General features: G+C 64.9%; 59 protein-coding genes (1 of these 59 cut by a window edge). 17 read left to right on the forward strand and 42 right to left on the reverse strand.

What is annotated here, in order from left to right; genetic code table 11:
- Positions 1-456: 456 nt before the first annotated feature.
- On the forward strand, positions 457-1,821 hold the full coding sequence (dnaA, locus tag LH20_RS00005; protein ID WP_053552449.1) for a chromosomal replication initiator protein DnaA: 1,365 nt from the start codon (positions 457-459) through the stop codon (positions 1,819-1,821).
- Between the two features lie 118 nt (positions 1,822-1,939).
- Here the strand turns inward: dnaA and LH20_RS00010 are convergent, their stop codons facing one another.
- The 4 genes from LH20_RS00010 to secB all read right to left on the reverse strand — a co-directional run bounded on the left by LH20_RS00010 (position 1,940) and on the right by secB (position 6,085).
- Entirely contained in the window at positions 1,940-2,635 is a 696-nt protein-coding gene (locus LH20_RS00010; RefSeq protein ID WP_442800443.1) for a DUF4136 domain-containing protein, read from the reverse strand.
- 124 nt (positions 2,636-2,759) lie between these two features.
- Positions 2,760-3,776, reverse strand: a complete 1,017-nt coding sequence (gene trpS / locus LH20_RS00015) for a tryptophan--tRNA ligase (RefSeq protein ID WP_053552451.1) — start codon at positions 3,774-3,776, stop codon at positions 2,760-2,762.
- 3 nt (positions 3,777-3,779) lie between these two features.
- A complete protein-coding gene (murJ, locus tag LH20_RS00020; protein ID WP_053555972.1) occupies positions 3,780-5,390 on the reverse strand; it encodes a murein biosynthesis integral membrane protein MurJ in 1,611 nt (536 codons plus the stop codon).
- Between the two features lie 176 nt (positions 5,391-5,566).
- Positions 5,567-6,085: a protein-export chaperone SecB gene (secB, locus tag LH20_RS00025; RefSeq protein ID WP_053552452.1), complete on the reverse strand. Its 519-nt coding sequence runs from the start codon at positions 6,083-6,085 to the stop codon at positions 5,567-5,569.
- Positions 6,086-6,345: 260 nt separating this feature from the next.
- Between secB and LH20_RS00030 the strand changes: the two genes are divergently transcribed.
- From LH20_RS00030 to LH20_RS00040, 3 genes are all read left to right on the forward strand, one after another.
- On the forward strand, positions 6,346-7,014 hold the full coding sequence (locus LH20_RS00030) for a Tim44/TimA family putative adaptor protein (protein ID WP_144423469.1): 669 nt from the start codon (positions 6,346-6,348) through the stop codon (positions 7,012-7,014).
- A gap of 98 nt (positions 7,015-7,112) precedes the next feature.
- On the forward strand, positions 7,113-8,342 hold the full coding sequence (locus LH20_RS00035; protein WP_083455532.1) for a murein transglycosylase A: 1,230 nt from the start codon (positions 7,113-7,115) through the stop codon (positions 8,340-8,342).
- 2 nt (positions 8,343-8,344) lie between these two features.
- Complete coding sequence (locus LH20_RS00040; RefSeq protein ID WP_053552454.1) at positions 8,345-8,917, forward strand: Smr/MutS family protein; 573 nt, start codon at positions 8,345-8,347, stop codon at positions 8,915-8,917.
- On the opposite strand, the gene dapE is transcribed toward LH20_RS00040, so the two are convergent.
- Positions 8,914-10,047: a succinyl-diaminopimelate desuccinylase gene (dapE, locus tag LH20_RS00045; protein ID WP_053552455.1), complete on the reverse strand. Its 1,134-nt coding sequence runs from the start codon at positions 10,045-10,047 to the stop codon at positions 8,914-8,916. The two genes, LH20_RS00040 and dapE, sit on opposite strands and share 4 nt — an antisense overlap.
- A 94-nt stretch (positions 10,048-10,141) precedes the next feature.
- On the opposite strand from dapE, the gene LH20_RS00050 reads away from it, so the two are divergent.
- Positions 10,142-10,609 (forward strand): cupin domain-containing protein, encoded by a 468-nt coding sequence (locus LH20_RS00050; RefSeq protein WP_053552456.1) that lies wholly within the window; start codon positions 10,142-10,144, stop codon positions 10,607-10,609.
- Here the strand turns inward: LH20_RS00050 and LH20_RS00055 are convergent.
- From LH20_RS00055 to LH20_RS00160, 22 genes are all read right to left on the reverse strand, one after another.
- A complete protein-coding gene (locus LH20_RS00055) occupies positions 10,606-11,277 on the reverse strand; it encodes a glutathione S-transferase family protein (protein WP_053552457.1) in 672 nt (223 codons plus the stop codon). The genes LH20_RS00050 and LH20_RS00055 overlap by 4 nt on opposite strands.
- 46 nt (positions 11,278-11,323) lie before the next feature.
- A complete protein-coding gene (gene yihA, locus LH20_RS00060; RefSeq protein WP_053552458.1) occupies positions 11,324-11,968 on the reverse strand; it encodes a ribosome biogenesis GTP-binding protein YihA/YsxC in 645 nt (214 codons plus the stop codon).
- Positions 11,969-11,989: 21 nt separating this feature from the next.
- Positions 11,990-13,744, reverse strand: coding sequence for a membrane protein insertase YidC (yidC, locus tag LH20_RS00065; protein ID WP_053552459.1), 1,755 nt, complete (start codon positions 13,742-13,744; stop codon positions 11,990-11,992).
- 43 nt (positions 13,745-13,787) lie between these two features.
- The gene (gene yidD, locus LH20_RS00070; protein WP_053552460.1) at positions 13,788-14,000 is read right to left on the reverse strand and encodes a membrane protein insertion efficiency factor YidD; all 213 of its coding nucleotides are present in this window, start codon (positions 13,998-14,000) and stop codon (positions 13,788-13,790) included.
- 97 nt (positions 14,001-14,097) lie between these two features.
- Positions 14,098-14,442, reverse strand: coding sequence for a ribonuclease P protein component (gene rnpA / locus LH20_RS00075; RefSeq protein WP_053552461.1), 345 nt, complete (start codon positions 14,440-14,442; stop codon positions 14,098-14,100).
- Between the two features lie 23 nt (positions 14,443-14,465).
- The gene (rpmH, locus tag LH20_RS00080; protein ID WP_003046693.1) at positions 14,466-14,600 is read right to left on the reverse strand and encodes a 50S ribosomal protein L34; all 135 of its coding nucleotides are present in this window, start codon (positions 14,598-14,600) and stop codon (positions 14,466-14,468) included.
- 101 nt (positions 14,601-14,701) lie between these two features.
- Entirely contained in the window at positions 14,702-15,013 is a 312-nt protein-coding gene (locus LH20_RS00085; RefSeq protein WP_053552462.1) for a PGPGW domain-containing protein, read from the reverse strand.
- Between the two features lie 111 nt (positions 15,014-15,124).
- Positions 15,125-15,898, reverse strand: a complete 774-nt coding sequence (locus tag LH20_RS00090) for an alpha/beta hydrolase (RefSeq protein WP_053552463.1) — start codon at positions 15,896-15,898, stop codon at positions 15,125-15,127.
- Positions 15,899-15,984: 86 nt separating this feature from the next.
- Positions 15,985-16,638: a glutathione S-transferase family protein gene (locus LH20_RS00095; protein ID WP_053552464.1), complete on the reverse strand. Its 654-nt coding sequence runs from the start codon at positions 16,636-16,638 to the stop codon at positions 15,985-15,987.
- Positions 16,632-17,096, reverse strand: coding sequence for a hypothetical protein (locus tag LH20_RS00100; protein ID WP_235527058.1), 465 nt, complete (start codon positions 17,094-17,096; stop codon positions 16,632-16,634). Before LH20_RS00100 ends, LH20_RS00095 begins: the two co-directional genes overlap by 7 nt.
- Positions 17,093-17,578, reverse strand: a complete 486-nt coding sequence (locus LH20_RS00105) for a VOC family protein (RefSeq protein WP_053552466.1) — start codon at positions 17,576-17,578, stop codon at positions 17,093-17,095. The genes LH20_RS00100 and LH20_RS00105 overlap by 4 nt, the downstream gene beginning before the upstream one ends.
- Positions 17,575-18,000 (reverse strand): VOC family protein, encoded by a 426-nt coding sequence (locus tag LH20_RS00110; protein ID WP_053552467.1) that lies wholly within the window; start codon positions 17,998-18,000, stop codon positions 17,575-17,577. Before LH20_RS00110 ends, LH20_RS00105 begins: the two co-directional genes overlap by 4 nt.
- A gap of 54 nt (positions 18,001-18,054) precedes the next feature.
- The gene (locus tag LH20_RS00115; protein WP_053552468.1) at positions 18,055-18,852 is read right to left on the reverse strand and encodes a VOC family protein; all 798 of its coding nucleotides are present in this window, start codon (positions 18,850-18,852) and stop codon (positions 18,055-18,057) included.
- Between the two features lie 23 nt (positions 18,853-18,875).
- Positions 18,876-19,598: a DUF899 family protein gene (locus LH20_RS00120; protein ID WP_200905409.1), complete on the reverse strand. Its 723-nt coding sequence runs from the start codon at positions 19,596-19,598 to the stop codon at positions 18,876-18,878.
- 127 nt (positions 19,599-19,725) lie between these two features.
- Positions 19,726-20,445 carry a DUF1428 domain-containing protein gene (locus tag LH20_RS24310; RefSeq protein WP_053552470.1) on the reverse strand — a complete coding sequence of 240 codons (720 nt, stop codon included), beginning with the start codon at positions 20,443-20,445 and terminating at the stop codon, positions 19,726-19,728.
- Between the two features lie 50 nt (positions 20,446-20,495).
- The gene (locus tag LH20_RS00130) at positions 20,496-21,170 is read right to left on the reverse strand and encodes a glutathione S-transferase family protein (protein ID WP_053552471.1); all 675 of its coding nucleotides are present in this window, start codon (positions 21,168-21,170) and stop codon (positions 20,496-20,498) included.
- 42 nt (positions 21,171-21,212) lie between these two features.
- The gene (locus LH20_RS00135; RefSeq protein ID WP_053552472.1) at positions 21,213-22,181 is read right to left on the reverse strand and encodes an alpha/beta fold hydrolase; all 969 of its coding nucleotides are present in this window, start codon (positions 22,179-22,181) and stop codon (positions 21,213-21,215) included.
- Between the two features lie 52 nt (positions 22,182-22,233).
- Entirely contained in the window at positions 22,234-22,650 is a 417-nt protein-coding gene (locus LH20_RS00140) for a DoxX family protein (RefSeq protein ID WP_144423470.1), read from the reverse strand.
- Between the two features lie 22 nt (positions 22,651-22,672).
- The gene (locus LH20_RS00145) at positions 22,673-23,113 is read right to left on the reverse strand and encodes a VOC family protein (protein WP_200905410.1); all 441 of its coding nucleotides are present in this window, start codon (positions 23,111-23,113) and stop codon (positions 22,673-22,675) included.
- A gap of 29 nt (positions 23,114-23,142) precedes the next feature.
- Positions 23,143-23,862 carry a TetR/AcrR family transcriptional regulator gene (locus LH20_RS00150; RefSeq protein WP_083455533.1) on the reverse strand — a complete coding sequence of 240 codons (720 nt, stop codon included), beginning with the start codon at positions 23,860-23,862 and terminating at the stop codon, positions 23,143-23,145.
- 440 nt (positions 23,863-24,302) lie between these two features.
- Entirely contained in the window at positions 24,303-24,710 is a 408-nt protein-coding gene (locus LH20_RS00155; protein ID WP_144423632.1) for a bactofilin family protein, read from the reverse strand.
- Between the two features lies 1 nt (position 24,711).
- The gene (locus LH20_RS00160) at positions 24,712-25,929 is read right to left on the reverse strand and encodes a M23 family metallopeptidase (protein WP_053552474.1); all 1,218 of its coding nucleotides are present in this window, start codon (positions 25,927-25,929) and stop codon (positions 24,712-24,714) included.
- A 269-nt stretch (positions 25,930-26,198) separates the two neighbouring features.
- On the opposite strand from LH20_RS00160, the gene LH20_RS00165 reads away from it, so the two are divergent.
- Together LH20_RS00165 and LH20_RS00170 are read left to right on the forward strand one after the other, a co-directional pair.
- Entirely contained in the window at positions 26,199-27,590 is a 1,392-nt protein-coding gene (locus tag LH20_RS00165; protein WP_083455216.1) for a methyltransferase family protein, read from the forward strand.
- A gap of 150 nt (positions 27,591-27,740) precedes the next feature.
- Positions 27,741-28,223 (forward strand): hypothetical protein, encoded by a 483-nt coding sequence (locus LH20_RS00170; RefSeq protein WP_053552475.1) that lies wholly within the window; start codon positions 27,741-27,743, stop codon positions 28,221-28,223.
- 10 nt (positions 28,224-28,233) lie between these two features.
- Here LH20_RS00170 and LH20_RS00175 read toward each other — a convergent pair whose 3' ends face one another.
- Together LH20_RS00175 and LH20_RS00180 are read right to left on the reverse strand one after the other, a co-directional pair.
- A complete protein-coding gene (locus LH20_RS00175; RefSeq protein ID WP_053552476.1) occupies positions 28,234-28,689 on the reverse strand; it encodes a MaoC family dehydratase in 456 nt (151 codons plus the stop codon).
- A 41-nt stretch (positions 28,690-28,730) separates the two neighbouring features.
- A complete protein-coding gene (locus tag LH20_RS00180; RefSeq protein WP_053552477.1) occupies positions 28,731-29,942 on the reverse strand; it encodes a nucleotide pyrophosphatase/phosphodiesterase family protein in 1,212 nt (403 codons plus the stop codon).
- Positions 29,943-30,077: 135 nt separating this feature from the next.
- On the opposite strand from LH20_RS00180, the gene LH20_RS00185 reads away from it, so the two are divergent.
- Complete coding sequence (locus tag LH20_RS00185) at positions 30,078-31,685, forward strand: M20/M25/M40 family metallo-hydrolase (RefSeq protein ID WP_053552478.1); 1,608 nt, start codon at positions 30,078-30,080, stop codon at positions 31,683-31,685.
- 225 nt (positions 31,686-31,910) lie between these two features.
- Here LH20_RS00185 and LH20_RS00190 read toward each other — a convergent pair whose 3' ends face one another.
- Positions 31,911-33,482 carry an alkaline phosphatase D family protein gene (locus LH20_RS00190; RefSeq protein WP_053552479.1) on the reverse strand — a complete coding sequence of 524 codons (1,572 nt, stop codon included), beginning with the start codon at positions 33,480-33,482 and terminating at the stop codon, positions 31,911-31,913.
- A gap of 302 nt (positions 33,483-33,784) precedes the next feature.
- On the opposite strand from LH20_RS00190, the gene LH20_RS00195 reads away from it, so the two are divergent.
- Positions 33,785-34,795, forward strand: coding sequence for a DUF2167 domain-containing protein (locus tag LH20_RS00195; RefSeq protein WP_053552480.1), 1,011 nt, complete (start codon positions 33,785-33,787; stop codon positions 34,793-34,795).
- Between the two features lie 52 nt (positions 34,796-34,847).
- Here LH20_RS00195 and LH20_RS00200 read toward each other — a convergent pair whose 3' ends face one another.
- Both LH20_RS00200 and LH20_RS00205 read right to left on the reverse strand, forming a co-directional pair.
- A complete protein-coding gene (locus LH20_RS00200) occupies positions 34,848-36,179 on the reverse strand; it encodes a hypothetical protein (protein WP_235527059.1) in 1,332 nt (443 codons plus the stop codon).
- A gap of 38 nt (positions 36,180-36,217) precedes the next feature.
- A complete protein-coding gene (locus tag LH20_RS00205) occupies positions 36,218-36,952 on the reverse strand; it encodes a MauE/DoxX family redox-associated membrane protein (RefSeq protein ID WP_053552481.1) in 735 nt (244 codons plus the stop codon).
- A gap of 41 nt (positions 36,953-36,993) precedes the next feature.
- On the opposite strand from LH20_RS00205, the gene LH20_RS00210 reads away from it, so the two are divergent.
- Entirely contained in the window at positions 36,994-37,395 is a 402-nt protein-coding gene (locus tag LH20_RS00210) for a MerR family transcriptional regulator (RefSeq protein ID WP_053552482.1), read from the forward strand.
- Between the two features lie 59 nt (positions 37,396-37,454).
- On the opposite strand, the gene ychF is transcribed toward LH20_RS00210, so the two are convergent.
- Entirely contained in the window at positions 37,455-38,552 is a 1,098-nt protein-coding gene (gene ychF, locus LH20_RS00215; protein WP_053552483.1) for a redox-regulated ATPase YchF, read from the reverse strand.
- 165 nt (positions 38,553-38,717) lie between these two features.
- Between ychF and LH20_RS00220 the strand changes: the two genes are divergently transcribed.
- Complete coding sequence (locus LH20_RS00220) at positions 38,718-39,377, forward strand: CAP domain-containing protein (protein WP_053552484.1); 660 nt, start codon at positions 38,718-38,720, stop codon at positions 39,375-39,377.
- Positions 39,378-39,396: 19 nt separating this feature from the next.
- Here LH20_RS00220 and LH20_RS00225 read toward each other — a convergent pair whose 3' ends face one another.
- The 5 genes from LH20_RS00225 to LH20_RS00245 form a co-directional block, all read right to left on the reverse strand.
- Positions 39,397-39,807: a GNAT family acetyltransferase gene (locus tag LH20_RS00225; protein WP_053552485.1), complete on the reverse strand. Its 411-nt coding sequence runs from the start codon at positions 39,805-39,807 to the stop codon at positions 39,397-39,399.
- Positions 39,804-40,373: an aminoacyl-tRNA hydrolase gene (gene pth / locus LH20_RS00230; protein WP_053552486.1), complete on the reverse strand. Its 570-nt coding sequence runs from the start codon at positions 40,371-40,373 to the stop codon at positions 39,804-39,806. Before pth ends, LH20_RS00225 begins: the two co-directional genes overlap by 4 nt.
- 68 nt (positions 40,374-40,441) lie before the next feature.
- Positions 40,442-41,080, reverse strand: a complete 639-nt coding sequence (locus LH20_RS00235; protein ID WP_053555979.1) for a 50S ribosomal protein L25/general stress protein Ctc — start codon at positions 41,078-41,080, stop codon at positions 40,442-40,444.
- Between the two features lie 129 nt (positions 41,081-41,209).
- Positions 41,210-42,583: a glutamate--cysteine ligase gene (locus LH20_RS00240; protein ID WP_053552487.1), complete on the reverse strand. Its 1,374-nt coding sequence runs from the start codon at positions 42,581-42,583 to the stop codon at positions 41,210-41,212.
- A 49-nt stretch (positions 42,584-42,632) separates the two neighbouring features.
- Entirely contained in the window at positions 42,633-43,391 is a 759-nt protein-coding gene (locus LH20_RS00245) for a 16S rRNA (uracil(1498)-N(3))-methyltransferase (protein WP_053552488.1), read from the reverse strand.
- Positions 43,392-43,599: 208 nt separating this feature from the next.
- Here LH20_RS00245 and LH20_RS00250 point away from each other — a divergent pair, with 208 nt between their 5' ends.
- The 4 genes from LH20_RS00250 (at position 43,600) to ubiA (ending at position 47,801) form a co-directional block, all read left to right on the forward strand.
- A complete protein-coding gene (locus tag LH20_RS00250) occupies positions 43,600-45,576 on the forward strand; it encodes a TadE/TadG family type IV pilus assembly protein (RefSeq protein ID WP_053552489.1) in 1,977 nt (658 codons plus the stop codon).
- Positions 45,577-45,578: 2 nt separating this feature from the next.
- Complete coding sequence (locus LH20_RS00255) at positions 45,579-46,172, forward strand: TadE/TadG family type IV pilus assembly protein (RefSeq protein ID WP_235527060.1); 594 nt, start codon at positions 45,579-45,581, stop codon at positions 46,170-46,172.
- Complete coding sequence (locus LH20_RS00260) at positions 46,169-46,828, forward strand: TadE/TadG family type IV pilus assembly protein (protein ID WP_235527061.1); 660 nt, start codon at positions 46,169-46,171, stop codon at positions 46,826-46,828. Before LH20_RS00255 ends, LH20_RS00260 begins: the two co-directional genes overlap by 4 nt.
- Positions 46,829-46,892: 64 nt before the next feature.
- Positions 46,893-47,801: a 4-hydroxybenzoate octaprenyltransferase gene (gene ubiA, locus LH20_RS00265; RefSeq protein WP_053552491.1), complete on the forward strand. Its 909-nt coding sequence runs from the start codon at positions 46,893-46,895 to the stop codon at positions 47,799-47,801.
- Position 47,802: 1 nt separating this feature from the next.
- On the opposite strand, the gene smc is transcribed toward ubiA, so the two are convergent.
- The 4 genes from smc to LH20_RS00285 form a co-directional block, all read right to left on the reverse strand.
- Positions 47,803-51,246: a chromosome segregation protein SMC gene (smc, locus tag LH20_RS00270; RefSeq protein ID WP_053552492.1), complete on the reverse strand. Its 3,444-nt coding sequence runs from the start codon at positions 51,244-51,246 to the stop codon at positions 47,803-47,805.
- Positions 51,247-51,396: 150 nt separating this feature from the next.
- A complete protein-coding gene (locus LH20_RS00275) occupies positions 51,397-52,149 on the reverse strand; it encodes a thioredoxin domain-containing protein (protein WP_235527062.1) in 753 nt (250 codons plus the stop codon).
- A gap of 31 nt (positions 52,150-52,180) precedes the next feature.
- On the reverse strand, positions 52,181-52,906 hold the full coding sequence (locus LH20_RS00280; RefSeq protein WP_053552493.1) for a thioredoxin domain-containing protein: 726 nt from the start codon (positions 52,904-52,906) through the stop codon (positions 52,181-52,183).
- Between the two features lie 19 nt (positions 52,907-52,925).
- Positions 52,926-53,495, reverse strand: a complete 570-nt coding sequence (locus tag LH20_RS00285) for a DUF721 domain-containing protein (RefSeq protein WP_144423471.1) — start codon at positions 53,493-53,495, stop codon at positions 52,926-52,928.
- 361 nt (positions 53,496-53,856) lie between these two features.
- On the opposite strand from LH20_RS00285, the gene LH20_RS00290 reads away from it, so the two are divergent.
- Positions 53,857-54,897, forward strand: coding sequence for an A/G-specific adenine glycosylase (locus tag LH20_RS00290; RefSeq protein WP_053552495.1), 1,041 nt, complete (start codon positions 53,857-53,859; stop codon positions 54,895-54,897).
- Positions 54,894-55,720, forward strand: partial view of a serine hydrolase domain-containing protein gene (locus LH20_RS00295; protein ID WP_053552496.1) — the 5' portion only. The gene runs 460 nt beyond the window's last position; the window shows 827 of its 1,287 coding nt (coding positions 1-827); the start codon lies at positions 54,894-54,896; the stop codon falls past the right edge of the window. Before LH20_RS00290 ends, LH20_RS00295 begins: the two co-directional genes overlap by 4 nt.

Consider the following 55,720-nt stretch of genomic DNA (forward strand, 5'->3'; position numbering starts at 1 on the left):
CAAAGACCTGCCGGGTGGCCCCGGCGGGTCTTTTTTATTGTCCGGCGAAACGCATGTCTGTTGCAGCGCGGTAAGTAGCGGATTCATCGCGATTCGTTTGGGCGCCAGAATAAATTCCCACATAAGTATTTGAAAATTCTGCAGTAATTACCCCATACTCGCTTTTCCAAGGGGTGCCGCGAGTCAAGAATTTTATTTCCGATTTTTTACACCTCGCGGCCTTGATCCTCTCTCCTTCTCCTGCCTAGACAAGGGGGTCGTTGGCCTTCGCCGACGGCCGCCACATGAACATGATTCGGCTCCTTCGGGCTTGTCCCGCTTGGGACGCTTGCGCTTGCCGCGAGCGGAGGATCAACGCGTGGGGCGGCTGGGCGCGGCGGCGACCGGGGACCGAAGGGGGCGGCGCAAGTGACAGAAAGCGGGAGCAGACATGACGGCCATGCGGGAAACAGGGCGATGAGCGGCGATGCCGCAACGCTCTGGCCGCGGGTCGCCGAAGGGCTGCGCCGCGACCTCGGCGTCCGCACGTTCGATCATTGGTTAAAGCCTGTGCGCTTTGCCGACTATTGTTCGCTCTCGGGGGTGGTGACCCTCGAAACCCCGAGCCGCTTTTCGGCAAATTGGATCAATGAGCGATTCGGCGACCGGCTGGAACTTGCGTGGCGGCATCATCTGCCTGCGGTACGCTCGGTCCTCGTTCGCGCCGGGGCTGCAAGCTCGGAGCGCAGTGTCGCGGCGATGACACCTGCGCCATCGCTGCCCGGCCTCCAGCCGCCCTCGGCGATGACACCCGCGGCCGCCTCGCCCTTCGATGCCCGTCTGAGCTTCGACCGCTTCGTCGTCGCGCGCTCGAACATCCTGGCGGCCAATGCCGCGCGCCGGATGGCCATGGCCGAGGTGCCGCAGTTCAATCCTCTCTATCTCTGCTCCGGAACCGGACAGGGCAAGACGCACCTTCTGCACGCAATTGCGCAAAGCTATGCCGCGATCGATCCCGCGGCGACGATCATTCTGATGTCGGCGGAGAAGTTCATGCTCGAGTTCGTCGGCGCGATGCGCGGCGGCGACATGATGGCATTCAAGACGCGGCTGCGCGCGGCCGATCTGCTGCTGCTCGACGATCTCCAGTTCGTGATCGGGAAAAATTCGACGCAGGAGGAATTGCTCCACACGATCGACGATCTGATGACCGCGGGCAAACGCCTCGTCGTTACCGCAGACCGCCCGCCGGCGATGCTCGACGGAGTCGAGGCGCGGCTGCTCTCGCGGCTTTCGGGCGGGCTTGTCGCTGATATCGAGGCGCCCGAGGATGACCTACGCGAACGCATTATTCGCCAACGGCTCGCGGCGATGCCGATGGTCGAAGTGCCGGACGATGTCGTCGCCTATCTGGTCAAGCATTTCACGCGCAACATCCGCGAGCTCGAGGGCGCGCTCAACAAGCTGCTCGCCTACGCCGCCCTTACCGGCGCGCGCGTCGACTTGACACTCGCCGAGGACCGGCTCGCCGAAAATGTGCGCAGCGCGCGCCCGCGCATCACGATCGACGAGATCCAGCGCGCGGTTTGCGCCCATTATAGGCTCGACAAGGCCGAGATGGCCTCCAAGCGCCGCGTCCGTGCGGTCGCTCGGCCCCGACAGGTCGCCATGTATCTGGCGAAAGAACTGACGCCGCGTTCCTATCCCGAAATCGGCCGTCGTTTCGGCGGGCGCGACCATTCGACAGTGATCCACGCCGTGCGTACAGTTGAGGCGCTGCGCGTCACCGACAGTGAACTCGATGCTGAAATCGCGGCCATTCGGCGGAGCCTGAACAGCTGACCTTGAGGAGGGACGAGATTCCCGTCCCGGTCATGGGTTTGTCGATCCGGCATGCATGGCATGAAAAAGCCCGCCTTCGGTGTGGAAGGCGGGCTTTTCCAATCTGAAGCTGATCGGGTCAGCCCTTTTCGGGCGGCGCCACCGTGATGCGGACCTTCTCGCCCGAATTGCCGGGGAAGCCGGTGAACATCGCCTGGATCAGGTTGGGGACAATGTCGACGAGGTCGTTGTCGCGCGACTGTGCCTCTGCGCGGCCCTCGAAGAGGCGATAGCCGTCAGAAGCGCGGTCGATGCGCAGGTTGAGGTCGCTCGTATAAACGGTGTAGCTCGACACGTCGCTATTGCCCCAGCCGGGCCCGAATCCGCCCCACAGGAAGGGATCGTAATAGCCGGCGACGTAGCGGCGGCCGTGACGCCCGCGTACGATGACCGGGCGATAGAAGCCGCGGCCGTACCAGCCGCCGTACCAAGGGTCGCGAAAGCCCGGCGTGGACACCACGCGCTCGCGGCCCTTGTCGATCCCATAATCCATATGGACGATGAGATCGGCTTTCTCGCCAGGCGCGGCAGGGCGATAACCGTAGCGGGTCAGTTCGCCTGCGACGAGATTGGCATATTGGCCGAATTCGATCCCGCCGTCGAGTGCGGGGTTGCTCGCCTCGACGGTGAAGCTCTGGCCCTGCGGGGCGGGAAGCTGCGTCTGGAAGCGCGCGACGTCGGCCTTGAACGGTGTCGCGCAGCCGGCGAGCGCCAATGCGGCACCGGTTATGGCAGCGAGGCCAAGGCGCCTGAAGGTGATCTTGCTCATTGTCATGCTCCGTGATTCGGTACGCGAACTTACCCGCGCTTTATACCATGACTAAGCCAGTGCGACTTAACCTTGGTTGAACCCGGTTCGTCGCAGCTTTGTTCCCGGACAGTTCCGGCTAAGCGGTCGATCAACGGCACAGGCCCAGTACATCATAGGTGGCATCGAGCGTCGGCTTTGCAAGAGCGCGTGCCTTCCCAGCGCCCTTGTCGAGAATGGCATCGAGCGCCTGATGGTCGTCCTTGAGCGCCACGAAGCGCGCATTGATCGGCGCTAGCTTCTCGACCAGGAGTTCGCCGAGCGCCGGCTTGAACGCGCCAAAGCCCTGACCGGCGAAATCAGCAAGCACCGCATCGACGCTCATATCGGCGAGCGTGGCATAGATGCCCACGAGGTTGCGCGCCTCGGCCCGTCCTTCGAGCCCCGCGGCTTCGGACGGGAGTACGTCGGGGTCGGTGCGCGCCTTCCTCACCTTCTGCATCATCATATCGGCGTCGTCAGTCAGGTTGATCCGGCTCATGTCGGAGGGATCTGATTTCGACATTTTCGCCGATCCGTCGCGCAGGCTCATGATTCGCGCTGCCCCCGGCGGAATGATCGCTTCGGGCAGCGTGAAGACCGGGGCTTCGGGGCTCGCATAGTCATTGTTGAACTTCTGCGCGATATCGCGCGCAAGCTCGAGATGCTGCTTCTGATCCTCGCCCACCGGGACGTGCGTCGCTTGATAGAGCAGTACGTCGGCCGCCTGCAGCACCGGATAGGTATAAAGTGCTGCCGAGGCACCCTCGCGGTTCTTGCCCGACTTATCCTTGAACTGCGTCATCCGATTGAGCCAACCCAAGCGCGCGGTGCCGTTCAGGAGCCATTGCATTTCGGCGTGCGCGGGAACGCGTGCCTGGTTGAACAGGGTCGAGCGGTCGGGGTCGATCCCGCAGGCGACGAGCGCGGCGGTCATCGCGCGCGTGTTTGCGGTCAACTCGGCGGGCACGTGCGGCATCGAGATCGCGTGGAGGTCGGCGAGGAAAAAAAGACATTCACCGCCTTGTGCGGCGGCATCGTCCTGCATTCGCACCCAGTTGCGGATCGCACCCAGATAATTGCCGAGGTGCAAGTTTCCAGTGGGCTGGATGCCCGAAACGATCCGCATGGTCTACTCCTGTGTCGGCGCCGCTCTTCCGCGAGCGCGCCGCCGCGTCAGCATGGCGAGGAGATCCTTGTCAAGCGCGCCGACTAGGAAAGCGGCGGCAAAGAAGGCCGCGCCTCCGGCAGCGACGAGCGCGGCAAGCGACCAGGCGCGCTCGAACGCCGTGCCACCATAATGGTCCGCGAACATGGGCATCATCCACCAGAGGAGCGCTCCCATCACCGCCACCGCAACAAGTTGGCGGACGATGCGCCCCGCGAGCCGCGCGGTGAAATGGAACCAGCCGCGCCGGTGGAGGATGGTGTAGAGGAGCAGACAGTTGATGCTCGCCGACGCTGCCGTTGCCCCGGCAAGCCCGACAATTCCGTAGCGCTCGACGACATAGAGGTTAATCGCGATGTTGATGATCAGCGACGCGAGGGCGGTCCAGACCGGCGTCCGCGTGTCCTCGCGCGCAAAGAAGCCGGGGTTCAATATTTTGACGATCACATAGGCCGGGAGGCCCGCGACGAGCGCGACAACGATATTTGCCATGATCGCGCCGTCGGCGGCCGTGAATTTTCCGCCGACGAAGAAGGCGGAAGTGAAGGCGGGCGCGCAGATTGCCAGCGCCGTCGCCGCGGGCAACGTCAGCAGGGTCGCCATCTCGAACGCGTTGCTTTGCAATCGCTGCGCCTCTGCGCCGTCGCCTGCATGGATATGCCGTGACAGCATAGGCAGGATTGCGGTGCCCAGTGCGATGCCGACGATGCCAAGCGGCATCTGGTTTAGCCGATCGGCGAGTTTGAGCAGCGTTAGCGACCCCTGCGGCAGCGAAGTGGCGAAGAAGGTATCGACGAACTGGCTGACCTGATAGATTCCGGCGCCGAAAGTTGCGGGCAGGATCAACATTCCGAGCTTGCGGACCTCGGGCGTAAGGCGCGGCAGCCGCCAATGAAGCCGGAGCCCGGCGCGGCGCACTGCCCAGAGCAGATAGGCAAGCTGCGCTACCCCGGCGAGACTGACCGACACTGCCAGGGCAATCGCCACGATACGGTCGTCGGCACTGTCGCCGCGCAGCCACCACCCGGTGATGATACCGGAAATCAGAAGCACGTTCAGCAACACCGGGGCAAAGGCGCCCGGCGCGAAGCGCGAGCGCGCGTTGAGAAGCCCGGACAGCATCGCGACGAGGCTGATGAGCCCCAGATAGGGAAAGGTCACCCGGCTCAGGAACACTGCAAGTTCGAACTTGCCCGGCACATCCTGGAAGTCGCGCGCGAGCAGCCACACGATCCCTGGCATGATGACCATCATGACTGCTGAAAAGGCCAGCAATACCCACAGAAATACGGCGAGTACATCGTCCGCAAAGCGTGCCGCCGCGGCCTCGCCGCTTTCCTCGTCCTGCGCGCCGTGGAGCGCGCGGCTGTACATGGGGACAAAAGCGACCGAGAAGGCACCCTCGGCGAACAGGCGGCGAAAGGTGTTGGGAAGGGTGAAGGCGAGCTGGAAGGCGTCCGCCGCCAGTCCGGCACCGAGCACGCGCGCGAGCAGCATGTCGCGCACGAAGCCGAAGATCCGGCTGACCAGGGTCAGCCCGCCGATCGTCCCGACGCTCTTGACCAGGCTGCTCATGGCGCGGCGGGCAGGCGGCGCCACGGCGAACGGCCAGACCATTTCGTCATCGCACGCCCTTCGCTTTCGTCGCGGGCTCTCAGGTCAAATGGCGCAACGCCGGTCAGGGCGGCGCCGAGCCGCTCTGGATTGCCGCGGACCCGCGGCCTTCGCAATGACGATGGGGGCAATGGGCCTCAGGCCTCGCCAACGGGCGCGGGAATTTCGCCCTGACCCTCGCCCTGCTGCGCCTGCAGCTGCTGCATGAACAGGCCGTGGAAGTCGATCGGCTCAAGGAGCAGCGGCGGGAAGCCGCCGTCGCGCACAGCGTCGGCGACCACGCGGCGCGCGAACGGGAACAGGATGCGCGGCGCTTCGGCAAGGAAGAAGGGTTGGAGCTGATCATCGGGCACGTTGCGAACGCCGAACAGGCCGGCATATTTGAGCTCGATGACGAAGAGGGCGCCTTCGTCCGCCTTCGAGGTCACGTCGATCTTGAGTACGACCTCAAAAAGATTCTCACCGACTCCTTCTGCGCTGATGTTGAACTGTACGTCCATCTGCGGCGCCGACTGCCACTGATAAGCCGCAGGTGCGTTCGGATTCTCGAACGAAAGATCCTTCACATATTGCGAGATCAGGCCGATAGCAGGGCTGTTGTCTTCCCCATTGCTGAGGGTTTCGGGCTTGAATTCGGGGGTGGTTTCGTCGGCCATGAATCGCTCTTTCGCTGGAAACGCAAGGTATGGGAGCCGCGCTGACGAGGCAGCGCGCGCGCATTGCGGGCGCGCTTAGCAGCCGCTTGCCGCCAGCACAATGGGGCTGCCCGCCCCGCGCGCGGCACGGATTGCCGCAACCCGCGCGTGCGCAGGGCGTTGACCTGTCACGGGGCCGGGGCCAAGGGATATTTGAAACATGACGGTGCATCGCCTATGTTGACACCGAAACCTATTCTCGCCGCATTGGACCTTTGCCCGTGACCGCTTTTTCGATTGTTCTGCTCGCCATGATCGCCGCCTTTCTCGGCATGCGGCTCTATTCGGTCCTCGGCAAGCGCACCGGGCACGAGCAGGAGCCGGTACTGCCGCGCCGCGACGAACGCGCCGCGCCTGCGCCGCTGCGTCTCGACGATGCCGACGCCGTGCCCGTTTCGCAGGGTACGGCCGCCGATCCCTCGAAGCTTGTCTACGAACCCGCCGCCGAAGCCGGACTGCGTGCCCTGCTCGCAAGCGACCGCCATTTCGATGCCGGCCGCTTCGTCGAGGGGGCCGAGGCGGCCTACCGGATGATTCTGGAAGCCTATTGGACGGGCGATCGCGAGACGCTCCGCGATCTGTGCGACGACGATAGTTATCAGGCTTTTGTCGACGCGATCGAGGCGCGGGAGGCGCGCGGTGAGCGGCTCGAAAACCGCCTCGTCGGTATTGATTCGGCGAAGATTACCGCAGTTTCTGTCCAGCGCGGCGAGGCCCGCATCACCGTGCGTTATCAGGCGGGGATCAGTGCCGTGACGCGCGATGCCGAAGGCCGGATGATCGCAGGTTCGATGAGCGACGCGGCGCAGACCGACGATTTGTGGACCTTCCGCCGCACGATCGGCAGCCGCGATCCCAATTGGTTGCTCGACGAAGCCGAATCGGCCTGACGTCGGTGCCGGCCACCGCGAGGGGCGGTGCGCGGCGCACGCCCGTTTTCCAATTCGCCCTTTTTGCCGCGCTGCCCCTGCTCTCGGCCTGCGCGTCGGTGATCCCGGCCGCTCCGACATCGCCATCGTCCAGCGCACCAGTCCTCGCCGACGCCCCCCGCCCTTATACGGCGCGCCCCTCTACCGGGCAGGAGGCGGCAGCACAGCCCATCGCGGCAACGCCGAATCCGCCGCTTCCCGCACCATCGGCGCCGGAGAGCGCGGCCACGGCCGCCGAGGCGGGGGTCGTCCCTGGCCCTGAATTTAATGAACTCGGCATCAGGCCCGAGCAGGCGGCCGCCGCTCTCAAGGCCTTCCGCCTCAGCTGCCCGTCGGTGCAGCGCCGGGCCGATACGAGCGGCCTGACCCAGGCCGGCGAATGGGCCGAAAGCTGCGCTGCGGCGACAGGCTGGCCCGATCAGGACGCGGGCAATTTCTTCAGCCGTTATTTCGGCACGGTGCAGGTGGGGGCGGGCGCCGCCTTCGTCACCGGCTATTTCGAGCCCGAGATAGCCGCCTCGCGGGCGAAGCAGCCGGGCTATGACGTTCCGATCTATCGCCGGCCGGCCGATCTGATCGACGTTGACCTTGGGCTCTTTTCGCAGGCGCTGCTGGGCAAGAAGATCCGGGGGCGCGTCGAAGGCAGCAGTTTCGTCCCCTATTACGACCGGGCGGAGATCGAGCGCGGCGCGCTCGAAGGACGCGGGCTCGAAATCGCATGGGCGGCGGACGCTGCGGAATTCTTCTTCCTCCAGGTGCAAGGCTCGGGGCGTCTGCGGCTTCCTGACGGCAGCATCATGCGCATCGGCTACGACAGCCAGAACGGCCGCGACTATGTCGGCATAGGCAAGCTGCTGCGTGACCGCGGCGAGCTTCAGCCCGGGCAGGCGTCGATGCAGGGCATCCTCGACTATCTGCGCGCCGACCCGGTGCGCGGCGCGGCAGTAATGAACGAGAATCCAAGCTGGGTCTTCTTTCGCGAGCTCACCGGACCTGGTCCGCTCGGTGCACTCGGCGTGCCGGTGACAGGCCGTGTCAGCCTTGCCGCCGATCCCAAATTTGTACCGCTCGGCGCCCCCGTGTTCCTTTCGCTCGACCGCGCCGAACCCAATGGCTTATGGATCGCGCAAGACACCGGCGGGGCGATCAAGGGCGCCAATCGCTTCGACAGCTTCTGGGGTGCGGGTGACGAAGCGCGCGCGCTTGCGGGCGGCATGTCGGCGCGCGGCTCAGCGCTCCTCCTGCTGCCCCGCGCCAGCGTCGCGCGGCTGGTGCCGCAAGGGTTCTGACGATGCCGCGCCGGCTCGACCCCGACGAGGCTGCACTGTGGAAGAAGGTCGCGGCGACGGTCCGACCGCTCGCAAAAGGACCGGCGAGGGTTCCGCCGATAGCACCGCCCTCCGTCCGTCCACCCAAGCCCGCATCGCGCGCCCCGGCCGCCCCTGGGGCACCGCGGAAACCGTCGTCCCTGCCACCGCCGCGGCGCAGCCATCAGGCGGCCACGCTCGACAGCCACTGGGAGCGGCGGCTCCGCAAGGGCCATGTCCGGCCCGACATGAGCATCGACCTTCATGGCCACACGCTCGCCTCGGCGCAGGAGCTGCTCAACGAGGCAATCGGTCGCGGGCTGATCCGCGGCGCGCGTGTGCTGCTCGTCGTCGCGGGTCGGCTGCGCCCGGGTGCCGACCGGCTGCCGCAGATGCACGGGGAACCGCGCCCCCGCGGTGCGATCCGTGCCTCGCTCGCCGACTGGCTTGCCGCTTCGCCGCACGCCGACCAGATCGTCGCGCTACGCCCCGCGCATATCAGCCACGGCGGCGCGGGGGCGGTCTATGTGATCCTGCGGCGCGAGCGTGGGGATTAGAGGAAGGCGCGCATCAACACACCGCGATAAATGGCGGTGAGCCTGTGTAGATCCTCGACCGCCACCGCCTCATCGAGCTTGTGCATCGTCGCGTTGGTCAGCCCGAACTCGACGACCGGGCAGAGCGCGTGAAGGAAGCGCGCGTCAGACGTGCCGCCCGTCGTTGACAATTCGGGCAGAAGGTCGGTTTCGGCATGGATTGCCTCGGCGATCAGCGACGATAGCTCGCCAGGCGGGGTCAGAAAGGCTTCACCCGAAATCTTGCCGACGACCTTTGCGCCGGGTTCTACATCGTGCGCGATACGCTCGATCATCTGAATCAACTCAGCGCCCCGATGTTGGTCGTTGAAGCGGATCGACAGCCGTGCCCGCGCCGAGCCAGGGATGACGTTGGTCGCGCCGTTGCCGACCTCGATGTCGGTGAACTCGATGTTTGACGGCTGGAACCATTGAGTTCCCTCATCGAGTGTTACCGTGTCGATCGCAGCGAGGATCCGCACGAGTTTGGGGATCGGATTGTCGGCGAGGTGCGGATAGGCCACATGCCCCTGCGTACCGGGCACATCGATCCAGATATTGACCGACCCGCGCCGTCCGATCTTGACCGTGTCGCCGAGCCGCTGCGCCGAAGTCGGCTCCCCAACAAGGATCATGTCGGGGCGGACGCCGCGCGCGTCCATATGCTCTATCAGCGCGCGGGTCCCAAACACCGCGGGCCCTTCCTCGTCGCCGGTGATGATCAGGCTGATCGTGCCCGCCTCGGCCGGAGTCGCGGCGGCAGCCGCGACGAAGGCCGCAATGGCCCCTTTCATGTCGACGGCGCCGCGCCCGTAGAGTAGTTCGCCGCGCACCTCGGGGACGAAGGCATCGCCGCTCCACCCCACCCCTGGAGGAACGACATCAAGATGTCCGGCGAAGCCGAAATGGACGGGTCCCTTGCCTCGCCTGACGGCTAGCAGATTTTCGACCGGGCCATCGGGCTCGATCCCGTCGATGAACCGCTCGACGGCGAAGCCGAATGAGGTCAGCGCACCCTCCAGCACGTCGAACGCCGCGCCGGTCGCGGGGGTGACGCTGGGGGCTGCGATCAGCGCTTTTGCAAGGTCAAGGGGGTCGATGCCATGGGTCATGCCATTTCCTTACCCGTTCGCGCCATGCCAAGTCGAGGCTTTGCATTGCGCCGCTTCTGTGCAAACAAAGCGAGAACAGAGAAAGGCGATTCACATGCCCAAGGTCGACCTCCACGCCATCCCGCAGACCAACGCCACCGGCTATCCCGCACCCTTCGACCAGGCGGTCGAGGGGCGCTGGTACCGCCGCCTCGCCCCCGTTACGGGTCTTTCGGATTTTTCCGCGAGCCATGTTGTCCTCAAGCCGGGGGCCTGGTCGTCGCAGCGTCACTGGCATAATGGCGAGGACGAAATGCTGGTCATGATCGCGGGTGAAGCGGTGTTGATCGAGGACGACGGTCGCACCCCGATGCGCCCAGGCGATATCGCGGTCTGGCCCAAAGGCACTACCAACGGTCATCACCTGATCAATGAATCGGATACCGACTGCGTGTTCGTCGCGCTCGGAGGGGGCAAGAAGTACGACACTGGCGGCGGCTACTCGGACATCGACATGCTCTTCACGCCCGAGGGTTATACGCGCAAGGATGGCACGCCCTATCCCGTAAAGCGGCTGCCCTAGCCCTCTACAGGTCCCTCGAATGCCTCGATCACCCAATCCTCGGCCTGTGCACCGCCGATCCATTCCTGCACGTGCGGGTGGCTGATCACCGCCTGGCAATAGGGCAGCGCGAAACGCGGCAGGGGGATCGAATAAGTGATGAAGCGGGTAACGACGGGCGCGAACATCATGTCGGCGGCAGACCATTCGCCGAACAGAAAATCCCCCTCGCCCCCGAAGCGCGCGCGCGCCTCGGCCCAGATCTGCATGATCCGCACGACGTCGGCCTGCACGTCGGGCGCAAGCTCGGCCGCGGGATAGATGCGCCGTATATTCATGCTGTGGCTGCGGCGGAGCGCTGCAAAACTCGAATGCATTTCAGCCGCCATCGACCGCGCCATTGCCCGCGCTGCCATATCCTCGGGCCAGTATCCACGCGCGCCTTGCGTTTTCTCGTTCAGATAATCGATAATGGCGAGGCTGTCCCAAACGACGATATCGTCGCCGTCCCACAAAATCGGCACCTTGCCCCCCGAGGGCGCAAATTCGTCGCCTTCGCGGCGGTTCGACCAATCCTCGTCGTACAGCGGAACGGTGACCTCCTCGAACGCCAGCCCACTATGTTTTGCGGCGAGCCAGCCGCGCAGGCTCCAGCTCGAATAGGCCTTGTTGCCGAGGAACAGTTTCATGGGATCTCCCGATTTCTCACCCGCTTGCTGGAGGACAGGCGTTTCGTCAACTCTCCACCGCCTCGAGCACGGCGGTCCTGAGTTCGGCGATCCCCATGCCCTTTTCGCTGCTCGTTGCGATCACTTCGGGATGTGCAGCGGGGTGTTTGCGCGCCTCGGCCTCGGTCGCAGCGTGAACCGCGGCGAGGTCGCTCGCCTTGACCTTGTCGGCCTTGGTGAGGACGAGGCGATAGCTGACCGCGGCAACGTCGAGCATCTCGAATATTTCGCGGTCAACCTCCTTGATCCCGTGGCGGCTGTCGATGAGGACCAACGTGCGTTTCAGCACTTGCCGTCCACGCAGATAATCATTGACGAGGAAGCGCCATTTCCTGACGACATCCCTGGGCGCCTTGGCAAAGCCATAACCTGGCATGTCGACGAGCCGGAACACGAGCGGAGCGCCCACGTCGAAATAGTTGAGTTCCTGCGTCCGCCCCGGGGTCACCGAAGTTCGCGCGAGCCCGTTGCGGCTTGTCAGCGCGTTGAGCAGCGACGACTTGCCGACATTTGATCGCCCGGCGAAGGCGATTTCGGGCACCGAAGGTTCGGGCAGATGCTGGAGCGCAGGGGCCGATTTCAGAAAGGCGATCGGCCCCGCGAATAGTTTACGCGCCCGCTCGGGACGGTCGGTCGCCGCACTCTCATCCATCATGGGTTCCCCGATGGCCGCTCACTTGGCCGGTGCCGCTCTCAGCGCAGGGAATTTGCGGTACATCCACTGCTGCTGCCCGATCGACAGGATGTTGTTGGTGATCCAGTAAAGCAGCAGCCCGGCCGCGAAGGGCGCCATGATGAACATGAACAGCCACGGCATGATCTTGAACACCTGCTGCTGTACCGGGTCGGTCGCCTGCGGGTTCAAGCGGAACTGCAGCCACATGGTAACGCCCAGGATCAGTGCGAGCACGCCGATTGACAGGATCGACGGCGGCGTAAAGGGGAGCAGCCCGAACAGGTTCAGGATGTGCAAGGGGTCGGGGGCCGACAGATCCTTGATCCACAGGATGAACGGCTGGTGCCGCATCTCGATCGTCAGCATCAGCACCTTGTAGAGCGCATAGAAGATCGGAATCTGGAGCAGGATCGGCAGGCAGCCCGCGAGCGGATTGATCTTCTCGTCCTTGTAGAGCTTCATCAGCTCTTGCTGCATCTTCGGCTTGTCGTCCTTGTAGCGTTCCTGCAGCGCCTTCATCTTCGGCTGGACGAGGCGCATCTGCGCCATCGATGAAAATTGCCGGTTGGCGATCGGGAACATCAGGACGCGGATGATCAGCGTAAGCATCATGATTGCGACGCCGAAATTGCCGACCTGCTTGAACAGCCAGTCGAGCAGCTTGAAGATCGGCACCTCGAAAAACTCGAACCAGCCCCAGTCGATTGCGTTCGACAGGCGGGTGATGCCCTGGTCGTTCTCGTAGCTCTGAAGCGTCGAGACTTCCTTCGCGCCCGCGAAGATGCGGCTTGTGGTCGTCACCTGCCTGCCGGGGGCGATCTGGCGAAAGTCGCGCGCGAACAGGGTCTGATAATTGTTTGCGGCGGGCGAGCTCATCGCCGCCGTCACGCGCTCGCCCTTCGCGGGGACGATCGCGGCCAACCAATATTTGTCCGTGAAGCCGAGCCAGCCAGCGGAATTGTAGCGCACGGTGCGGCTCGGTGCTTCCTCGAGATCGTCATAATCCGTGTCGAACACCGATTTGCCGTCGAGATAGCCGGTCGGCCCGACGTGGATCGTTATGCTGTCCTGCTCGTGCGGATCGGTCGGTTTGCCGAGCCGGTCGATCAGCGCATAGCTGCTCGCGCTGACAGCTGCCGGCCCCATGTTGGCGATGGTCTGTTTTGCCGTGATCAGATAATGTTCGTCGATACTGTATTCGATGCGAAAGGTCTGGCCGGTTCCGTTCGTCCAGCTCAGCGTCACCGGCGTTTCCGGGGTCAGCTTGGCGCCGTTCGCGGTCCACATTGTGGCGGCGCCCGGCACGGCAATGTCCTGTGCCGACCAGCCAATGCTGGCGAAATAGGCGGCCTGTGTCCCGCCAGGTGCGAATAGACGCACTGGCGGCGCGTCCTTGTCGATCGACTGGCGGTACTTGGTCAAGGTGATGTCGTCGATGCGCGCACCGACAAGGTTGATCGACCCGGAAAGTGCCGGCGTTTCTATCGGAATGCGGTTCCCCTCGGCGAGCACCGCCTCGACCGGGCGAATCGTCTGCGCGGCGGGCGCGGCGGCGGCGGGTACGGGCAGAGCGCTCGGTTGTCCCTGTGTCGAAGGCGTGACGGCTGGTGCCGCGCCGTCGCTTCCGGCGACGGTCGTGGTTACGTCGGGCTTGGCTGGCGTCGGGAAAAAGCGGTCGGCGACGAAATTCCACCCCAGCAGGATGGCTGCCGACAACAATATTGCCGCGATCAGGTTACGCTTGTCGTCCACGCTCTTCGGTCTCTCTTCGTCTCAAAATGTCGGGAATCGGCCGTTACGGAACCGGGTCATGGCCATGCCCGCCCCAAGGGTGGCAGCGCAATAGCCGCTTTGTCGCCAACCAGCCACCCTTGATCGCACCGTGGCGCTGCAGGGCGATAATCGCATATTCGCTGCACGAGGGCGCATATCGACACGTCGGTGGCAGGAGGCGCGACGGACCGAGTTGCCAAGCGCGCGCGATCAGGACGAACAGGCGGGCGATCATCATTAAATCCTGGAAAACTGCCGAAAACCAAACCGGCTGCCCGCGCACCCCCCGCCATCACCGTCAGCCTCGATCGGAGCAGGTGCGCGGGGGCCGCTCATTTCGCCAACTTCTTTGCAGCCCGCTTCAGAGCCGAGGCGAGATGCTCGCCCAATTCAGCAAAGACGATATCGTTGCCGCCAGGGCGGCCGATCAACACATGATCGGCACCCGAAATTCCCGATTCGGGCAGCGCGGCGCGCGCGAGGGCGCGCAGCCGGCGCTTCATCCGGTTGCGGGTGACGGCATTGCCGACCTTCTTGCTGACGGTATAGCCGATGCCGATATCCGCATCCTCGTCGCCGCGCGGGCGGACGAGCAGGACAAAGCCGGGCATGGGAAAGCGAAGGCCGCGATTTGCGGCCAGAAATTCGCTGCGTTTGGTAAGGGTTCGCACCAGCATCGCTGGCGCCGAAGCGTCGGCGCTTAGGCCGACAGCTTCTTGCGGCCGCGCGCGCGGCGGGCGGCAAGGACCTTGCGGCCACCGACGGTGGCCTTGCGGGCGCGGAAGCCGTGACGGCGCTTGCGCACGAGGCGGCTTGGTTGATAGGTGCGCTTCATCGCGAAATCCCCAAAATCTCTTCAATCGTTGCAACGAAAAAGGGCCGCCAATCGCAGGCGGCCGCCAATGGGGGCGCGGATAAGCGAGAGTCGGCGCAAAGTCAATCGCCATTGGACGCCTTTTCCAGCGCCTCGCGCGCGCGGCGCCGTGCCGCGCTCGCCCGCCGCATGACGCGGTCGGTCCATGCGGCATAGCGCGGATGGCGCCGCTTGAAGCGCACATAGACGCGCTTGGCCCAGGGGCTGTTCTGCAGGCTGAGCATCAACCCGGCGGGAAAGAGGATGATGAAGCCGGGGCCCGGCAGCGGGCCGAGGATCGGCGCTGCAACCATCAGCAGAAGGCCGAGGAGAAACAGTCCGGAGCGCACCTGCGCGTTTGACCGCAATCGCTGATAAAGGCTCGGCTTTCCCATGCGCTGCGATGTGGGAAGGCGCAGGGCGTGTTGCAAGGCTAAGGCAGTGTGCATTTTCCGACCATCCTGTCCTCGCCGCGGCTTCCGGGGTGAGGGAGGATCTGCGCGGGATCAATCCAGCGCCACGAAGCGCGCCATGTCGCCGGGGCTCAGATAGCGGACGTCGTCGAAGGAGGTGCTGTTGGTTAGCGCGTAGAAGGCGCGCGCCTTCGCCTCGTCCATTCCCATCTCGCGATAGTAGGTGACATATTCGGCGTGGACAGGGTCGCTCGCAGGGTAATCCTTCGCCTGCCGTCCATCTTCGTCCACCCAGCTATGCACCCCGAATTCCGCATTGGCCGCGGCGCGGCGGCGGACACCCGCGAGCCACAACTCGACCGCGCCCGACCGCACCGAACCTCCGGCAGGCACTACCGTCTCCAGCCTCGCGCGGCGGATCGCGCGGGCGAGAGCAAGGTTCGCCTCCTCGTCGAGGCTCCCGGGACAATCGATCATTTCGATCTGCTTGAGCCCCGGAAAGGCGGAAAGCATCGCGGCGAACTGACGCGGCGTCGCCTCGGTCACATCGCCGGCCATCTGCGCGGTTTGGTCGTCGACCACCGTGAAGGGCCCGAAACGCGCTTTTGCAGGGCCGGGCGTCGAGACCGCGGGCGCATGGCGCCGCGGAGCGCCTTCATCTGGCTCGGCGGCGAGCGCGCCGTCGTCGAGCAGCGAATAGGCATGGTCGATGCCTTCCTCGTCGTCGGGCCCGACCTCCTCCTCATAGGACCAGGTCACGGTCGTCGTGACCGTGACAAATGGCCGCGCCTGCGCCGGGGCGAAGGCGAGCATTGCTGCAAAGGCCGCGACGATGAGCGTGCGAGTGAGAGCAGCCGGCGTAACCATGCCGCCACCTTCGCGCGCGCGGCTAGCAAAGGGCAAACAGGCGCGGTCAGCGCCGCATTAACTGCATTGCGGGACAGGGCGGATGATCAGTCGCGGTCGGGCGCCCCGAACGGGAAATAGGCGCGGTAGGGCCGGGCATCGTCGACGCAGCGCTTCACGGACGGATATGCGAGAAGCCTCGCCCGATAGCCGCGCAGATTTTCGTAATGCTCGGGAATCCTGTACAGCCAGTCGGCATAGAAAAGCGACGGCGCGGCCGCGCAATCGGCGAGAGTAAAGCCATAGGGTGTTGCCCATCCGCCGCCGGCAAGTTCCCTGTCGAGCCAGCCATAGACATTCTCCAGCGCCGTTTCGCACTCGGTTCGGATCGCGGGAACATGCGCTTCGGGCCCGCGTAGCGCGTCGGCAACCACCGCCTGCATCTTGTTCATCACATGAAGGTCGAAGATGCGGTCGAGGAAGCGCACTCTCAGTGCAGCCTCGAACCCCTCCGGGATCATCCGCGGTTCGGGAACGAGGTGTTCGAGATATTCGATGATGATCGACGATTCGAACACCGGGACCCCGTCATGCACGATCAGCGGGAATTGGCCCACCGGCCAATGTGCCTTAAGCTCGGGCATATGCGCCGGAAACTCAGGGTCAACCGATCGGTAATCGAAGGGGATGTCCTTCTCGTAGAGCGCGATCAGGGCCTTCCAGGTGTAGGAGGAAAAGGGGTGGCCATAGAAGATCAGCATCGAGGAGTTTCCTTGTTGCGTGCAAGCCAGGCGATCGGCCAGCCGACGAGCAGGACGTGGGGAAGGAGGAGCAAGGCGGCGTTTGCGAGATCTTCTGGCGGAAATGGCGATCCGAAGCGGAGCGGCAGCACGATAGCGTTCATCACCAGGTAGAGAAGCAGCCCATAGAGCGTGCCCCCAATCCACCAGGACAAGTCGGCGAGCGCGGGCCAGCGGTGGACAGCGGAGAACCACGCCGCGACCATCGCCGCCATAATCGCGAAATGGACACCGAGTCCGGCAACCGCGCCGACCGGGCCCCAGCCGCTCGCGCTCTGAAACGGACCGCTCGCGACGCCGCGCAGCATCCCCCCGACACTGCCCCCGGCCATCAGCGTCAGCCCCGCCGCATAGGCGATGTCGAGCGTTCCCGCGATCAGCCAAGCGCGAACGGCCGCGCCTCGCTGCACTCGGGTCACGCGGCGGTCACCGCGGCTTCGATGGTGGCGATGTCGATCTTCTTCATCTTCAACATCGCCTCGAACGCGCGCTTTGCCACGGCCTTGTCACTGCCCATCGTCGCATCGGTCAGCGCGCGCGGAGTGATCTGCCACGATACGCCCCATTTGTCCTTGCACCATCCGCAGGCGCTTTCCTCACCGCCGTTCCCGACAATTGCATCCCACAGCCGGTCGGTTTCCTCCTGCGTGTCGGTGTGGACCTGGAAGGAGAAGGATTCATTATGCTTGAAGATGGGTGGACCGTTGATCCCGATGCACGGCGTGCCGAGCAGCGTGAAGTCGACCGCCAGCACCTCGCCCTCCTTGTTGCCGGGTGTGTCCACCGGCGCGAGGTGCACCGCGTCCAGGCTGCTGTTGCTGAAGGTCGCGGCATAAAAGGCGGCCGCTTCTTCGGCATCGCCTTCGTACCACAGGCACAGCGTCATGGGGTTGCGGCTCATTGTGCTTCTCCTTTCAAAGGCGTGCCGATCGACCAGAGGTGTCCGAATGGGTCTCGGACCTGCGCATAGCGATCGCCCCAGAACATATCCTCGGGGGCCATGACCGACGTGGCGCCGGCTTCGATCGCGCGACCATACCAGCGATCGGTGTCATCGACCTGCAGGTGCAGCACCGTGCCCGCAGGCTCCGGCGCGGGGCCGCCCGAATATTCGGGAAAATCGTCATGCATCATCAGCGACGCGCCGTTGATATGGACATGCGCGTGCATCAGTCGCTCGCCATCGTCGGCGGGCACGCGGGTTACCTCGGTGGCGCCGAACGCCCTGGCGTAAAAGTCGATCGCGTCCGCGGCCCGCCTGTCGCGGATGGTGAGATGCGGTGTCAGGCCGCCGGTCGGCGCCTGGTTTGCGGGGGTTGTCATCGTGTCTCTCTCCTCTTGCGATCCCTCCTCTTCAAGGGAGGGGGTAAATGGGGTTCAGTGCCGTGGTCCGACCAGACCGAAAGCGGCGCCCTGCGGGTCGAGCCCGTTCATCGCGAACTCGCCGCCAGGAATTTCCGCAGCTTCGCTGGTAATTGTGCCGCCATTCGCCGTGATGGCTGCAGCGGCGCGGTCGATGTCGTCGACGCCGATATAATAGGACCACGTCGCCGCGGGCGCACCGGGCACAAGTCCCATGACGGCGCCAATCGCGACCTCGCCTACCTGGACGAAACGATATGGGCCCATCTCGCCCATGTCGAATGCACCCTCCTGCCCCCAGCCGAAATGCTTTCGATAGAATGCAATTGCGGCGTCGGGGTCGCTGGTCATGAGCTCGTTCCAGCGCACGTGCTGCGCCTCGGTCGGCGAAAAGGCGTCGCTGTCCACATCCTCCATTCCGGCGGGCGGGATCGGGTTCATGACATAAAAGGGCGCGCCCTGCGGGTCGGACAGCATCGCTATGCGCCCCACAGGCAGATCGGTCGGGGGCATGTGCACCGCGCCGCCGTCAGCGGTGATCGCCGCAATCGTGGCGTCGACATCGGGGGTATAGAGATAGCCCATCCACGCGGGCCGCGCGCCGCCTGCGAGCATGTCGGCGTTCAAACCCAGCACTCCGCCGGCATTGCCGCCGTCGCTGCGTCCGATCATGCGATAGTCCACGCCACTCGCTGCGGTGCCCGCGTTCGGCGCGATCGTCCAGCCGACGACCGCGCCGTAAAAGCGCGCTGCGGCGTCGGGATCGCTTGTCATCAACTCGTACCAGAGAAAGCTGCCCTTGGGATTGGTCATCGTCTCTCGCCTTGGAATCAGGTTCAATAGGTCAGGCTGGGGAAGAAATTGCCCCGCCCCTCGGGCGTCATGTCGAGCAGACCCCACAGCGGATCCACAAGGTCACCCGCGCGGTGGTGCTGGCCGGGGTCCTCGGGAGCGTAGGCCATTTCACTCGCCCAATGATGGCGAATGATGTCGCCGTCCTTGCAGAAGATGTTGAATATCGTCTCGTCCCAATCCTCGCCCTCGCCCATGCCGCGCTCGGCGCGTTTCGCGGGACTCAGCCGCCGCGTGTCGCCAAAATAGGCGGCCGAATAACGGCCCTCGCCATCGGACAGGAAGTGAAGGTGCCGCCAGCGCCGCTCCCTGGCCCAGGCTTCGAGCCGCGCGATCGGCGACTTGGCGACGATATAGAGCGGCACGCGCTGTCCCACATGCCGCGCGCTGCCGTCGATCGCGTCGAGCAGATGAGTGCAGCCAGGGCACGGCATGTCCCGCTCGGGCCCGAACATGAAGCTGTAGAGGATGATCGTTGGCTCCCCGCCGAACAGCTGGGAGAGCCGGATCGCTTCGGGGCGCTGGTGTGCGCCGATCTGCTCGAAGGCATAATCCTCTGGCAGCGCACCACCGGGCGGGAGCGCCCGCCGCTGCGTCGCGACGGCTTCGATCTGCCGCCGCAGCGCAATCTCGGCATCGAGCAGCGCGGCGCGCGCTTCTCGATATTCGCTGCTCTCATTGGGGAAGGCCAGATGCTCCATCGTCATGCTCCTAACATCCTCGCCGCGGCGAAGCAGCGGGGAGAGCGAACGGCGGGCGGGGGAGCGCCTTGCGCTTGCTCCTGCCACCAGGGCCGCGGTTGACCTCGCTTTGCAACGGCGAGGACCGAGACCGTCACGCGTCCAGGATCGGCGCGAAACCCCCATAGATCATGCGCTTGCCGTCGAAGGTCTGATCGTTCGGGTCGTGCTGCATCCGTTCGTCCGCCATCACCTTTTCCCAGCCGGCGACGCGCGCTTCCCTGCTCGGCCATTCGATCCAGCTGAATACGGGCGTCTCGCCGTTCTCGAGGTGTACCGCGCGCTTGAAATCGGTGACCTTGCCGTCATGGACATCGTCACCCCAGCATTCGAGCACGCGCGTTGCGCCATGATCGAGAAAGACGATCGCCGCCTTGTCTGCCATCGCACGATAGGCGTCCTTGTTGGCGTCGGGTACAGCGACGAGAAAGCCGTCGGTATAGCCCATCGATCCCCCCAAACCTTCATCGACGATCGAGTCGAAACCCGAAACAATCATCCGTTGGCCGTCGAAGGGCATGGATTGCCCCATGCCCTGCATCCGGGGATCGCTCATCATCTTGGCATTCGCCGCGTCGCGCGTCGCGCGGTCGGGATATTCGAACCAGCTGAAGACGATCTCCTCGCCCTCCTTCGCCTGCACCGCGCTGCGAAAATCGTTGAGCTTGCCTGCGGGAATATCATCGCCCCATGTTTCGACATGGCGGCGCACGCCGAACTCCTTGAACAGCGCCACCGCGCCGGCGGCGTGCTGGCGATAGTCCTCCTTGCTGGCACTGGGCACGGCAAGGACAAATCCTTCCACATAGGTCATCGTCTCTCTCCTTTGTTCGTTACGCTCCTCCTTCTGCAAGGAGGCCTCTTCTATTCCCCCACTGGTCCCGCTTCCTCTCGGAACGCTGCGAGCTGCGCCTTCAGCGCACGGTCGAAGGCCGGACGGTCGAGGCAGCGCGCCAGATAGGCCTCGAGCGCCCGATGTTCGGCGATCGCGCCGCTTGCGATTCCCTCGCGCAGCACCGTCGCCATCGCAATGTCGGCGACGCTGAAATCTCCGGCCAGATAGGGCCGATCGCCCAGCGCCTCGGCCAGCTTGCCGAAGCGCTGCTGGATGAACTCCATCAACGCCGGCCGGCGGAGCTTCGCCCATTCCTCTTCCGCGGCGAACAGGTCGACGTTCGACAGTTCGAACATCAAGGGCTCGACGCTGTTATAGGCCGCGAAGAGCCAGCTGATGACGGTTGCACGGCCCTGCGGGTCGCGCGGAAGCAACGCTTCGTCCTTTTCGGCAAGGTGGAGGAGGATCGCGCCGCTTTCGAACAGGCGCACTTCGCCGTCGCGCAGGACGGGAACCTGGCCCCAAGGCTGGTCGCGATAATGTTCGGGTGGGCGGTTGACGGCGCTGATCAGATGCTCGGCATAGTCGATCCCCATTTCCTCGCACGCCCAGCGAGGACGCAGGTCGCGAACGAAGCCGCGCGCGAAGTCGGGAACCCAGTCAAAAGCGGTGATCTGGATGGGGGCGTTCGGGTTTACGGGCATGGATCCTCTCCCTGGACCGTGGGCTTGGCGGGCTCTCGTTGCTCAGAAAAAAACGGCGGGCAGCGGGGGCGTGGTGTCGTCGAGAAATGGGGTGACCATCGCGGCGATTGTCGCCGCCTCGGCCATCAGGCCGATGTGCGAGGTGCCGGGCAGAATCGCGAGCCGTGCCTTGGGCGCCTCGGTCATGAAGCCTTCGACCACGGGCTTCTTGTCGCCGCCTCCGCGCAGCTTGAACAGCTTGATGGCATGGTCGAAGGTCACGCCGTCGGCATCGCCCAGGATGATCATCGTCTTGCCGGGAATCGCGCGGATCTGCTCGTCGCTGAACCCGAAGGGTGTCGAATCGAGCTCCTTGATTGCCGCGACAAGCTTCGGAAAGGCCTTGGGGGCCGGGGACATGTCGCGATAGGCCTTCTCCATCGGAGATCCCGCGAGCTCCTCGGGCGTCATTTTGGCAATGGCGGAGAGGACTTCGGGATGCCAGCCGTCGAGGCTCGCCGTACCCGACAGGATCACTTGCTTGCCGATGCGGTCGGGATGGCGGACCGCGAGCGCGACCGCGGTGCTGCCGCCCATCGAATATCCGAGCACGTCCGCGCGCGCGATCCCCAGTTCGGCAAGCAGTGCCGCGGCGTCGTCGGCCATCGTCTCATAGCTTATCGGGCCGCCCACGTCGCCGGTGCGGCCGTGGCCGCGCGCGTCGAGGGTGATGACCGGGCGCGTCTCGGCGAAGCGATCAACCAGCGGCTTCATCGCCTCGCCCGACATGAAAGCCCCGTGAAGGATGAGGAGCGGCGCTGTACCGGAGGCGAGATCCCCATGTACCGCATAATGGAGCCTGACCCCGTTGACCTCGGCAGTGCCCGGCTTCACCGGGACAGCCGTGGCCGCCAGCGCGCTCCCCTGGGCGGGCTGCGCATGGGCGGGCGCGGCGGTGGTTGCGAGCAGCAGCGCGGGAACAAGCGCTACGGTGCGGCACATCGCCGCAAGGGGGGAGGCACGAAAAGGCATGAGTCTCTCCTTTTATCTTTGACGAAGTCGCGCGCGACGGCCCTTGGCCATGTCAGTCTGCGGCCGTCTGCACCGGGATCAGCCGGCGCAGCGCAGGGCTCCGCAGCCACAACCCGCCCCACAATAAGATTCCGAGGTAGGCGCCGAACAGCGTGTGGCTCGCCAGCGGGCTGTCGATCCGCAAGTGGGTGGCGATCGCGCCGCCCAGATAGCCGGTGATCAGGATCGCGCCGATCATCGCCGTGCGCGGCCAGATATGAAGAAGCGTTGGGATCAGAAGCAGCAACCCCAGCGTCCGCATTGTCGCGACGTCAAGCCGCCATCCGAGGCCCGGGGGGCTGTAATCGATGGCGACTTGCGGCGCGATCAGCTTGGTTCCGCAATCCAGAAGAAGAAAGGCGACAACGAGCCCGCTGAGGATGCGTCCGGCAATCAGCGCTCGGCGGGAGGGGAGGCTGTTCAAGGTCATCGTCTCGCTCCTGCTTTCGCGATCAGGCGGAGACTTCAGCCGGTGCACCATCGCCGTTTGCGACGGCGGGATCCATCCAGAAGGGCCCCCAGACGTGGCCATCGGGGTCCAAAAGGTCGCGGCCATACATGAAGCCGTGATCCTGCACCGGATTGATGTCGGCGGTGCCACCGTTCGCCGCCGCGGCTTCGATCATCGCGTCGACCGCCTCGCGGCTGTCCATCGCCAGCGCCAGCGACACCTCACTTGACGTCGTGGGCGGGATCGGTCGATCGGTGAAGCTCTTCCACTTGTCATGGCTGAGGATCATGAGGAAGATGCTCTCCGACCAGACCATCGCGGCAGCGGTGTCGTCGGAGAAGCGCGGCTCGATGGTAAAGCCGAGGGCCGTATAGAAGGCCTTCGACCGTTCAAGCTCGGCGACGGGCAGGTTGACGAAAATCATCTTGGGGGCAGCGGTCATCGAAAAATCCTCTCTCATTCCATTTTTTCTCACCCTCTGCCGAACAGCATGAGGATGTAACGCTTCAGGTGGGTGACGCTATCGCGGGCAATGGCGGGGTCGTTCGTGGTCTTCGCCATGATGAAGGCGCCCTGGAGCACCGCCTGGACGTGGCGCGCGAGGCTCATCGCGCCGACTCCGTGGGAAATGCCGTGGCGCGCGATCGCTGCCTCGATGTCGGGAGCCAGTGCTTCGCAATAGGCGGCAATGCTCGCTTCGCACGCAGCGCGGATCGCATCATTGGTTGCATAGGCTTCCTGCACCATCGTCCCGACAAAGCAGGTGAAATCCTCGACCGGCCCGTCGAGCATGGCGAGGCGGAAATCGATATGGCCAAGCAACCGGTCGAGCGGATCGTCGAGCTTTGTGTGCGGGGGCAATTCGAACATCGGCCGCGCGCGCTCGGTCCAGCCTTCGGCCGCAGCGATCGCCAGTGCGTCTTTCGACGCGAAATGGTGGAAGAAAGCACCTTTGGTGACGCCGGCCACCGCGCAGATCTCGTCGACCGTCGTGGCGGCATAGCCCTTGCGCCGCACCATCTGGTGCGCTGCGGCGATCAGCTTGTCGCGTGCGGTCCCTCGCGCGGCCCGTCCGCGAGAGGGGGCGCCGCCGCCCGCCGAGGGGACTATGCGGGCGGCGGCAGCCGCACCGCGTACGGCGCGGCGCGGGGGCTGGCGGGATGGAATCGGAGGGCTCTCGTTTGTCGTCATGCGAGTCAACATACCGACTAGTTGGTATGGTGTCAACGCCCGCGCGTTGTCCTGGGGGCGCCGCTTGAAAATTCGAGATAGGGAAAGGACGTGCGCCTTGAATTCAGACGCCGGCCTGATGGTGAAAATGGATCGACTGTGATCGCGCAGACGGCTGGAATCAGACCTCGGCCGCCGGATTTGGCCGTAACGTTCGATGTCGCGGCGGATCGATGCCTTTTAGGCTATGACAGGATCAATCGCACACGCGCTTCTGCCCGCTTGCAAAGCCCGGCCCGAATTGCCCCACCAATCGGTGTTCGGGGGTTCGGGGGTTCGGAGTGCGGTTCGCGGGTCTACGTCGTTCCAGACCTCGGCGGGGTCCGGGCACTGGTCGGGCAAGGGCCCCCCACACAAATGTACGCAATATTTCTCGCGGGGGGACGTGCCAAAGGCGCGCTTCAGATTCCGCTCACGGCCGGTTTGTTCTCGACCACCTCAAGCGGCGGCGGGGCCTTCACCGCAGCGGGCGCGGCGCCGTGGCGGCGGTGCGAGAGCTTGCCGTCGACCTTGCCGCCATTCTCGATCGTGATCGTTTCATAGACCACGTCGCCCGTGATCCGCGCGCTCGCGTGGATGACCAGGGTCTTGGCCTCGATCGACCCGTCGAGCAGTCCCGCAATCTTGGCGGTCTCGGCGATGATTGCGCCCTTGATCTCGCTCGCCTCGCCCTGGACGAGATTTGCACATTTGAGATCGCCCTCGATTTTGCCGTCGACGTGAAGGTCGACACTTGCGGCTACGTTGCCGGTGATGACCACGTCCGATCCGATGATCGAGAAGGTCGTGTGACGGGCTCCGGTCGCCATCTTAGCGGGCTGCGGCGGTGCCGGCACGGGCGCGGGCGAGGGCACCGACGCGCTGTCGGGCATCGGCTTTGACTTCGAGAACATCGGCTTTGGCCTCCAGGAAGCGACGCGGATTGACCGCGACGCCGTTCAAACGAACTTCGAAATGCAGGTGGCTGCCGGTTGAGCGGCCGGTCGAACCCATTCGGGCGATCTGCTGCCCCGCGCCGACGCGCGCACCAACGGCGGCGTCGAAACCGGACAGGTGCGCGTAGCGGGTCATAATGCCCTGCCCGTGATCGACTTCGACGACATTGCCATAACCCGAGCGGCGACCGACGAACGCGACCTTGCCTGGCGCTGCAGCGAGAATCGGCGTGCCGAGCGGACCGGGGAAATCGAGGCCCGCGTGCATGGCGCTCGCGCCGGTGAACGGGTCGTGACGATAGCCATAACTCGAAGAAAGCATCAGCACGTGCGCGGGTTGGCCCGAGGGAATGGCGACGAGGGTACGTTCGAGCACCTCCATTCGGAACAGCGCACCCTCGAGCGCGGCAAAGCTCTTGCCGAGCGCGCCCGCGCGGCCGATGCGCCCGCGCCACGGGATGAAGGGACCGCCCTGTCCTGTGCTCGCCTTCTTCACGAGCGATTGGGGGTCGAGGCCGAGCTTGGCGACGGCGTCGCCCGCCTTGCTTGCGCGCGCATTGACCGCAGCGAGCAGGCGCGCCGAAAAGGCTTCCTGCCGCGCCTCGATCTGGGCCAGCACCTGCGCCTCGGGCGGCAGGCGCGGGTCGAGCGCGCTGGTTTTCAGCATATGGTCATCCTTGCCGGGCGCACCAGCCTTATCGGTCTTCGCGTCAGCAGGAAGTGGCTCGGCGCCAAAATAGGTCTCTTGCCAATCCTCAAGCTGTGCCTGGCGCTCGTCGAGGTCGGCCGCGATTTCGGCGACCCGATTGCGATATTGGGCAATGCGCGCTTCGCTCGCAGCGGCGGCCGCTTCCTTGCGCGCGACCTCCGCGCGCTCGCCCGCGGTGAGAATCTGGTTGATGAAAACGGTCAGCGTCGCGCCAGCCCACACGAGGAGGACGGCTCCAGCGATCAGCGCGACGCGCTTCTGCCAGACCGCGCTCACGCGCAAAAAGCGGACGTGTCCGTGGGTTCGAACGAAAATTTCGTGGTCCTGAAACAGCGCATTAAACCGCTGGCGCCAATGGCGCAGGCCCGTCGATAGCGAAGACAAGTAACGACCCCGTCTTTTATTCTGGTGGAGCCCTCCGCCCCGGCATGGAGGGCCCTTTAACAGCGGTGTCAGTCCAGCGCGAATCTTTGGCCACCGACTCAAGCCGAATCGAAAGGGGGACGCGATGAATCGTGAAACACTGCCAGAATGGCGGTTTTTCTACCGAAAATGACTCGGGAGAATCGCGGCTCTAGTCAGGAACAAGGGCGATCAAAGTTATCGTTGACGGCTTGCTTACCATTTGCAGCTAGGCGGAGAGGGTGACGCAAATGCCCCCCCTTTCCGAAGCGATCGCGGCGGCGGACACCGGCGCGCCGAACAGCAAGCTGCGGCCGCGTTCCGCGGTGAGTGCGGGCGTCGGCCTCGTTGGGCTGATCGGCCTGTTCTCCTATCTGCTGATCGCGCGACATGCCCCCGAAATTGCGGCCTTCCTCGGGGTCGACTGGGCCGGGCGGGGGAGGATGGATGGCCCGGTTTCGGCCGTCGCGAGCGTCCTCGCCTGCGGTCTTCCGATGGTCCTCTGGTCGCTGTTCGTCGACAAGGTGCATCGCAATCCGTCGACCGGGATCGACTGGTCGCGGCGCCGGCCGTGGCGCGAGACGCTCGATATCAGCCTGACCAAGCTCGCCGGGCTCTGGACCACCTGGGGCCTGATCGCGCTCGGCTACGCAACGATGCGCTTCTATTGGTCGGGGCAATATGAGTTTTCGATGGGGCTCCTCGCACGGGTCGCCCCCTGGCTCCTGCTGGTATCGGTTCCCTATATGCTGTGGCTCGACCGCCGCCTCGTCGAACCGCGGGATGGTTGCTACGCCTTCGGCCGCTGGCTGGTCGCACCCGGCGCGCGCGTCGAGGGCCGCGCGATCGGCCATCATTTCCGCGCCTGGGCGGTAAAGGGCTTTTTCACCGCCTTCATGCTGTCGATCGTCCCTGGCAATTTCGCCTCACTCGTTTCGGTCGAGATGAGCGAGGTGCTGGCCAATCCCTATATGACGGGGCTGTGGGCGATCAATCTTCTCTACCTCGTAGACGTCCACATCGCGACCGTCGGCTACATCCTGACGCTTAGGCCTCTCGATGCGCATATCCGCACGGCCAACCCCTACGGCATGGCGTGGGTTGCCGCGCTCATCTGCTATCCGCCCTTCATCCTGATGAACGGCGGGCCGCTCGATTATCAGGTCGGCGGCGCCGACTGGGGTTATTGGCTCGCGGGTCATGATACGCTGATGGCGGTGTGGGGCGCCGCGCTCATTGTTCTGATCGGCATCTACGCCTGGGCCACAATGGCGTTCGGAATCCGCTTTTCGAACCTCACCCACCGCGGCGTGATCACCCACGGCCCCTATGCGCTGACGCGCCACCCCGCCTATATTTCGAAGAACCTGAGCTGGTGGGTCGGATCGCTCCCATTTCTCGTCACAAGCGGCAGCTGGGTCGAGGGCGCACGCAATACCGCGCTGCTCGCGCTGGTCAGCGGCGTTTACTACTGGCGCGCCAAAACCGAGGAGAAGCACCTGCTCGCTGATCCCGCCTATCAGGTCTATTGGAACTGGGCGCAGGCCAACGCACTGATACCGCGGCTTTTTGCAAAACTGACCGGGCGGAACGCACCGCTGATCCGGCTCGAGCCCGATCCGCGCGTGGGGCCGGTCGCCTGACACAAGGCCGCCCGAATAGAGAATTCAGCTCCCCGAAAAGCCGGACTTGGTGGTCTTGCGCGACCCGATTTGCGCCGTTACGGGACTCCTCGTCTTCGAAACTAGCGGGCTGTCGCCCGCCAAGTCGAAGGCCAAAGGAGAAAAACGTCGATGAAATCCCCTCTTGCGGCGTCGTTTGGCGCCTTGTTGTTGCTCGCTGGTTGTTCGGGCCAGGCCCAGACCGACACCCAAGCCCCCGAATCCAAGACCGCGGTTGACGAAACGAAACTGCCCGAAACTGGCGGCGGCGAACCGATCGAACTGAGCGCGATCGAAAAGGGCGAACTCCTCCGCCTCGACGGCGACCATGAATGCAGCTTCACCATCAAAGGCCAGTCGGGTCCGGCGCTCGTTGCCCGCGCCAGCACTGGCGACGATGAACTCGCCTCGGGCGCGTACAAGATCGGCGGCAAGGTCCTTCGCGTGGCGGGCTCGGGCGGCTTCAAGGCGCTCGAAAAGGGCATGGAGCTGTCGGGCCCAGGCATGAAGCTCGCGGTCAAGCCGGGCGAAGGTGGTCAGCCAGCGACGCTTCTCGCTCAGCGCACCTATGGCGGCGAACGCAGCTTCGAAGGCGCGTGGGCCTGTAAAGCCTGACCTTTAACGCCTAGGAGGCGGCAGGCTCGCGAACCCGGATAAGTCCGGTCGAGCGCATGGTCATCACCGGCTCGTCGTGCTGGTTGAAGACGGTGAGTTTCGACTGGAACAGTCCCATCTCGGGCCGGCTCTGCGACCGCCGCTTGCTCAGGACCTCGGTTTCGCAGCGAAGAGTGTCGCCGGGATAGACGGGTTTCAGCCAGCGAAGCTCGTCGATCCCGGGCGAGCCGAGGCCCGCCTGCTCGCGAAGCTGCATGTGGTCGACCAGCATCCGCATCGTCATGGAAGCGGTATGCCATCCGCTCGTCGACAGCCGCCCGAAATGCGTTGCGGCGGCCGCCGCATCGTCGAGGTGGAAAGGTTGGGGGTCGAACTGACGCGCAAAGTCGATCACCTCCTCGCGCGTGACCTGTTTGCTTCCGAAGCGCTCGATCGCGCCGACCTCGATATCTTCATAATAGAGCATGGCGGTCCTATGGGGCTCCCGGGCCGCTGAAGGCAAGCGCGCTAGCGCTCGATCCGCCTTGCGAGGGCGCCGGTTGCGTCGCTGGGCAGCGGTGCAATACCGATCAACTTCATCAGGAGCGGATAGACCTCGATATTGTCGAGGGTGCCCACATCGCCCTTCAGACCCGTGTTGGCGGCAACAAAGAGCGCGAGCATCTCGGGGTCCTGATTGTCATAGCCATGGGCGCCGCCCGCGATGGGCCATTCGGGCTCGCCCGCAATGATCGACCAGCCGGGCTCGGCGATGCAGATGATCGCCGCGACACGGGGGTTGCGACCGTAGTGGAGCCGCGCGGGGAGGTTTTCGCGGCGGCGGCACTCCATATGATCATGCGGCTTCAGCAGCGCCGCAAACACACGCTCGTCGGTCGCCGCTGCGGGCTCGATCGCGGCATAAGGACCGGTTTCGACCGCGATGATGCTCGGCAGGTCGATGAGATCGGCAAGCTGGATTACTCGCGAGGCGTCGACCGCACGCATTCCGTGATCGGCGACGACCAGCAGGCGCGCAGGCTGCCCCATTGCATCGAGCCCCCGCGTCAGCTCGCCGATCCGCGCGTCGACATCGGCGATCGCGGTATTGACCTCGTCGCTGTCAGGACCGAAACGATGTCCGGCGGTGTCGACAATGTCGAAATAGAGCGTGACAAAGGCGGGACGGACCGCCGCGGGTCGCCGCATCCAGTCGAGTATGGTGTTCACGCGCTGAACGTCCCGCACATTCTGATCGAAGCGAAACCAGTCGAGCGGCCGGGCGCCATGGATGTCGACCTCGCTACCGGGCCAGAACATCGTTGCGCTGCGAACGCCTGCCTTTTCGGCCGTGACCCACGCTGGCTCGGCCTCGTCCCACCAGAAGCGGTCGAGCGACTGCTTTGCATCGCCAAGGCTGAATATCTGGTCTGGCCGGCGCGGGTCTATCATCCGGTTGCCGACGATGCCATTGGTGTCGGGCCGCTTGCCGGTGACAATCGCATAATGGTTGGGAAAGGTCTTGGTCGGAAAGGACGGGCGCAGCCTGCCGTGGGCGCCCTCCGCTGCAAGCCGCGACAGGTTCGGCGTGAGGCCGCGGTGCAGATAATCGGCGCGGAACCCGTCGATCGAGATGAGAATGGTCACGGGCGGCCGCTCGCCACCTTCCTCGGCCGGAAGCGGCTCGGCGGCAAGGATGAGGAGGGCGAGAATCAGCGAGGCGATTCGGGAGATGATCATGGCGCCAGAATGAGCCGATGACAGGACGGCGACAAGTCGTGTGTCGCCGCAGGCGGGGCGTCGGTCGGAAATTTCCTTGCTATTTCAGACGCTGGATGGTGCAGCTGGTTTCAAATGCAACAAGGGGAAACCGAAATGAAAAAGACTGTGGTCGCCATGATGATGGCGGGGGCGGCGCTCGTCGCGGTACCGGCCGGTGCCCAAAAAAGTGACGACGCCATCGGCATCATCGATCAGGGTATGAACCATAGCCAGGTGATGCTCATCGCGCAGGAAATGACCGACGGGCTTGGTCCGCGCCTCACCAACTCGCCGGGCATGCGCCGCGCCGAGCAATGGGCAATCGACAAGTTCAAAGGCTGGGGTCTTTCAAACGTCCGGCGCGACGGCTTCGAATTCGGCCGCGGGTGGGAGATCGTCTCAGTGAGCGCTCGCATGACAAGCCCGCGCCCGCTTGCACTCACCGCCATTCCCGTCGCCTGGACGCCGCCGACCAATGGAGCACTCTCGGCGCCGATCATCGTCGCGCCGATGTCCAAGGAAGAAAATTTCGCCGAATGGCGCGGCAAGCTTGCGGGTAAGATCGTGCTGATTTCGCTCCCCGGTGAGGGCAGCGAGCCCGACAAGCCGGCGTTCCGGCGCCTCGGCAACGATGATCTCGAAAAGCTCGAGGCGTTTCGCCAGCCCAAATACGACCCCGAGGCGCTGAACCGCCGCCTCGAGCGCGTTACCTTTCCCGAGAAACTCGACGCCTTCCTGAAGTCCGAAGGGGCGCTCGCCTGGGTGCGCCAGTCCTATCGTGACGGCATGCTGGTGCACGGCGAAGGCTATAATTACCGCGCGGGCCATACGCTGAGCCTGCCGGGGATCGAGCTCGCCGCGGAGGATTATCGCCGCCTTGCGCGCCTCGCCAAGTCGGGTCCGGCGCCTTTGCTCGAAATCGACAGCAATGTTCGCTTCGACGACAGTGACACCAAGGCTTATAACATCATCGCCGATATCCCTGGCACCGACCCCAAGGCGGGCTATGTGATGGCGGGCGCACATTTCGATAGCTGGGCTGCCGCGGACGGGGCGACCGACAATGCCGCGGGTAGCGCGGTGGTGATGGAGGCGGCGCGGATCATCAAGGCGCTCGGCATCCGGCCAAGGCGCACGATCCGGTTCGTGCTGTGGAGCGGCGAGGAGCAGGGGCTGCTTGGCAGCCTCGCTTATGTCGACAAATATCTCGCCTCGCGCCCTGGGCCTGCGGAGGGCGAGGACGGCAACCTTCTCTATTATGGATGGCCGAACCGCTATCCGATCACCCCGAGGGCCGGTTATGACGACCTCAAGGCCTATTTCAACATGGACAATGGTTCGGGCAAGCTGCGCGGCATCTATGCCGAAGGCAATGTCGCGGCGGTGCCGCTGCTCAAGGAGTGGCTCGCGCCATATGCGAGCCTTGGCGCGGGGCGCGTCGTCGCCGCCAACACCAGCGGCACCGACCATGTCTTCATGCAGTCGGTCGGCATCCCGGCCTTTCAGTTTATCCAGGACCCGCTCGACTATGGATCGCGCACCCACCACAGCAATGCTGACACCTACGACCATCTGAAGGCCGAAGATTTGCGCCAGGCGTCGGTGGTAATGGCGGGCATGCTCCTTGCCTCAGCGAACAGCGACAAGACGCTGCCGCGCTTCCCTGTGCCGAGCCAGCCCACGCCCTATGATCCATTCAAATACAAGGATCCGAACGAGTAAGGTGCCCATGCCCCGGTCCAATGGTCATTGCGATCGCGGAGAAGCATTGCAGAGAGGCGACAACCTCTCCGGATTGCTTCGCAGGGGCGCTTGCCCGCAATGACCGGCCCAAGAGAGGTGAGCCATCAGTCCGCACCGCGTCGGCCTTCTCCCCTGCGGAGCGAAGCCGAGACACGAAGGCGATGGCGACTCCGAGCTATGGCGTGATCGCTGAGATCTGGATATCTACGCCGACATCTTGATGCCGGCGACGCCATTTTCGATCACTCCCGTCGCGCGCTTCGAGAGGGCGTTCACGGGAGTCGACACCTTGTCGACGACCATGAAGTGCGTCTGCCACGCCTCGCGCCCCACCTCGCAGACCATGTAGCCGCGCTGGTCGTTGGCGAATTTGAGTTCGGGGTTGCGCGCCAGCCACTCGTCCGTGCCGGGCCGCTTGTCGCTCCCGTCGCCGCCGCTCGAGATCGAAGTGCCGACGAACTCGCCCGCGACGACCTTGTCCTTCAGGATCAGGTCGCCGCAGAAATTCTGATGCTCGTCGCCGGTCAGCACGACAGCATTATTGACGCCGCCAAGGCGCGCCAGCATTCGCTCGCGCGGCGCCTCATAGCCCGCCCAGCTGTCGAGATTCAGGATCTTCTGTGTCTCGTCCGGAAAGCGCCGCCGGTCGAGTGACATCATGGTGACCTGCTGCGCGATCGCGTTCCACGTGGCGCCTCCTTCGCCGAGATTTCTGGCGAGCCACGCCTCCTGCGCCTTTCCGAGCACCTGCGCGTTCTTGTCGAAAACCCCCGGACAGGCGGGCTTGAAACCGTCCCCGCACGGCTGATCGTCCCGATACTGCCGTGTATCGAGCAGCTGCATCGACATGAGATTGCCGTAACGCAGCTCTCGGTTGAGCGCCACCATCCCGCCGCGCGGCAGCAGCGCGCGGCGCACCGGCATATGCTCGTACCATGCCTGCATTGCTGCCTGCTTCTTCAGCATGAAGACCTCGGGCGGCGGAGCGTCGGGATCTTCCGCATCAAGGCCCAGTTTCCAATTGTCGCGGTCCGACACCCAGTCGTTGCGGATCTCGTGGTCGTCGAAGCTCGACAGAAAGACGTGGCTGCAGCGCGCTGCCTGCAGGTCGATATCGCTGAGCTGCTGGCTGTACGCGGTGCGAAAGTCGGAAAGGTCGATCAAGTTGCGGAACGCATTCTTGCGCACCGGCCGGCTCGGCAGTCCATCGGGGAACAGATAGTCCTGGCTATACTCATAGATGAAGTCACCATAATGGTAGACGAAACCAAGATCTTCGCGGGCCAGGTGGCGGTATGCGCCAAAGAAGCCCGATTCAAAATGCTGGCAGCCGCAAACGCCGAACTTGAGCGCGTCGACACTGGCGCCGACCGCAGGGAGCGTGCGAGCGCGGCCGCGCAGGCTGCGCTCTCCGGCGGCGGTGAAACGGTAATAATAGGGGCGGTCAGGCTTCAGGCCTGCGACCTCGACGTGGACGCTGTGTCCAAGCTCGGGATGCGCAAGCTCGGTGCCGTGCGCGACGAGGTTACGGAAACCGCCGTCGCTCGCGACCTCCCATTGAACCGGCACCGGCGCGAGCGGCATCCCGCCGTGGGGGGCCATGGGCTCGGGGGCTAGGCGCGTCCAGATGACAAATCCGTCGCTCGATGGGTCGCCTGCTGCCACGCCGAGGCTGAAGGGGAAATCGCGAAACAGGCCGCCCTCGGCGCGCAGGATTGCGGGTGCTGACAGGCCAGTGAGGGTGGCTGTGGCGAGGAAGTGACGGCGGCTGACCATGGGGGCTCCTGCAGGCTCGCGCCGAGACCCGACTCGGCGCCCTGCGGCATAGCCGAGCGTGCGCAAGATGCCCATTGCCTCCAGCCCCCCTTTTTGCCGCTTGCCACCGGGGCACGCGTCCCCCCCTGGTGGTCGCGCCACAAGGGGGCATTTGGTCGCTCCCAACGAATCGGCTCGGTCCAGGAAAGATACGCCCTTCAGGCCGTCGCCCGCAGCTCGAACTCCGTTTCGCTACGCTCCACTTCGTGCGAGCTGCGGCGTACGTTCCAAGACCGTCCGCGAACGGTACAGGGGGACAATCGATGAAGCAGCCGTTCAACAGGAACCGCGCGCTCGCCGTGGCGGCGGCGCTTGCGGTCGCTGCCGTGCCCGCCACCATGCTTCAAGGAGCGGCGTTCGCGGCGAGTGCTCTGGCGCAGGAAAACGCGGCCGCGCAGCAACAGGCAGCCGCCGAAAGGCTGCTCGCGTCGCTGAAGCGCCGTACGGGCACGATCCCGATCGATGTTGCGAAGGCCGACCTCGTTCTGGGCGACCGTTATTATTTCGTCGGCCGGCAAGAGGCGCGCTCGATCCTCGTCGACATCTGGCGCAATCCGCCCGAAGCCGCCGACAATGTGCTCGGTATGGTCTTTCCCAAGGGCAAGAGCTTCGTCGATGACACCTGGTCGGCGGTAATCACCTTCGAACGCTCGGGCTATGTTTCCGACGAGGATGCCAAGACGATCGACTATGACGCGCTGCTCGCCGACATGAGAAAGAGCGATGAGGAGCAGGCCGACACCGTGCGCGCGCAGGGATATCCTGCGGGTATCGTTCAGCGCTGGGCACAGGCGCCAACCTATGATGCCGCGAAGCACTCCCTCGTCTGGGCGCGTGATATCAAGTTCGACGGCACGGCTGAGGATACGCTCAACTATGACATTCGCCTGCTTGGCCGTTCCGGGGTGCTCAGCATGAACATCATTGCCGGCATGAGTCAGCTCGGCGAGGTGCGCGAGGCTGCGAAGATCTTTGCGCAGGTCGGCAATTTCCGGGCGGGTGCGCGCTACGCCGACTTCGATCCGTCGGTGGACAAGAGGGCCGAATATGGTCTCGCCGGGCTCGTCGCTGCGGGCGCGGGGGCGGCGGTGGCAAAAAAGGTTGGTCTGCTCGCCCTCCTCGCCAAGTTCGGCAAGCTGATTTTCCTTGCGATCATCGGGGCCTTTGTCGCGCTTCGCAGCCGTATCGGACGCATCTTCAGGCGCCAGCCGGCTCTCGAGGCATCGGAATGGGACGTCCCGGCCGCGGCTGCGGAGGACGATCCCCAGGCGTAGACAATTCTACCCCGGAACTTCAGCCGGAGACATCGATCGCAAGAGCGTGAGCCTATAGCCCGAGCGACAGCCGTGCGAACAGCGTCGCGCCGACTGGCGTCTTGCCATAGGCGGCATCGAGCGCATCGGGTTTGGCGAAGGCAGCGACGCTCCCGCCCAGCGCAAGGTTGAGCAGGCCGGTGAGCGACATGCGATAGGCATAGCCTGCCTGGAATTTGGTCACGCGGAACGCAAGGTCGTGCAGCGGGTCGCCATGGTCGGGAAACAGTTCGTCGCTGCGCATATTCTCGATCCGCGCGAACAGACTGTGATGGCTGTCGATGTCCCAATTCGCTTCGGCAAGCCAAGCCGTCAGCGTGTCGCCGGGGTCGCGGTTCTTGGCGCTGAACGCCGCCATCGCCGACAGCCCCTTGGCGTTTGCGAACTGGACGCTTGCAGTGGTGCGATGCTCATTCGCGCCCGCATGCTGGGCCTCAGGCTCCTTCAGCCGCGCGTGGCTGACCTGGACTGCCCATTCGGGGGACGGCGTCCAGGTTCCGCGAAAGGCCCAGCTGTCGAAGCGCGGGCTTTCGATACCCCAGCGTTCTTCATCGGGTTCGCGCCCGGTGAACAGCGATGCCTCGAGTTGAGCGTGCGGCGTCTGATAGCCGAGCGTCGCGACGCCGTAGGTGATGTGGGTCGAATCGAACCAGTGGTGGGTGATCGGCGCCTCGGGATTGTAGCGCGCGCTGGTGCGATGCATGAAGGCGCTGGGGCCGATCGCCGGCTCGCCCACCGGGCCGCCATAAAGGAACAGCCGGCCCCTCTCCCCGACCATGACGTCGACACGCGCGGCAAGCTCCATGAACAGATCGTGCGGGTGCTGGCGATCGACGAGCGGCACGCCGCCAGCGGTTTCGCCTGTCGCGAAGAGGTTGGGATAGCCGCGGTTCGCCATTAGCGGCTCAAGGCTCATCATCGACTTGAGCTGGAGGCGGCCCCAGCCGGTCTCCCTTTCGGCCGAAAGCATCAGCATCGACTGGACATAAGTCTTGTCACCGCCGCGCGGCCCGGACTGATCGCTATAGACGCCCCAGACAAAGCCATGCGCCATCAGCATCCAGTCATCTCGGGGGGTGAGGTGGAGGCCGCTGTGTCCGCTCTCGTTGCCAGGTAACCGCGACGTGCCGGATCCTTCGGCCGGCAGCACTGGCCTGCTCCGATCCATCACTCCGTGCCCCATCGGCGCATGGTCCATCGCGCCCGCGTGCTCGGGCGCATCGGGCTTGGAAGCGGCCGCAGGCCCTGCATGGCCCGCGTGCGCGCCGTGATCCTGCGCGGCCGCGGCGAGTGGAACCAGGCTAAAGGCCGCGGCGCCCGCGAGCAGCGATCTCTTCCACGTCATCATCATCTCGTCCCTTAACAGCGCAGAAGGCGCGGCCGTCAAAGCCATATCCGCATCATCCACGCAGCCATGGCGATCATCATCAGATTCTCGGTCAGCGAGACGAAGCCGAGGGGTACCTTGCTGCTGCCACCGACGCAGGCGCACTTGATCACGCGTTTGTCGATATAGACCGCCTTCACGACCGACACGGCCCCGATGGTGCCAATGACCCATGCGATGGGGATCGACAGCAGCGGCAGCGCATGTGCGGTCATCAACACGCCCGCGAGCCCCTCAGCAAAGGGGTAAATGCGCGCATAGGGGACCCAGCGACGCGCGAGCAGATCATAGTTCAGGAACATGGTCGCGAACGTGTCGACGTCCTGCAATTTCAGCAGCGCGAGGACGACCATGCTGAAGGAGATGAACCATTCCGCCGCGCGGATGGTAAAGGCCTGGCCCTCGACCGCAAAGCTGGCGGCGAGCGCCATCAGTGCGGTCATCGCGAACAGCGCGATGACCGGTTTGTAGCTCGTCGCGTCGGGGTCGGCGACCTTGAGTCCAAAATGGCGGCGCAGATCGTCGTAGCCGCCGATTCGCACACCGTCGATGAAGGTCTGCGGTGTCGTCTTGACGCCTTGCTCGGCCTTGAACGCGTCGGTCTCCTCGCGCGTCGTCAGCCAGCGGTCGTCGACCGTAAAGCCGCGGCTTTTGAGGAGGTGCTTCGCCTTCAGACCATAAGGACAGATATGGTCGGGCATCACCATGCGATAGAGGATTGCCTGTTTCATGCGGTCCTTATAGCGTCCGTACCATGGTACGGAGTCAAGCCATGTCCTTCACCATCGGAAAACTTGCCGCCGCAGGCGGGGTAGGGGTCGAGACGATCCGCTATTACCAGCGGCGCGGCCTCATCGGCACACCGGCGCGAAGCAGTGGCGAAGGCTGGAGCGGAGGCGTCCGCCGCTATGACGAGAACGATCTCAGGCGTCTGAAGTTCATTCGGGCTGCGCAGGCGGCCGGCTTCACCCTCGGCGAAATTTCCGAACTGCTCGCGCTGGAGGAAAGCGACGATCGCGTCCGCGTCCGCACGCTTGCCCGCCAGCGAATCGCGGTGCTCGACAAGAAGATCGATGAGATGTCCAAAGCCCGCGACGCGCTCGCAAGGCTCGCCGATCAATGCGCAGTGAGCGACACGGGACCCTGCCCAATATTGGCCGCGTTCGAGAGGTAAGGCGACGGCGCTGCGTGCAGCCAGAGCCTTGCTCCCTATGGCAACATGGGCGCGCGGCGCTAGCTGTGCAGGAAGTGCATCACGTCGCCGTCCTGCACCACATATGCCTTGCCCTCGGCGCGCAGCTTGCCGGCCTCGCGCGCCTTTGCTTCGCCGCCGAGCGTTACATAGTCGTCGAAGGCGATCGTCTCGGCGCGGATGAAGCCCTTCTGGAAATCACTATGGATCTCCCCTGCCGCCTCGGGTGCGGTCGCGCCCTTGTGGACGGTCCACGCACGCGCTTCCTTGGGGCCGACGGTGAAGAAGGTCAGAAGGTGGAGCAATTCATAGCCAGCCCGGATCACGCGCGCGAGCCCGGTTTCGTGGAGGCCCATTTCTTCAAGGAAGAGCATCCGTTCGTCGGGGTCCATCCCGACGAGCTCGCTCTCGATCGCCGCGGAAACGATTACCGCCTGCGCGCCTTCGGACTTGGCCCGCGCGAAGACGGCTTCGCTGTGGGCATTGCCCGTGGCAGCACTCGCTTCCTCGACGTTGCAAACATAAAGGACGGGCTTGGTGGTGAGGAGCTGCGCCTGCTTCAGAATCCGCTCTTCTTCGACATCCCTGGGCTCGGTGAGTCGCGCGGGCTTGCCGGCGCGAAGCAGGTCGAGCGCCTGACCGAGCACCGATGCCGCCGCCTTGGCTTCCTTGTCGCCACCCGTTGCCTTCTTCTGAAAGGCGGGAACGCGCTTTTCGAGGCTCTCGAGGTCCGCGAGCAGAAGTTCGGTCTCGACCGTCTCGGCGTCGGCTACCGGGTCGACCTTGTTCTCGACATGCTGGATGTCGTCATCTTCGAAACAGCGCAGCACGTGTACGATCGCATCAACCTCGCGGATATTGCCGAGGAACTGGTTGCCGAGCCCCTCGCCCTTCGACGCGCCGCGCACCAGCCCTGCGATATCGACAAAGGCGAGCTGGGTGGGGATGATCTTTTGGCTGCCTGCGATGGCGGCGAGCTTCTCGAGCCGGTCGTCAGGCACTGCGACATTGCCGATATTGGGCTCGATGGTGCAGAAGGGATAATTGGCCGCCTGTGCCGCCTGCGTCTCTGTCAGCGCGTTAAACAGGGTGGACTTGCCCACGTTGGGCAGCCCGACGATCCCGCATTTGAAACCCATGAAATCATCCGATCGATCTGGAAACAGGCCAGCCCCTTAGCGAGGGGGACCCGTCATTTCCAGATGCGATGAAAATTCGCTCGCCGCCTCCTGCGGCGCGCGTGTCGCCGCGTCGATGCCCGCCGCGTTGCGGTGGGTTCATCCTTGACGGACTAGGGCGTTGCGATGGTCTCGCTCGCCAACTTCGATCGGTTGCGGCCGATCGCCGGCCTCCTGCTGCTGCTCGCGCTCACCGGCGCGTCGCGGTTTGAAGCAGCAGTGCTCGACGAACTCAACGCGATGCGCGCCGACCCGGGCGAATATGGCGAGCGCCTCCTCGACTATCGTGACCGGTTCGACGGATTGATCGTCTATGGCGAGAACGGCGAACCGGACGTCCAGACCCGCGAAGGGGTGGGTCCGGTCGACGAGGCGATCACGGCTCTCCGCCGCGTCGGTCCGCTGCCGGAGCTGTGCGAAGGGCGGCTGCTCGCGCTGGCGGCGGGTGACCATGTCGCTGCCCAATCGCGCTCGGGGGAGGTCGGGCATTATTCGCGCGGTCGCAATCCGCCCGCGCGGCTCGTGGCACGCGGCGGAGGTCGCTATGTCAGCGAAGTCATCACCTACGGCCACAGCGACCCTGAATCCGTGATACGCCAGCTGCTCGTCGACGATGGCGTTCCGGGGCGAGGCCACCGTTTTGAACTTCTGTCGGCGCGCTACCGCTATGCAGGCGTTGCTTGCGGCCCGCATCCCCAATGGCGGGCCATGTGCGTTATCGAGCTTTCCGAAACGCCTGACGGCAGTGCCCCGCCGCCGCCCCGACGCGACAACGCGGGGTCCTAGCCCCCGTCAACGGGGACGGCTAATCGAGCCACCGGGCAAAGACTTTGACCGGCTGCAATTCCCACCCGAGCCCCTCGTAGAAACCGGCTGCGGGATTGGCGTCGCGCACCATCAGCTCGACCTTGGGGCATCCGCATTCACGCAGCCAGTCGCGCGCGGCCCCGAGCAGCTGCTGCGCGATGCCGGCGCCGCGGCGATCGGGCCGCACACCCAGATAATAGAGCCAGCCGCGATGGCCGTCGAAGCCCGCCATCACTGTGCCCATGATCGCCCCTTCCTCTTCGGCGAGCAGGATGGTGGCGGCCTCATGGCCCAGTGCCCGAGCGAAATCGGCGCGCGCGTCGTTCCAGGGACGTGTCAGTTCACATGCTTCCCAGAGGGCGACGGCTGCGCCGGCATCGCCCGCCGACGCGGGGCGTACCAGGATCATGACTGCAGCCTCAACGCGAGATCATTCTGGAACCGCACATCATCGCCTTCGGCGAGCCACGGCGCCTCTGCGGCGATGGCGCCGAGCAGGTCGGTCAGCGGTTCGACCTCGCTCTTGTGGTAGTTGCCGAGTACATGGCCGGTCACCCGGTCCTTGTGCCCCGGGTGGCCGATGCCGATCCGCACGCGGCGGAAATCATCGCCGATATGCGCGATCATGCTGCGGATGCCGTTATGCCCCGCCGCGCCGCCGCCGCGCTTCACCTTGACCTTCATCGGGGCGAGGTCGAGCTCGTCATAGAATGCGGTGACGTCTTGCGGTGTCAGCTTGTAGAAATCCATCGCGGCGCGCACGCTGCGACCGCTTTCGTTCATGAAGGTCGCGGGTTTGAGGATCAGCACCCGATCGCGGCCGATGCGGCCGTCCTGCAGCCAGCCCTGGAATTTCTTCGCAGGCGCGCCAAAGCCGTGCATGTCGGCGATAACGTCGACCGCCATGAAGCCCACATTGTGGCGGTGCATCGCATATTGGGGCCCGGGATTGCCCAGGCCGACCCAGAGCTGCATGATATTGCCTTTCCCGGGGTCCGGAAAAGCCCCTTCCCTTGAGAGGGAAGGGGCTTCGTCCGATTGGATCAGGCTTCGTCGCCGCCTTCGGCTTCGTCTTCACCTGCATCCTTCGTCGTGTCGCCATCGCTCGACTTGAGCGCCGACGGGGCGACGATGGTGGCGATGGTGAAATCGCGATCGGTGATCGCGCTTTCGGCGCCCTGGGGCAGCGTCACGTTACTGATATGGATCGAATCGCCGACGTCGAAGCCGGTAACGTCGATCACGATCTCGTCGGGAATCCTGTCCGCTTCGCAGACGAGTTCGAGTTCATGACGAACGATGTTCAAAACGCCGCCGCGCTTCAGGCCCGGCGAGGCGTCTTCGTTCTGGAAGATGACCGGAACCGCAACCTGAACCTTGGCATCCTTGGCAATGCGCAGGAAGTCAGCGTGGATCGGGCGATCCTTGACCGGGTGGAAAGCGACGTCCTTGGGCAGCGTGCGAATCGTCTTGCCGCCGACCTCGATCATCACGACCGAGTTCATGAAGTGACCCGTCATCAGCTGCTTCATCAGCAGCTTTTCCTCGATGTGGATCATCAGGGGTTCTTCTTTGCCGCCATAGACAACGGCGGGGACCCGGCCCTCACGACGCAGTTCGCGCGAGGCTCCCTTGCCTCCGCGTTCACGCGTCTCGGCCGACAGCACCAGCTGGTCGCTCATCATTTTTCTCCGAAACAGATTGCACAGTCCGCCACGCCTCCAGGGATGACCATGGCGGAAGCGCGGGCGCATAGCGGGCGCCGCGCGAAATTGCAAGGGCGGGCCCGATGACGCGCGCCGGCGGGGGCCTTAGAAACTGAGTTCGCCGTAGATGTTCGACAGGTCCTGCGCCCAGGCTCCCTCGTAGCGATCGAGCAGGTCGTGCGCGGGGGATTTGCCGCTCTTGGCGATGCGTCGGAGCGGTTCGAGAAAGCCCACTTCATTTTCGCCCATCGAGTTGACTTCGCCGCGTGCGGCGAGGCCCGCCGCGGCGATGTCGAGAACCTCGTGCGCAAGGTCGCCGATTGTACCGCCGCCGGGGGCGGGGGCGCAAAGGCCGTCCCTCGGCACCGCATCGCGCAGCGCCTGCTGGTCCTCGATGCTCCAGCCCTTCACGAGGTCCCAGGCGGCGTCGAGCGCGCCCTGGTCGTAGAGCAGTCCGACCCACAGCGCCGGAAGCGCACAGATGCGGTTCCACGGCCCGCCGTCGGCGCCGCGCATTTCGAGGAAGCTCTTGAGCCGCACCTCGGGAAAGGCGGTCGAAAGATGATCGTTCCAGTCGCTGAGCAGCGGCAGTTCGCCGGGGAGCGCAGGCAGTTCGCCCTTCAGGAAATCGCGGAAGCTCTGCCCCGCCGCATCGATATACCGGCCGTCGCGGAAGACGAAATACATCGGAACGTCGAGCATATAGTCGACATAGCGGTCATAGCCGAAGCCGTCCTCGAACACGAAGGGCAGCATGCCGGTGCGTGCGGGGTCGGTGTCGGTCCAGATGTGGCTGCGGTACGACATATAGCCGTTTGGCCGGCCGTCAGTGAACGGCGAGGCGGCAAACAGCGCGGTCGCAAGGGGCTGGAGCGCGAGCGAGACGCGGAATTTTTGCGCCATGTCGGCCTCGCTCGCATAATCGAGATTGGTCTGGATCGTGCAGGTGCGCAGCATCATGTCGAGCCCCATCGTGCCAACACGCGGCATGTGCTCGAGCATGATCTTGTAGCGGCCCTTGGGCATGCGCGGCAGGTCGTCCCGACCCTTGTCCGGCCACATGCCAAGACCCAGAAAGCCGAGACCGAGTTCGGCGCCGACTTCCTTGACCTGCTTGAGATGACGGCCGGTCTCGGCGCACGTCTGGTGAAGATTTTCGAGCGGGGCGCCCGACAACTCCAATTGCCCGGCAGGTTCGAGGCTGATCGCGCCGTCGCTGCCCGAAAGCGCGATCACATTGCCGCCCTCGCAAACGGGTTCCCAGCCGTAGCGCGTGAGCGCCATCAAAAGGTCGCGTATGCCCCCGGGCTCGTCGTAAGACGGGGCGCTGTGGTCGCTGGTGCGATAGACGAATTTCTCGTGCTCGGTGCCGATGCGCCACATCTCGCGAGGCTTTTCGCCCTTCGCCATGGGGGCCGCGAGCTGGTCGCGGCTTTCGATGATGGGATCGTTTCGATCTGAAACCTGCCGCGTGCTCATGCGCGAGCATTTAGGGTGCGTCGAGCGATCTGACCAGTGGGTGATTGCATCAGCCAGACCTACCCTCCGCATCCCAGTCGCCATGGGTCGCCATCCAGATGCCGGTTGCGGCGATGGCAGCGGTTTCTGCGCGCAGAATGCGGGGACCGAGCGCAATACGGCGCACCGCGCGAAGCGCTAGCAGCGCTTCGCGCTCCTGGTCGGTAAAGCCGCCTTCGGGGCCGGTGAGGATCGCGGCGGGGGCGGGGGCATTGGCGCCGGCCAGTGGGATCCCGCCCGCTTCGTCGGCGAAGAGTAGCGCACGCTCTTCAGGCCAGTCCATCAGCAGCTGCGGCAGCTTCACCGGGTCGGCGAGCTCAGGGAGAGCAGTGCGTCCGCATTGCTCGCAAGCCTCGATGATCTGCGCCTCGATTCGCTCGCGCCTGACCCGCTCGACGATGGTGCGCTCGGTGATGACCGGCTGCAGGCGCGCGATGCCGAGTTCGGTTGCCTTTTCGATGATCCAGTCGAGGCGTGCCTTTTTGACAGGCGCGAAACAGAGCCAGAGATCGGGCACGCGTTCAATCGGCCGCGTCTGACACTCGATCCGAACGGTCAGCGTGCGCTTTTGCGTCGCGGCGATACTGCCAAGCCATTCGCCGCTGCGATTGTCGAAAAGGAGCAAGGGGTCCCCCGTCTTCGCCCGCATGACATGCAGCAGATAATGTGCCGCGGACCCATCGATAATCGGCGCGCGTTCGAGACCGAGCGGCTCGTCGACGAACAGGCGGGGCGTGCTGGCCGGCGGCCAGGCAGGTGTGGCGGGCATGGCGCGCGGAATAGCCGATGCGCGCTCTTTTGCCCAGCCGGTGCGGGCATGGCGATTTTCTGTCTCGCCGCGAGGCAGATTCGGGAGGGACGCGGCCCTTTGAGCCCGGTCCGGATTAGCCTTTTGGTAAGCAGTTCGGGCTTAGGTGCACGATACCAGCCACGCATCTGAGTGGGCCGCGTGCCTGGCCTTGGGGGGTGTAGAGACCATGCGAGGGACCATCATCCGTCGTTTCCATCAGGGCGCGAGCAAGCTGCTTCGCGACCAGCGCGGCAACACCATGTTCCTGACCGCTGCTGCAGTTGTGCCGCTGATCGGCCTCGTCGGTTCCGGCGTGGACATCGGCCGCGCCTATATGGCCGAACTGCGGCTCCAGCAGGCCTGTGACGCTGGCGTGCTCGCCGGGCGACGCGCGATGGCGGGCAGCACCTACACTTCGGCCGCGGAAGCGGAAGCGAACAAGATGTTCGCCTATAATTTCCCGAACGACATGTATGGCAGCAGCAATGTTACCTTCACCTCGAGGGCGCAGGGCACGTCCGACGTCACCGGCACGGCGACCGCCAGACTGCCCACCGCCTTGATGCAGATTTTCAACTTCACCGAGTTCAATCTATCGGTAAGCTGCACGGCGAAGCTGGAAATTTCCAACACTGACGTGATGATGGTGCTCGATGTTACGGGGTCGATGACGACGGTCAATTCGGGTGATTCGGTGTCGCGCATGGACGCGCTCAAAGAAGCGACGATGGATTTTTTCGACACGCTGACGACTGCTGATCTCGGGGACGGCCGCCTGAGGTTCGGCGTGATTCCCTACAGCTCAAGCGCGAACGTCGGACAGATCCTGTACGACAAGAACCCGGCATGGCTATCGGATACGACGCGTCTGCCCTCGCGCGAGGCGGAGCCGCCGACCTGGATCAACCCGGTAACGAACAACTATGGCTCGGCCTATAACACCGCGGCCTATGCCGTCGAGAATTGGGCGAACACCGGCACGACAATTTCCGGCAAGAACAGCACGACCTGTCCGCGAACGACGAAGGCCAATTCGAGCGCGACGACCTACGGCACGGCGTCGAAAGTCGAGACGGGACAAACCGTCGGCGACGACAAGCGCGTCACGAACCAGAATTCCAACCAGGCGTATCGTTACTATGAGTATAAATATGTCTGGGCGTCGAACAGATGCAACGAACAGCGGCGGACAATGGAATATATCCGCACGCAGCCCCAGACGGTGACCGAGTATCGCAAGCAAAACTATATCTACAAGGATTATGATTTTGATGTAACGCTGGCGAAGGCAGGTAATGTCCTCTCGACCACGACTGGTGATTTCGGTAATACCTATACTGCAACGTGGGGCGGCTGCGTCATCGAGCGCCAGACCACCGCGTTCGGAACGACGACAACGGCGCCCTCTTCGGCCTATGACATGGATGTCGATAGCGCACCGACGAGCGACGATGCCACCAAGTGGAAGCTGCTGATTCCCGAAATCGCATTTCCGCGGGCCAGCGGGCCCGGCAACACGCCATCCTCGACGGGCTCAAGCGGCGTCACGGTCAATTACAAGAATGTGACCAAGGACAGCGCCGGCTCCAATGGCAGCTGGCAACGCTATTCCAAATATTGGAGCAACGGTTGGGGCGTATGCCCGGTACCGGCGATGAAGCTGACCACGATGACCAAGGACGACCGGTCGACGTTCAACAGCTATGTCACATCATTGCAGGCGGTCGGAGGCACCTATCACGATTCGGGGCTGGTATGGGGCATCCGCCTCCTGTCGCCCGATGGGATGTTTGCGGACGAGAATGGCGCGGCACCGAACGGACGGCCGATCGGCCGCCATATCGTGTTCATGACCGACGGCGACATGTCGGCGAACATGGGCAATCTGGGTTTCCAGGGCTATGAGTGGACGATGAAGCGCGTCGGCGGGACGAGCGACAGCGACCTGACTGCACGCCACAACAATCGCTTCTTGCAGCTGTGCGAAAAGGCGAAGGCCAAGAATATCACTGTCTGGGTGGTCAGCTTCGGGACCGCGCTGAACTCGCAGATGACGACCTGCGCGACACCGGGCAAGGCGTATCAGGCAAACAATGCCGCGCAACTCAGCGAAAATTTTCAGGCGATCGCCCGCCAGATCTCGAAACTGCGGTTGTCGCAATGATGATGCGGCGCGATACCCTCCTCCGTCGGCTGCGGAAGCAGCAAAGGGGCGCGGCCGCCGTCGAGTTTGCGCTCGCCGCGCCGGTCTTCCTCCTCCTGCTCATGGGGATCTTCGACTATTCGTGGCAGATGTACGCCAGGCAGGTGCTGCAGGGCGCGGTGAGCCACGCCGGGCGCGATGCGACACTGGAGACCAATGCGGCGAGCCAGACGGATCTCGACGCTGCCGTCCGCAAAAAGGTTACCGACGTGTTCCACGACGCGACGCTAACATTCGATCGCAAGGCCTATGAGAGCTACGACGACATTGGCGACCCCGAAGCCTTCACCGACAAGAATGGCAACGGCAGCTACGACAGCGGCGAATGTTTCGAGGATGTCAATGGGAACGGAAACTGGGACGCTGACCGCGGCGCGGCAGGCAATGGCGGTGCCGAGGATGTCGTTCTCTACACCGCGTCCATGAAGGTCACGCGCATCCTGCCAGTGTGGCGGATGCTGGGGCAGTCGCAGGAAACGACGCTGACAGCGACCACCGTGCTGCGCAACCAGCCGTATAACACCGCGACCTCCACGACTCAGGTGATATGCAAATGACGAGGCTCCTTCACCGTGTCCGGGCAACCGCGACTCGTCTCGCGCGCGAGACGGGCGGCGCCGTCTTCGTCGAAATGGCGTTCACTGTTCCCTTTCTCGTGCTCATCGGTTTCGCGGGGCTCGAGATTGCCAATCTGACGCTCGTGAACACACGGATCAGTCAGATCGGGCTGAGCGCCGCCGATAACGCCTCGCGCATCGCCTTCGGCAGCAACCTGTCGCTGCCGCGCGTACGCGAACTCGACATCAACGAGGTGTTTACCGGGGTTGAGGAACAGGCGCGCCAACTGAATTTTCGCAGCAACGGCCGCATCATCCTCTCCAGCCTTGAACGCAACAGCGACGGCGGGCAGTGGATCCACTGGCAGCGCTGCTACGGCAATCTCAACGTCTCCTCAAGTTATGGCGCTGAGGGTACGGGCAAGACCGGAACGGACTTTCCTGGCATGGGGCCGAGCGGCCGCGAGGTTACCGCAGCGGCGGGGACGGCCGTGATGTTCGTTGAGGTCGTCTACGAATATCAGCCGCTGCTCTACGGAAAATGGCTGGGTCCGAAGACGATCCGCTCGACTGCGGCGTTCAACATTCGCGAAGGGCGCGACTTGAGCCAAATTTACAACCCCTCGCCGGCGGCGACCAAGTCGAGCTGTTCCTGACGCCCGCCGTCTGGCGCCAATCAGGCATTTAACACGAGCGCGTCGGCTGCTATCGCCCGCCACGATGACCGCGGCGCATCCTCCCGACAGCCAGCACCTGGGCTTTCTCGTCCTGCTCCCCGCCGCGATGCGCCCCTATGCCTTGCTTGCGCGGTTCGACAGGCCGATCGGCTGGTGGCTCCTCTATTGGCCTTGCGCCTGGGGACTCGCGCTCGGCGGCGGCGCGCGGAGCCATTGGCCGCTGTTCTTCTGGATGCTGCTCGGCGCGATCGTCATGCGCGGTGCTGGCTGCGTCTATAACGACATCGTCGACCGCGACCTCGACGCAAAGGTCGCGCGAACGGCCTCGCGCCCGGTCGCGAGCGGCGCGGTGTCGGTCCGAAATGCCCTCTTGTGGACGCTCTTGCTGTCGCTTGTCGGACTGGTTGTACTGCTGCAACTGCCCCGGCCCGCGCAGATTGTTGCAATCATGAGCCTTGCGCTGGTCGCCGCCTACCCTTTCATGAAGCGGATCACCTGGTGGCCCCAGGCGTGGCTGGGCCTCGTGTTCAGCTGGGGTGCGCTGGTCGGCTGGATTGCGGTCGGCGGGGGCGATGGTCTCGCGCTTCCCTTGCTCTACGCGGGATCAATCGCGTGGGTGATCGGCTATGATACCATCTACGCACTGCAGGATATCGAAGATGACGCGCTCGTCGGCGTGAAGTCGAGCGCACGCGCGATGGGAACGCAGGTACGCTCCGGGGTCGCGCTTTGCTACGCGACTGCACTGCTCTTGTGGGCAGGGGCGCTGTGGAGTGTGCGTCCCGACCCGCTTGTATTCGTCGCGCTGGTGCCCGCTGCGCTGCACCTGACGGGGCAGGTTGCGACGCTCGAGCCCGCCAGCGGCGCCGACGCACTTGCAAAGTTCCGCAGTAACCGCTTCGCAGGGCTGCTCATATTCGCGGCGATGCTGGTGGTGGGAAGCGCAGGCTAGCCTATTCGGCCGCAAGCAATTCCTCAGCGCCGCCGAGGTCGACCGAGACAAGGCGGCTGACGCCCCGTTCGATCATCGTAACCCCGAACAAGCGGTGCATTCGCGCCATCGTCACCGCATTGTGGGTGACGATCAGATAGCGGGTGTTGGTCTCGCGGCTCATTCGGTCGAGGAGGTCGCAGAAACGCTCGATATTCGCATCGTCGAGTGGCGCATCCACCTCGTCGAGGACACAGATCGGCGCGGGGTTGGTAAGGAAAAGGCCGAAGATCAGTGCCACCGCGGTCAGCGCCTGTTCGCCGCCTGAAAGCAGGGTGAGCGTGCCGAGACGCTTGCCTGGCGGCTGGGCCATGATTTCGAGCCCGGCCTCGAGCGGATCGTCCGAATCGACGAGTTCGAGGTGCGCCTGTCCTCCATTGAACAATGTGGTGAAGAGGCGCTGGAAATGGGCGTTCACTGCCTCGAATGCGGCGAGCAGGCGGACGCGGCCTTCGCGGTTCAGATTGCCGATCGAACCGCGGAGGCGATTCACGGCCTGCTGCAGTTCCTCGATTTCGGCGGCATTCTTCTCGCGTTCAGTATCGAGTTCGGCAAGCTCATCGGCGGCGACCAGATTGACCGGACCCAGCCGCTCGCGGTCGGCGATCAGCCGGTCGTGCTGAGCCGATTCGGTCCCCGGATCCCCGACGCCGTCGCTTTCAAAACCCGCCTTTTGGGGCAAGAGCGGCGGGGGACATTCGAAGCGCTCGCCCGACAGTCGGCCCATTTCGACGCGGCGGAGTTCGGCGTTCTCGGACCGCGCGACCGCCCCGGCGCGGGTCTCGCGCGCCGCGGCGACGCGCTCGCGAATGGTGGTGAGCGCGGCCTCGGCCTCGCGCAGTGCCGCTTCGGCCTCGCGCTCGCGCAACTCGGCTTCGGCGACCTTTTCGCGCAACGCCGACTGCTGCGCCTCTGCGGCACAGCGGTCCGCGGCAAGCTTGTCGGGAAGGTTGGCAAGCTTTTCGGCCTCGGCCGCAAGCGCGCCTGCACGCTTGTCCATGTCGGCGACGCGGCGCGCGGCCTCGCCTGCGCGGGCCTTCCAGCTCTTGATCTCGGCGCTCACGACTGCCTGACGTTCGCTGAGCGCTGCGAGCGCGCGGTCGTGATCGGCAAGCGCTCCCTGCGCCGCGTTGGCGTCGCTTCGTGCCCGTTCGGCATCGGCCTCGGCGCCGTCAAGCGCTGCCCGAGCGATCGTCTCGTCGGGGAGCGCGGCGAGCGCCGCCTCATGCGCTGCGAGCTGCTCTTCCGCCTCCTTGGCGGCCGCCGCGATTTCGGCGAGACGACCAGCGAACAATGCGGCGGCATCGCGGTGGCGGTCGAGCGCCGCCTGTGCCTGATCTGCCGCGCGCAGCGCGCCGCGCCGCGTCTCGTCAGCGTCGGCGAGCGCCTTGCGCGCCGCGGCTGCCGCCTCGGTGCGTGCTGCGAGCGTCGCGGCGGCCTTCTCGCGCCGGGTACGCAGTTCCTCGACGCCAAGTTCGACCTCCGGCCGCTGCGCGGCGAGGGCATCGAGGCGGTTCTGCCGCTGCAACCTTTCGCTCGCGGTCGCGCCGTCGCCGCGGGTCACGAAGCCGTCCCAGCGGCGCATCACGCCGCCGAGGGTCACGAGCCGCTGGCCGACGGCGAGCGGCTGACCCGTGTCGCCTTCGGCGACCGCCACCTGGGAAAGACGGCGCGCGAGCGCCAGCGGTGCATCGACGAACTCGGCGAGCGCGCGAGTCCCGGTTGCAAGGGGCGGATCATTCTTGCTGGGCTCGGCACCGCGCCAGCTGCGCGCCGCATCGGCGTCGGTCCCGGCGTCGAGGTCGTCGCCCAGCGCGGCGGCGAGCGCGGCTTCGTAGCCCGGCTTTACCTTGATCCGGTCGAGGATGCGGTCGGCGTCGCTGCGCGCGGCGGCGAGCGCGCGCTGCAGCGTAGCGGCCTCGCCTTCGAGCGCGGCGAGCGCGGCGCGTGCCTCGGCAAGACCAGCGTCGACCGCTGCGAGGTCGGTGGTGGCAGCTTCCCGGTCCGCCTCGGCCTCGGCGAGCGCGGTTTCGGCCTCTGCGATCGCGGACTCGGCGCGGGCCGCCGCGCGAGCGCTCTCCTCGACGTTGGCGGCGAGTGCAGCGCTATCCCCGAGGGCCGCGACGTCCGCCTCGACGCGCGCGCTTTCGCTCGCAATCCGCCGCACTGCCGCTTCGGCGTTGTCGCGGGCGCCCAGCGCGACGCGCCGGTCAGCGGCCTCGCTCGCGGCCTTGGCGCGCGCCTGCGCGAGGGCGACCTCGGCATCGCGCAGCCGCGCCTGCGCCGCCTGATGCGCCTCGACAAGCGCGGTCCTGTCGGCATCGTGCACGGCAATACGCTGCGCGAGCTCCTTGCTCTCGGCATCAAATGTGGTCAGTGCATGATGCGCGTCTCGTGCAAGTTCGCCCTCCCGCGCGCGATCATCGGCGAGCCGCGCCTGCTGCGCGGCCAGATCGTCGATCCTCTGGCGCGCCGCGCGTTCCTCGCCGGCCAGGCGAACCTGCGTCGCGGTGGCCTCGGCGAGGGCATCGCGCTGAGCCTGCGCGTCGGCGCGGGCAGATCCTACCCGTGTCGCGACCTCGGTCTGCGCGCGCGAAAGCGTTTCCAGCTCTTCCTGCGCCACCCTCACCGCCGCTTCGGCGGCGTCGGCGTCCCGTCGCGCCTGATCGGCGGCGGCGGCGGCGTCGCGCCAACGCGCGTAGATCAGCCGTGCTTCGGCGATGCGGATCTCGTCGCTCAGCTTGCGATAGCGTTCAGCAGCGCGAGCCTGGCGACGGAGCGCGTTTGCGCGCACCTCCATGTCTGCGACGATCTCCGACAGGCGCGACAAGTTGGTTTCGGTGGCGCGCAGCTTCTGCTCGGCGTCCTTGCGGCGCACGTGGAGACCGGCGATACCAGCAGCCTCTTCCAGCATCGCGCGGCGCTCGGTCGGCTTGGCGGCGATAACGTTGGCAATCTTGCCCTGACTGACGAGCGCAGGGCTGTGCGCGCCGGTCGCTGCGTCGGCAAAGATAAGCGCGACATCCTTGGCCCGCACGTCGCGGCCATTGGCGCGATAGGCGCTACCCGCGCCGCGTTCGATCCGGCGAATGATCTCGAGCTCGCGCCCCTCGCTCGCGTCGGAGAGACCGGCGACAAGCGCGCCTTCGGTATCGCAATGGATCGCAACCTCGGCAAAGTCGCGCGCCGGGCGCGACGAGGTGCCGGCGAAGATCACATCTTCCATGCCGCCGCCGCGCATCGACTTGGGGCTCGATTCGCCCATCACCCAGCGGATCGCTTCCAGAAGGTTCGACTTGCCGCAGCCATTGGGGCCAACGACGCCTGTCAGCCCGGGCTCGATGCGCAATTCGGTGGGTTCGACGAAGCTCTTGAACCCCGTCAGGCGCAGCCGCTTTATCTGCACGAAGAGCTCCCGTGCAGATCACCGAATCGCAGGCTGTGCAACGATCGCGTCACATATCCCCCTAAAGCGCCGTCATGCCGTGCAGGCGGGGGAGTCGCAAGGGGCTTGAGGTGGGAAAGCCCCTCCCCCTCTGGGGAGGGGGAGAGCGGCTCAGCGCGCACCCATGATGCGCAGGCGGTCGCGCAGCAGGGGCCAGGAGGTGATGCCCTCGGCGACCTGGCCGTTGATCACGAAGGTTGGCGTACCCTGAAGGTTGTACTGCTGCTGCGCGGCGCTCGTGCCGTCCTCCAGCTTCTTGATGCCGTCGAGGTTGGCAAGGCAGGCGTTCACCTGTTCACCGGTCATGCCGCGCGACTGGAAGAACTCGTCGAGCTTCACGGCCTTGGCGATCTGCTGGAAACGCACCGCAGGCGCCGATTTCATCGCCGCCTCGAAGCCTTGCGGATTAGCCTGTGCGGCTTCAAAAATCTGCGCCTGCGAGGCGAAGGTACTTTGAGTCAAAGGAAAATAGCGTTCGGGCGGCGCGCAATGGGTGATTGCGGCAGCGGTGAGGTCGACGCCGTCGCGTACGAAGTTGCGCAGTTCAAGGCTGACGCGGCCCGTGTCGATGAAATCGCGCTTCAGTTCGTCATGGCTCTCCGCCGCGAAATCGGCGCAGTGCGGGCAGGTCAGCGACGCGAATTCGATGATTTTGATCGGCGCATCGGGGTTGCCCATCACATGCCCGCCCTCCGGGCTGACGGCCACGACGTCAGACCAGCTCTTGCCTTCAGGAGCAGAGACCTTTGCGATCACCTCCTGTTCCTTGACCGGGTCGGTCTTGCTGTCGCCGCAAGCGGCGAGCGCGAAGGCGCCGAGCGAGGCGAGGAGCGCAATGCGCAGCGTGGGCAAGGTCTTGGGCACGGTCTTCTCCGTCTGATTGTATTGGGGTGTCTTACTTCTGCTTGAGCGCGGCGTCGAGGATCGGTTTGAGATCGGCCCAGTGGCCGACTTCGACCCTGCGGCCGTTGACGAAAAAGGTCGGCGTACCTTCAACTTTGTCGGCGTTCGCCCCGATGGCGGTCATCCCCATCAGCTCGGCTTCGGCGACGCCGCTCGCGAGGCAGCTATTGAGCTGCGCGGGCGTATAGCCGCGCGCGCGCATCAGCACGTCGAGCCCGGTGTCGGCCGCCATCCGCCGCGTCCGCTCGCCCAGCGTGCCTTGATACCAGGGCGCCTGCTGCGCCTGCGTCATTTTCGCTGCCTTGCCCAGCCATGCAGCCTGCGCCGCGAGGATCGCCTGGTGATCGGCGGCGAACGCCTTGGGTCCGCCGCAGCGGGCGAGCATTGCCGCGGTCATGTCGAGCGGGTCGCGAATGAAGTTGCGGTATTCGAACAGAACAAGCCCCGTGTCGATATATTGTGCCTTGAGAGGAACCCCCGCTTCCTTTGCAAATTCGGCGCAATGCGAGCAGGTGTAGCTGAAATATTCGACCAGCTTCACCTTCGCCTGCGGATTGCCGACGCTATAGGAGCCGATCCCGCTTTCGGTGACCGTTGCCGACCAGCGCGGGCCCGTGGGTTTGGCAGGCGCGGCACCGACAAGCAGCGCTAGCGCGGCGGCCGAGAGCGCCGCGACGGCGGCGCGGCGGGGCAGCGATGCGATGGAAATGGCGAACATGGTCGAGCCGGTCTTTCTGTCAACTGATCCGCGGCAGCTTCGGCGGCGCGGCGAGCCCCGCGGCCATGCGTTCGAGCACGGTTCGAAGCTCGGGATCGCCGATGTCGCGAAGGCTGTCCCCAAGTTCGGCGGGTACGGGCTTCAGCATTGCGGGCGGCTGAACGGGCACCCGCGGCACTATCTGGCCATGCGTCATGCGCACATGCGCGATGGCGGCATAACCGAAGAAGCGATTGACGGCGGAGATGATGTCGGGCGCGACATGCTGGAGCATCGGCGCATGCGCACCGCTGATCGTCAGATGGAGGGTGCCGCCCGCCTTTTGCCCGGCAGGAAAGCGAATCATCGCAGGCTGGGTAACGTCGGCCAGCTTTGCGCCGACGATCTCGCGCCAGCGGCTGACCACCGACGACTGGATAAATCCGAATTTGCGAAACGCTGTGCGTCCAATTTCGGGGACGAGGTCGGAAATCGCGCGAGCCTCGCCGCCGCGCGGTCGCTCATAGGGGCGCGCGGTCGCCTTCGCCTTCGCGCTCCTTTTCGCCTTCGCCGCCTTGGCGGGGGGGTCTTCGCTGCCAGCATTCGCCATGGGCGCCAGCATGCCACAGCCGGGGGGTGAGCGTCCAGATGAGGCGGCAAGAATGAAAGGTCCAGAAGAAGCGAATAGGGTTGCCTCCGGTGCTGGGCCCTCCCCCTGAAAAATCGCTTTCCTCGATTGGAACCCCGTGCCAGCCTCGCGGCATGACTCCCCCGCTCCCCCCGGTTTCGCATGCACCTCTTCTTCAGCCCTCGTCCCCGCATTTGGCGAGGGATATCATTGCACCGGCCGTGCAGGACCAGCTTGGCACCCGGGCGCGCACGAGAGGCGACGGCGATCATGCACACCCGGGCAGAGCCGTTCCGCACGCGTGCTCGGTGGGTCTGCTCATTGAAGGACGGAGCGGCGGGCGATGACCAATGGCGCCGCATCCGCGGCGCGCGACTTCGCGCCGCGCCTGCTCGCCTGGTATGATCGCGCGGCAAGGCGCCTGCCGTGGCGCGTGCCACCGGGTAGCAGCGCGATGCCCGATCCCTACCGCGTCTGGATGGCGGAAATCATGCTCCAGCAGACGACGGTCGCCGCGGTCGCGGGTTACTTCGAGCGCTTTACCGCTCGCTGGCCCACCGTGGCCGACTTGGCAGCCGCCGACGATGCTGACGTCATGGCGGCGTGGGCGGGGCTCGGCTATTATGCCCGCGCGCGCAATCTGCTTGCCTGCGCGCGTGCAGTTGTGGCTGAGCATCGCGGGCGGTTTCCCCAGACCGAGGCCGGCCTTCGCGCGCTGCCCGGGGTCGGCGATTATACCGCGGCGGCGGTTGCAGCGATTGCCTTCGGCCGTCCGGCGGTGGTGGTCGATGCCAATATCGAGCGCGTGATCGCGCGCCACAGCCTCATCGAAACGCCGCTCCCCGCTGCAAAGCGCGAGATCAAGTCCGCGCTTGCGCCGCTGGTTCCGAACGATCGCCCAGGCGACTTCGCCCAGGGCCTGATGGACCTTGGTGCGACCATCTGCACGCCGCGAAGCCCTGCCTGCTCGCTCTGCCCGGTGATGGACGATTGCCGCGCGCGTGGCTGCGCCGACCTCGAGCGGCTGCCGGTAAAGCCGCCGAAAAAGGCGAAGCCGCAGCGTTACGGCGTTGCGCTTTGGATCGAGCGCGACGAGCGCATCTGGCTCGTTCGGCGCCCGGCAAAGGGCATGCTAGGCGGAATGCGCGCGCTCCCGGGCGGAGAATGGTGCGCGACCCCGCCTCGCGAGTCGGGCATTGCGCGGGTCGACCATAGCTTTACCCATTTCGAGTTGCGCCTCACCCTGGTGCGCGGCGAACGGCCAGGCGAAGCCACCGATGCCGCAGCGGAAGGCGAATGGTGGCCGCTCTCGGCGCTTGACGCGGCGGGCTTGCCCACGCTCTATCGCAAGCTGATCGACAGGCTGCGGGAGATGGACGAATGAACATGATGGTGACGCGCCGCGCGCTGCTCGGCGGAATGGCCCTGGGCGGCGCCGCCGCGCTCCTGCCCGGTACGGCGTGGGGCTTTCGGGCCGACGGGGCGAGTCTCTACCCCGCGACCAATGCCTTCATCAAAGGCTTTGTCGACCGCCGCGAACTTGCGAGCACACTCGCCTGCATCGGCAAGGGGCAAGAGGAGGCGCTGAGTTTCGGCTACGGCACGCAGGCGATGGATTCGGCCAGGCCGGTAGGCCCCGACACGCTGTGGCGGCTCTATTCGATGACCAAACCCGTTACCGCGATCGCGGCGATGCTGCTGATCGAGGACGGCAAGATGGGACTCGACCAGCCGATCGCCGACTTCCTCCCCGCCTTCAAGGCAATGAAGGTGCAGAATGTGCCCGACGGCTCAATCACCGAGGTGCATCCGGCGAAGACGCAGATCACCGTTCGCCACCTTCTTACCCACACCGCCGGGCTCGGCTACAACATCATCCAGAAGGGGCCGATCAAGGCCGCCTATGACGCCGCGGGCATCGTGGGCGGCCAGGTGAGCCGCCTGCCGATCCCCGGCCTCGCGCCCGTCACCGCGGCGCCCAGCCTTGCCGTCTTTGCCGACCGGCTTGCCGAGCTTCCCTTGGTCTACGAACCCGGCACGCGCTGGAGCTATTCGGTCAGCCTTGACCTTACAGGGCGGCTGATCGAGGTCGTGTCGGGCCAGCCTTTCGACGCCTTCCTCAAGACACGCATCTTCGATCCGCTCGACATGAAGAGCACCTGGTTCCAGGTGCCAGCGAGCGAGGTGCACCGGCTGACAACCAACTA

It is taken from the genome of Sphingopyxis sp. 113P3 (genome assembly GCF_001278035.1).
Taxonomy (GTDB): domain Bacteria; phylum Pseudomonadota; class Alphaproteobacteria; order Sphingomonadales; family Sphingomonadaceae; genus Sphingopyxis.

Coding starts and splice junctions, on each gene's coding strand:
- dnaA (WP_053552449.1), top strand. CDS start 457: ATGAGCGGCGATGCCGCAACGCTCTGGCCGCGGGTCGCCGAAGGGCTG.
- LH20_RS00010 (WP_442800443.1), bottom strand. CDS start 2,635: ATGACAATGAGCAAGATCACCTTCAGGCGCCTTGGCCTCGCTGCCATA.
- trpS (WP_053552451.1), bottom strand. CDS start 3,776: ATGCGGATCGTTTCGGGCATCCAGCCCACTGGAAACTTGCACCTCGGC.
- murJ (WP_053555972.1), bottom strand. CDS start 5,390: ATGAGCAGCCTGGTCAAGAGCGTCGGGACGATCGGCGGGCTGACCCTG.
- secB (WP_053552452.1), bottom strand. CDS start 6,085: ATGGCCGACGAAACCACCCCCGAATTCAAGCCCGAAACCCTCAGCAAT.
- LH20_RS00040 (WP_053552454.1), top strand. CDS start 8,345: ATGCCGCGCCGGCTCGACCCCGACGAGGCTGCACTGTGGAAGAAGGTC.
- dapE (WP_053552455.1), bottom strand. CDS start 10,047: ATGACCCATGGCATCGACCCCCTTGACCTTGCAAAAGCGCTGATCGCA.
- LH20_RS00050 (WP_053552456.1), top strand. CDS start 10,142: ATGCCCAAGGTCGACCTCCACGCCATCCCGCAGACCAACGCCACCGGC.
- LH20_RS00055 (WP_053552457.1), bottom strand. CDS start 11,277: ATGAAACTGTTCCTCGGCAACAAGGCCTATTCGAGCTGGAGCCTGCGC.
- yihA (WP_053552458.1), bottom strand. CDS start 11,968: ATGGATGAGAGTGCGGCGACCGACCGTCCCGAGCGGGCGCGTAAACTA.
- yidD (WP_053552460.1), bottom strand. CDS start 14,000: ATGATCGCCCGCCTGTTCGTCCTGATCGCGCGCGCTTGGCAACTCGGT.
- rnpA (WP_053552461.1), bottom strand. CDS start 14,442: ATGCTGGTGCGAACCCTTACCAAACGCAGCGAATTTCTGGCCGCAAAT.
- rpmH (WP_003046693.1), bottom strand. CDS start 14,600: ATGAAGCGCACCTATCAACCAAGCCGCCTCGTGCGCAAGCGCCGTCAC.
- LH20_RS00085 (WP_053552462.1), bottom strand. CDS start 15,013: ATGGGAAAGCCGAGCCTTTATCAGCGATTGCGGTCAAACGCGCAGGTG.
- LH20_RS00090 (WP_053552463.1), bottom strand. CDS start 15,898: ATGGTTACGCCGGCTGCTCTCACTCGCACGCTCATCGTCGCGGCCTTT.
- LH20_RS00095 (WP_053552464.1), bottom strand. CDS start 16,638: ATGCTGATCTTCTATGGCCACCCCTTTTCCTCCTACACCTGGAAGGCC.
- LH20_RS00105 (WP_053552466.1), bottom strand. CDS start 17,578: ATGAGCCGCAACCCCATGACGCTGTGCCTGTGGTACGAAGGCGATGCC.
- LH20_RS00110 (WP_053552467.1), bottom strand. CDS start 18,000: ATGACAACCCCCGCAAACCAGGCGCCGACCGGCGGCCTGACACCGCAT.
- LH20_RS00115 (WP_053552468.1), bottom strand. CDS start 18,852: ATGACCAATCCCAAGGGCAGCTTTCTCTGGTACGAGTTGATGACAAGC.
- LH20_RS00120 (WP_200905409.1), bottom strand. CDS start 19,598: ATGACGATGGAGCATCTGGCCTTCCCCAATGAGAGCAGCGAATATCGA.
- LH20_RS24310 (WP_053552470.1), bottom strand. CDS start 20,445: ATGACCTATGTGGAAGGATTTGTCCTTGCCGTGCCCAGTGCCAGCAAG.
- LH20_RS00130 (WP_053552471.1), bottom strand. CDS start 21,170: ATGCCCGTAAACCCGAACGCCCCCATCCAGATCACCGCTTTTGACTGG.
- LH20_RS00135 (WP_053552472.1), bottom strand. CDS start 22,181: ATGCCTTTTCGTGCCTCCCCCCTTGCGGCGATGTGCCGCACCGTAGCG.
- LH20_RS00140 (WP_144423470.1), bottom strand. CDS start 22,650: ATGACCTTGAACAGCCTCCCCTCCCGCCGAGCGCTGATTGCCGGACGC.
- LH20_RS00145 (WP_200905410.1), bottom strand. CDS start 23,113: ATGACCGCTGCCCCCAAGATGATTTTCGTCAACCTGCCCGTCGCCGAG.
- LH20_RS00150 (WP_083455533.1), bottom strand. CDS start 23,862: ATGACGACAAACGAGAGCCCTCCGATTCCATCCCGCCAGCCCCCGCGC.
- LH20_RS00155 (WP_144423632.1), bottom strand. CDS start 24,710: ATGGCGACCGGAGCCCGTCACACGACCTTCTCGATCATCGGATCGGAC.
- LH20_RS00165 (WP_083455216.1), top strand. CDS start 26,199: ATGCCCCCCCTTTCCGAAGCGATCGCGGCGGCGGACACCGGCGCGCCG.
- LH20_RS00170 (WP_053552475.1), top strand. CDS start 27,741: ATGAAATCCCCTCTTGCGGCGTCGTTTGGCGCCTTGTTGTTGCTCGCT.
- LH20_RS00175 (WP_053552476.1), bottom strand. CDS start 28,689: ATGCTCTATTATGAAGATATCGAGGTCGGCGCGATCGAGCGCTTCGGA.
- LH20_RS00180 (WP_053552477.1), bottom strand. CDS start 29,942: ATGATCATCTCCCGAATCGCCTCGCTGATTCTCGCCCTCCTCATCCTT.
- LH20_RS00185 (WP_053552478.1), top strand. CDS start 30,078: ATGAAAAAGACTGTGGTCGCCATGATGATGGCGGGGGCGGCGCTCGTC.
- LH20_RS00190 (WP_053552479.1), bottom strand. CDS start 33,482: ATGGTCAGCCGCCGTCACTTCCTCGCCACAGCCACCCTCACTGGCCTG.
- LH20_RS00195 (WP_053552480.1), top strand. CDS start 33,785: ATGAAGCAGCCGTTCAACAGGAACCGCGCGCTCGCCGTGGCGGCGGCG.
- LH20_RS00200 (WP_235527059.1), bottom strand. CDS start 36,179: ATGACGTGGAAGAGATCGCTGCTCGCGGGCGCCGCGGCCTTTAGCCTG.
- LH20_RS00205 (WP_053552481.1), bottom strand. CDS start 36,952: ATGAAACAGGCAATCCTCTATCGCATGGTGATGCCCGACCATATCTGT.
- LH20_RS00210 (WP_053552482.1), top strand. CDS start 36,994: ATGTCCTTCACCATCGGAAAACTTGCCGCCGCAGGCGGGGTAGGGGTC.
- ychF (WP_053552483.1), bottom strand. CDS start 38,552: ATGGGTTTCAAATGCGGGATCGTCGGGCTGCCCAACGTGGGCAAGTCC.
- LH20_RS00220 (WP_053552484.1), top strand. CDS start 38,718: ATGGTCTCGCTCGCCAACTTCGATCGGTTGCGGCCGATCGCCGGCCTC.
- LH20_RS00225 (WP_053552485.1), bottom strand. CDS start 39,807: ATGATCCTGGTACGCCCCGCGTCGGCGGGCGATGCCGGCGCAGCCGTC.
- pth (WP_053552486.1), bottom strand. CDS start 40,373: ATGCAGCTCTGGGTCGGCCTGGGCAATCCCGGGCCCCAATATGCGATG.
- LH20_RS00235 (WP_053555979.1), bottom strand. CDS start 41,080: ATGAGCGACCAGCTGGTGCTGTCGGCCGAGACGCGTGAACGCGGAGGC.
- LH20_RS00240 (WP_053552487.1), bottom strand. CDS start 42,583: ATGAGCACGCGGCAGGTTTCAGATCGAAACGATCCCATCATCGAAAGC.
- LH20_RS00245 (WP_053552488.1), bottom strand. CDS start 43,391: ATGCCCGCCACACCTGCCTGGCCGCCGGCCAGCACGCCCCGCCTGTTC.
- LH20_RS00250 (WP_053552489.1), top strand. CDS start 43,600: ATGCGAGGGACCATCATCCGTCGTTTCCATCAGGGCGCGAGCAAGCTG.
- LH20_RS00255 (WP_235527060.1), top strand. CDS start 45,579: ATGCGGCGCGATACCCTCCTCCGTCGGCTGCGGAAGCAGCAAAGGGGC.
- LH20_RS00260 (WP_235527061.1), top strand. CDS start 46,169: ATGACGAGGCTCCTTCACCGTGTCCGGGCAACCGCGACTCGTCTCGCG.
- ubiA (WP_053552491.1), top strand. CDS start 46,893: ATGACCGCGGCGCATCCTCCCGACAGCCAGCACCTGGGCTTTCTCGTC.
- LH20_RS00280 (WP_053552493.1), bottom strand. CDS start 52,906: ATGTTCGCCATTTCCATCGCATCGCTGCCCCGCCGCGCCGCCGTCGCG.
- LH20_RS00285 (WP_144423471.1), bottom strand. CDS start 53,495: ATGGCGAATGCTGGCAGCGAAGACCCCCCCGCCAAGGCGGCGAAGGCG.
- LH20_RS00290 (WP_053552495.1), top strand. CDS start 53,857: ATGACCAATGGCGCCGCATCCGCGGCGCGCGACTTCGCGCCGCGCCTG.